The sequence below is a fragment of the Collinsella aerofaciens genome (assembly GCF_018785265.1).
In the GTDB taxonomy this organism is placed as follows: domain Bacteria; phylum Actinomycetota; class Coriobacteriia; order Coriobacteriales; family Coriobacteriaceae; genus Collinsella; species Collinsella aerofaciens_AI.
Map to the genome: position 1 here is coordinate 1 of NZ_WQPK01000036.1, position 57,671 is coordinate 57,671.

Genomic DNA, 57,671 nt, shown 5'->3' on the forward strand with positions numbered 1-57,671 from the left:
ATTACCCGTCCTTTCGGGCGGCTATCCCGGGGGAGGGGGCAGGTTCTCCACGTGTTACTCAGCCGTTCGCCACTCGCTTCCCTCCGGAGAGGGGTGCCGTTCGACTTGCATGTGTTAGGCGCGCCGCCAGCGTTCATCCTGAGCCAGGATCGAACTCTCCGTCCAAAATATATGGGCTTCGAGCCCGTCCGGTCCTCACAGTTCATCGCTGATCGGTTCCGTTCGATTCATATGGTTCTATTAGATAGGAAAAGGAATTTCTCGGGGCCGCCTCTCGGCGGCCTTGCGAAAAACAAATCCAAGTTAGACCATTTCAAATGGTTCGATGTCTGCCCGGATGCGACACTGAAGTAAGTGTCCCGCGCGGCAAGGAGATATATTGCCAGACCGGAGGGGCGCCGGGGGACGTCAATTCCACTCTTCACAAGTCCTACACAATATATTGCTTCCTATATAAGTCATAGAAAGGCTGGTACAGAAATACTGCACGTATCAGATGATGACCCTTCGGTTAAGAGATATATAAAGATCGGTCACCTGTAAGTGTCTATCTACCCGCGCTTTTGCTATATAAACCAGCGCTTCAGATAAAAAGAGGGAGCGCCGCGCATAACGCGACACTCCCCTAGCGATTCAAGAGAATCTATTAGGCCTCGAGAGCCTTCTTGGCAATGGTAGCCAGCTCGTTGAAGGACTCGATGTCCTCGTAAGCCATCTGAGCCAGGACCTTGCGGTCGAGCTCGATGCCGGCAACCTTCAGGCCGTGCATAAACTGAGAGTAAGAGATGTCGTTCAGGCGAGCGGCAGCGTTGATACGAGTGATCCAGAGAGAACGGATCTCGCGCTTCTTGTTGCGGCGATCACGATACTGATACTGCAGGGAGTGCTGGACCTGCTCTTTAGCATGCTTGTAAGTACGCGAAGCGGCACCGTAGTAACCCTTCGCACGGTGCATAACGGTACGGCGCTTCTTCTTGGCGGCAACAGCGCGCTTAATACGTGCCATGTTCTATCAACTCCTAGACGGTAAAACGAAAAACGGGAACGCGAACTTAGGCGAGACGCGACTTGATGACCTTGCGGTCGGCAGCGGCGATCTCGGTCTCCTGACGGAAGCCACGCTTACGCTTGGTGGACTTCTTGCTCAGGATGTGGCTCTTGAAAGCCTTGGCGCGCATAAGCTTGCCGGTACCAGTCTTGCGGAAACGCTTCTTGGTGCCGCTGTGGGACTTCATCTTAGGCATGAAATACTCCTTAATCGGTTACAGAACACTAGTTACTTGGTATCGCTTGCCGCTTTATCCTCATCGAAGGCGCCCTTAATCGGGGCGAGCAGCATAAGCATGTTACGGCCTTCCATCTTAGGCTTGGACTCGACCGTAGCGTAAGGCTTTAGATCCTCGGCGAGACGCTCGAGAACGTTAAGGCCCTGCTCCGGGTGAGCCATCTCACGGCCGCGGAACATGATGGTGATCTTAACGCGTGCGCCCTTCTTGAGGAAACGCAGAACGTGGCCCTTCTTGGTCTCGTAGTCGCCAACGTCGATCTTGGGTCGGAACTTCATTTCCTTGACCTCGACCTTGGACTGGTTCTTACGAGCAGCCTTGGCCTTCATGGCCTGCTGGTACTTGAACTTACCGTAGTCCATGACCTTGCAGACCGGCGGCTCCGCGTTGGGAGCGATCTCGACCAGGTCGAGACCCTGATCGTCGGCGACGCGCTGGGCATCGCGGATGGCGAACAGGCCGAGCTGAGAGCCATCGACGCCAATCAAACGGCACGAAGATGCAGTAATCTCGTCGTTGATGCGGGTGTCATCAGACTTAGCTATTTTCCCTACCTCCATTCATAAAAAAATAACCCGGCGCTTCTCAGCAACCAGGTCGTACACATAGAAAACCTCGATTTGAGGAAGGGAATCTAAGTTGTATGACCAGTCAGCTGCTCATTGGCGCCAAAAGGTGGGAACCCTCGGGTTCCTCTTTAGGGCATTGCGGGAACAACGCCTTGCGAATAATAACACGTACAGCGCGTTATCACATTACGTACACGAAAAAGGGGCCTTGACCCCCTTGAACGCTCGCTTGCATGTATGGTGCCCGAGGCGAGACTCGAAGGGCCTTCGCTTCGCGAAGCCCCGGGCTTCGGGCGCGAGGCGCCCTCGCCACGCTCCGCTACAAACAGGCCGCAGGCCTGTTTGCTTAACGCTTCGCGCGCTCACGCGAGTTCGGCACGAAAAAGGGGGCCGCACCCCCCTTGAACGCTCACTTGCATGTATGGTGCCCGAGGCGAGACTCGAACTCGCACGTTGTTGCCAACGGTGGATTTTGAGTCCACTGCGTCTGCCAATTCCGCCACTCGGGCACGTAATGCGTGAGTTAGTTTATCACAGCTTTCTACCGATTAGTCCGAAAATGGAACTTCGAGCATTTCGATGAGTTCGACCGTGCGTAGCATCTCGCGCTGACGGCATCCGCGACCGTCGACCGAAGCCTCACCCATCTGGTTGTCATAGGGATCCTCGCGCATACCATCGAAAGCAGGCACAAATTCAGCCTGGAATCGATTGTTGGCCACCATACGCCATGGGTCGAGATTGCCAAAGTAGTGACGGCGGCGCCACTCCTCCCCCATCCTGCGAGCAGAAGATCCAAATGACACGTCGGCGTTGAGCCAACCGGTCTGCGGCGTATAGAACTCTGCCCAGTCGTGCGACCCCACCGAATCGGGCGCAACGTAGAGGCCGCTCTGCCAACGGGCAGGCACGCCCGCGATACGGCACATGGTGATAAACGTGAGCGCCATAACGCCGCAATCGCCGCGGAGCGAATGCGCGCAGTCATCGGCAATAGATCCCAAAAGCAAGTACGGCGGCTGATAGCGATAGTCGATATACTGCGTCAGGTAATCATAGATAGCACGGGCGCGATCGAGCGGATCCTCGAGTCCGCCAACAACGCTGGCCGTCAGCTGCTGCAGATACGGCGTAAATGCAATGTGCGGACGGTCCTCGGAAATATCCTCGGGCAGAGGCGCGTCCATACGCGGATGAACCGGAAGTGTGCCACCGTAGACATCACAATAAGCAGCATCGATGTGATAACGATAAGTCACCGAGAATGAGCGCTCACTCGAAGAAGACCACGAGGCGGTACGCGCCGAAGCGTTCGCGGGAGCAACAGCACCCTCCGGCGTCATGTCGAGAAACTCGACCTGAGACTGTTGGCGGCAGGTGGCGGCTACGGGAAGCCAAGCGCGAACGGTCTCCCCCTCTAGAGCGCCGGGGACAGACAAGGACGCCTTAAGCGTAATAACGCGAGTCAATCCGTTTTGTGACTCCATCTCCTTGAGCATCTCGTTGCGCAGTGCAATTCCGTCCGTAGGATCGGGACGCATGCCGGGAACCTCTTTGGGATATACGCGAAGCGAATCGAGGAAGTTGTCGAGAACGAACAGCTCGCCATCGATAAAGCGCCAGTCAATACGCTTACGGTCAATCAGATCGTCAAACTGCTCCTCGGTAAACTCAGGCCACTCCTCGCGAATCATCGCAATAGCCCGATCGCGCGACACCGAAAAATGAAGCGGCGTCTCAAGCATGCGATACCGCTCGGCACGAACGCAAGCGGCCAACGAGGGATCGGGATTCTGCCCCAAAAGACGATCACAAGCCGCAACAGCCTGCGTCAAATATCCGGCATCCTTGAGACGAAGAATCTCGGGCGGCAGTCCAATATCGAGATGACGGAAATCATCACAGCAAACATCAACAGAGCAACCAACAGGACCCTCGTCAATGACCTTCCCATCCGAAGGCAGCACATTAATAACAGCCATACCAAACTCCAAGTCATTAGAACTCTTGAAGCCCATTGTAGCGAGATAAAAAAGAAAGCCCCAATAAAGGAACCCTCAACACCGATAAACGGTACCTCTAAAAATGAATTCAGCCCAGTAACCCTGTAGCGAGTTAACAAAGGAGGCCCCGTTCACCCGGAGCTTTTCCCATTGCGCGACTTCTGGCAAAGCCAGGTGAGCGCAAGGGAAAAGCGTAGGGTGAACGGGGCCTCCGGCGGGAAGTTAAACCGCTACTTACGCCTTGTTGACGGAGCCAAACTCCTCCATGAGCTCCTTGGTGCGGGCAACGATGTTGTCGCGACCAGGCTTGAGGAGCTTGCGGGGGTCAAAGCCCTTGCCCTGCTGATCCTTGCCAGCCTCGATATACTCGCGAACGCCCTTGGCGAAGACGAGCTGCAGATCGGTGTTGACGTTGATCTTGGAGATACCCAGGGAGATGGCCTTCTTGATCTGATCCTCGGGGATGCCGGTGCCACCGTGCAGGACGAGGGGCAGGTCGCCGGTCTGAGCCTTGATCTCGCCCAGGCGCTCGAAGGAAAGGCCAGCCCAGTCGGCAGGGTACACGCCGTGGATGTTGCCGATACCGCAGGCGAGGAAGTCGACGCCCAGGTCAGCAATCTGCTTGCACTCAGCAGGATCAGCGAGCTCGCCGCTGGAGGTCACGCCGTCCTCGGTGCCGCCGATGCCGCCGACCTCGGCCTCGATGGACATGCCCTTGGAGTGGGCAAGCTCAACGAGCTCCTTGGTGCGGTCGAGGTTAAGCTGGAAGGTCTCCTCGTGAGAGCCGTCATACATGATGGACGTGAAGCCGGCCTCGATGCACTTGAAGCAGTCCTCGTAAGAACCGTGATCGAGGTGAAGGGCGACGGGAACGGTAACGCCCGTGGCCTCGACGGCAGCCTTGACCATGTCGGCGCAGACCTTGAAACCGCCCATCCACTTAGCGGCACCAGCGGTGCACTGAAGGATCAGCGGAGACTTGGCCTCCTCGGCGGCCTGGAGAATAGCCAGGGTCCACTCGAGGTTGTTGGTGTTGAAGGCACCGAGACCATACTTGCCGGCCTCGGCCTTCTTGAGCATGTCTGCTGCGTTGACGAGCATAAAAGAAACCTCCTGTAAGGTTGCTCCGATAACGCCTGAGATTTTACCACGACATACCCGAGCATAAACGTTCGTTTGTTCACGAATACCATCCGATTGGACAAATTTTGACCGTTTGCCCCACAGAATCGACCCACTGGGGAAAATAGCTTGACGATTGAGCGGTCTTCGTGGTTCGGACGACGGCTTCGAGCCTACATCTGCATAAACGGGTTCTGCATAAGTTCGCGCGCCATCGTGGTCAAATCGCCATGGCCCGTCAAGCAAACGGTATCGGGCGGAAGCATCTTGGCAAGTTTGGAGAGCGAGCGCATAATCGCCGCCTCGTCACCGCCGGAAAGATCGGTACGACCGTGGCTGCCCGGGAAAAGCGTGTCGCCCACAAAGGCGATGTTCCCCCGCTCGGTCGCGGCGAACAGGACGATGCCGCCCGGCGTATGCCCCGGCGTCTCGATCACCTGCAGGCAGACGTCGCCCACCTCGATTGTATCGCCCTCGGCAAGCAAACGCGTCGGCTCACCCGGATCGGGTGTCTCGATACCCCACATGGCGCGCTGCTCCTCGATATTTGCGCGAGGTACCGTCACGTCCTTAGCGCACAACTCATATAGCGCGCTGTCGCCAACGACAGCTCGAACCCCGGCAACCCCGCCAACATGGTCGGCATGACCGTGCGTGCAGACAGAGCCGAGTACGCGCACCTCAGGATGCGCGGTGCGGATATGCTCCACAAGACACTCGCCCTCCCACGCCGGATCGACGATTAAGCACTCGTCATTCGAAATCACGGCGTAACTGTTGGTCTGAATGGGGCCGTTGACGAGCGCCTCAATCGAAGCCGCACCTCGGGGTGTCAGGTCCAAAGTCATATCGCCCATGCGCATACCCTCCTTCTAAAATACGTTCGAGGCACCAAACGATGCCTCGAACGTAACCAATATCTATGATGCTGAGAGGCTCTCGCACCTACACACGGCGCTTGAGCTGAGCTCCGCCTTCGCCGGGCATAAGACGGCGAGCGTCGTAGACCGAATCGACACTGCTGATGGAAGCCAGCAGCGGATCCAGACCACTCGCGTCCGAGATCTCGACCATAAAGCGCAGGGTTGCAATACCCTCGCGGTTGGTCGACGTGGCGGCAGAAAGGATATTGCCGCCCGCATCGCCAATGGCAATGGTGACATCCTTGAGCAGGCCCATACGGTCCAAGCACTCGACCACGATCTCGACCTGGAAGAGGGTGTCGGCAGCGCCGTCCCACTCCACATCGATCATGCGCTCGGGATGTTCCATAAGACCCTTGACGTTAGGGCAGTTGGCGCGATGCACCGAAACGCCACGACCGCGCGTGATGAAGCCGACGATGTCGTCGCCCGTCACGGGGTTGCAGCAATGAGCCAGACGGACCAGCAGGCCGCTGTTGCTCTCGCCCTTGACGATAATGCCGTTACTGGCGCTCTTGCCGCGCTTTTGCGGCTTGCGGTTGGAGCTGCGAGCGGGCTGCTTCACGACCTCGGCGATAGCCTCGGCCTTGGTGAGCTGTTCCTCGGGCTTGGGGTCCAAGATTTGCTCGACCTTATTGCCCACAGCGCGCGGGGCAACCTTGCCGGCGCCGACGGCGGCAAACAGGTCCTCGAGCTGCTTGAAGTTAAACTGCTCCGCCACGGCGTTGAGTGCACGCGTCGAACGCGGCGTAGAAATGCCATAGCCACGCTTACGCAGGTCCTTGGCCAGCATATCGCGACCAGCAGCAGCGTCGTCGTCCTTGGTCGCAGCGGCAAAATAGCGGCGGATCTTGGACTTAGCCGAAGGCGTCTTGACGATCTTGAGCCAATCACGCGACGGCTTGGAACTCTTGTTCGTCAGGATCTCGACACGGTCACCCGTCTTAATCTCGTGCGTGAGCGGAGCCACCGCACCGTTGATTTTGGCGCCGACGCAATGGTTTCCCACCTCGGTGTGAACGGCATAGGCAAAGTCGAGCGGCGTGGATCCGGCACGAAGCGCCATGACCTCGCCCTTGGGCGTAAAGACGAAGATCTCCTGATCGAAGAGGTCAACCTTCAGCGAATGCAGGTATTCCTTGGCGTCGGTGATCTCATCGGAAGCCGCCCAATCGAGCGAATGCTTGAGCCAGTTGATCTGGTCGTCCAAACGTTGAGCGTCATTGGTCTTGGAAGCAGACGATCCGCCCGACTTCTTATATAGCCAGTGGGCGGCAATGCCGTACTCGGCCTGCTCATGCATCTCGTAGGTTCGAATCTGAATCTCGAGTGGGCGGGCCGTGGGGCCGATAACCGTCGTGTGGAGCGACTGGTAGTTATTGACCTTGGGCATGGCGATATAGTCTTTAAAGCGACCGGGCATGGGGTGCCACAGCGTATGCACCGCGCCGAGCGTGGAGTAGCAATCGCGCACCGAATGCGTGATGACGCGCAGTGCCACCAGGTCGTAGATCTCGGAGAATTCCTTGCCCTTGCGCTTCATCTTTTGGTAGATGGACCAATAGTGCTTGGAACGGCCGTTGATCTGGAAGCCTTCCAGGCCAATGCGGTTGAGCTCGTCGGTGAGTGTCTTGATGGTCTCAGCCAGATAGCGCTCACGGACCTCGCGCGACTCCGCCACCATGCGCGCAATGCGCTGGTAGGCATCGGGCTCCAGGTAGAAGAAGGACAGGTCCTCGAGCTCCCACTTAATAGAGCTCATGCCCAGGCGGTCGGCCAAGGGCGCGTACACGTCCATGGTCTCGCGAGCCTTAAACAGGCGACGATCCTCGCGCAGGGCTGCCAGCGTTCGCATGTTGTGCAGACGGTCGGCAAGTTTAACGATGATGACGCGAATGTCCTTGGACATGGCGAGGAACATCTTGCGCAGCGTGAGCGCCTGCTTCTCGTCCATGCTGTCGACTTCGATATTGGTGAGCTTGGTCACGCCATCGACGAGCTCGGCCACCGTATCGCCAAACAGGCCGGAAACATCGGCGAGCGAGGTCTCGGTATCCTCGACGGTATCGTGCAGCAGCGCGGCGCACACCACATCGCAGTCCATCTTGAGATCGGCCAAAATGATGGCAACCTCGACGGGATGGTTAATGTACATCTCGCCCGAGCGCCGCTTTTGGTTGCAATGCTTCTCGGCAGCAAAGCAGTAGGCCTGCTCCACCTTGGAGAAGTCATCCTCATTCATATATTTGAGGCACAGGCGCTCCAGCTTGTCGTAGCTGTCCGCCATAATCTCGGGCGGCAGCTCATCGGCATGCTTATAGTGCTCCATCTCCGAAAACGGCTGGAGGGTGGAATCATGGGCGGTACGGGCTGCGGCATCCATCGAGGTCCCCTTCCCCTAGGCCCGCGGTACGATCGGGCGGTTAACTTTGGCTAGCATATCAGAAGCGCACGAATCGAGCGCCCAGCTCCGGAAAGCCGAGAACTCCATGCGCGAGCGCAAGCCCTCCAAATAGCGAATTGACCTGCTCAATTGCACGCGGCCGGGGTTTTCGGCCATCGCGATACGACGAGTGTCGTCAAACCCCGAAACTCGACAGAAACCAAGCTCTTCGAAGATTCCCAGGCCGCTTTCCACCGAACGCTCGTCGACCGGCGTGCGAGCATCGATGGCAAGGCACATCTGCGCGATGTCGATATCGCTCGCGCTAAAGGAATCGTCCCCCGTCTTGCCGCGGTTGGAGCGCCACATGGTCTGCAGCGCGCGATAGAGCGTGACGAGCTCGTCGCGCTCGGGCGCATAGCAGTCGAGCAGGCGCTCGTTAATGCGGGCGTCGCGCGACGAATAGAGCAGATGGATCACGGCGGGCTGGCCGTCGCGACCGGCGCGGCCGCTCATCTGGTTAAACTCAATGCCGCCAAACGGCATGTGATAGAGCACGACATGGCGGATATCGGGCAGGTTGACGCCCTCGCCAAAGGCAGATGTCGAGACGATGCAGCTGAGGCTTCCGTCTCGGAATGCTTCCTCCACGCGACGGCGATCAGAACGCGCAAGCCCCGCGTTATAGAACGCGATATGGGTTGCGCAATCGGGCACACGCTTGCGCAACGTCTTGGCGAGCGCCACGGACTGGTCGCGCGAATTGACGTAGATGACGGTCTTTTCCCCCGTCGCCACGATTGACACCAGGCGGTTCTCGCGGCTCGCAAGATCTCGGTCATCCTCGAGCTGCAAGTTCTCGCGCACCGTCTCGTCGACCACCGTGCGGGTAATCGGTAGTACGCGGGCGAGCTCGGCCACAACCGGAGCCGTTGCGGTGGCCGTCGCAGCCATAACGACCGGGTCGCCCAAGGCTTTGAGGATATCGGGCATGTCGAGATAGGCGCTGCGGTCGCCGCCCTTGGCAAGACCGGCATGATGCGCCTCATCGATAACGACAAAGCCGATGCGGCCCGAACGCGCGAAGCGGTCACGGTGGATAGATAGGAACTCGGGCGTCGTGAGCACGATACCGGTGCGGCCCGAAGCTAGGCCGGCGAACACGTCATCGCGTGCGGCCTCCACGGTCTCGCCGGTCAGCACGCCAACGCCAATGCCAAGCGATGCCATCGTCGACGAGAGGTGATAGGCCTGGTCGGCAACAAGCGCACGCAGCGGATAGACAAAGATGCTCGCACGTCCGCGAAGCACCGCCTCACGCGCGGCATGCACATGGAAGATGAGCGACTTGCCGCGGCCCGTTCCCATAACCGCCAAGACACTCTGGTGATCGGCCAAGGCGTCGAGCGCCTCAACCTGCGCGCGGTGCGGCTGGTTCGATCCGATAAAGCTATGGATAAGCGAGCGCGTGAGCTCGGTATAGGAAAGCTGGGCGAGCGTCTCGCGCTTGCGCGACTCCAAGCGCAGGCCGGAATCCGCCGGCTGCACGCCACGACGAAGCTCGCATGCCGGATCGTCGACGCTGGGCAGCGTGGTATCGCGGACCAGAACATCCTTGACCATGAGCTTGGGCTTCACACGACCCTGCCAATGCTCGGCAACGGCCTCGAACACCAAGTCGACAGCACTATCGCAGTTGATGAGCTTATCGATTTGCGGCACGCGGAACATAATGGCCGGCACACTCGCGGCGCCATCGGTCGCCACAAAGCGCATGTGCTCGCCGGTTTTGCCCACCACGGCGCGATCGCACATCGTCACGCCCTCGGCGGCCAGCAGCGGCACCTTGTTGCCCTGGCCAAACGGCTCAAGACGGGAAATCTGCTCTATAGTCTCGATATTCAGTTCGGAAAGGTCGACCGTGGCGGCAACCTCGTCGATGTCTTCAAAGTCCTCGGCGGGAATCTCCGATAGCACGGCGGAAAGGCGACGACGGAATTCATCGAGCTTGGATGCCTCGATGGTCACACCCACCGCACCGGCATGTCCGCCGCGACGAATCAGCAGGTCGGAACAGCGCTCGACGGCGTCAAACAGGTTAACTTTGCCCACCGAGCGACCAGAGCCGCGCGCGATACCGTCCTCGATCGAGAACAGCAGCGCCGGCACGTGATAGCGGTTGGTCAGACGGCTTGCCACGATGCCCTTGACACCCTCGTGCCAGCCTTCGCCGCCCACGACGATCGCGCGTCCGCCGTCATAGGTCTCCTCGACCTTTGCCATGGCATCGCGCGTGAGCTCCGCCTCGATCTCACGGCGCTGGCGGTTGATTTCTTCGAGCTCAGCCGCCAGCGCGCTTGCTTCGATGGGATTGCGGGCAAGCAGCAGGTCGAGCGCCAGCTTGGGATCGGCCATGCGACCGGCAGCGTTTAAGCGGGGAATGAGCGAGAATGACAGGCCGTCGGCCGTAATGCTCGAAAGGTCCGCCTTGGCGAGCGCGGCAAGCGCGATATAGCCGGGGCGAGCGGTTACGCGCATCTGCTGGATGCCCTCGGCGACCAGTGCGCGATTCTCGGGCGTGAGCGGCATCATGTCGGATACGGTGCCCAGCGCCGCGACCTCTATCAGCGAACGCCAATACGACGGCTTGCCCAAACGCTCGCCCAGGACCTGCACCAGTTTGAGTGCCACGCCGGCACCGGCAAGCTCGCGCGAGGGACCCTCGTCCTCGAGCTTGGGGTCGGTCAGGGGCACGCCCTGCGGCACCTGGTCGGAAGGCTCGTGATGGTCCGTGACCACCAAATCGATCCCCAGGCTCTCCAGATAGGAAACCTCTTCCTTGGCAGCAATACCGTTATCGACGGTCACAATCAGGTTGGGTTGGGCGAGCTCGTTGACGCGGTCGAGCGCCGCACGCGACAGGCCGTACCCCTCGTCAAAGCGGTGCGGGATAAACGGTGTGACATTGGCGCCAAACATCCGCAGCGCCTCGGTCAACAGACAAGTCGACGTTATGCCGTCGACGTCAAAATCGCCAAAGACGGCGATGCGCTCGTGACTGCGAACAGCGCGCTCAACGCGGTCGGCGACGACCGCCATGCCCGGAATAACGAGCGGGTCCGCCCAGTCGCGATCGAGCGAAGGCGTCAAAAACAGTTGGCCTTCCTCGATGGATGTAATGCCGTGCGCAACCATAATGCGCGCCACCAGCCCGGGTATGCCCAGGCCAGCCGAAAGCTCCTTTTCGAGCTCAGGGTTTTGCCGAGCGACCGCCCAGCGATGCGTCGTCTTAAGCGATGACATAGGCGCCCACCCCCGATAGGGGCAGGTCGCCGCGATACCTCTCACGGTTCATAGCGATGAGTCCTCTGTGTATGCCCGCTTCGGCAGGCAGATCTGTTGAACGGATTTATTATACCGTGCGGCACGGACGCAAAACGCCGCGGTGCGCCGCGGTTTCGGCAAACGATGGCGGTAATGGCCTCGAAATAATCGAGCGTTTCAGCCGCACGGACGCATACGAGCGTCTAGCATATCCATACAAACGAGTTCGCGGATAAAGGGAGTCACGGGACATATGAAGCAATGGTCTGGACTGGGAAAGTTCCTCGCGGGGCATATGCAGATCATCGTTCCGATTTGCGTGGCGCTCGGAGTGCTCTTTCCCCAGCAGATCGGCGTGCTCAAGCCCATTGTTCCCGCCCTCTTCGCCTTTATGACGTTTCAGGGCGCGCTCAGCAACACTTTTCACCAGGTAGCCGAGGTGTTCCACCGTCCGCTGCACCTGATTCTGGCGCTGCTGGTCTCGGCAGTGCTTATTCCCATCGCGGCGTATGCCATAGGGTCACTCTTCTTTGGCTCCAACCCCAACCTTGTCTGCGGCATCGTGCTCGAGTACAGCGTGCCCGTGGCCGTCACCGCTTTTATGTGGATCAGCATGTTCGGCGGCAACGGCCCGCTCGCGCTCACCATCATCCTGACGTCCTCGGTTATCTCCCCTGTGACGATTCCGCTTACGCTTAAGCTCTTGCTGGGTGCCACCGTCTCGATCGATGTGCCGAGCATGATGCAAGACATGGCCTTTATGATCGCCATCCCCGCCGTGCTCGGCATCGTGATCAACGAGCTCACGCGTGGATGGGGACACGAGAAGCTCTCCCCCGCGCTCTCGCCCGCTTGCAAATTCATGATGATGGGCGTTATCGCCTCCAACTCCACCGCCATGAGCGAGTACGTGCTGCACATGAACGCGGTGCGCCTGGAAGTCGCCCTCTTTATTTTGACCTTCGCCATCAGCGGCTTTGTCATCGGTTTTCTGGTCGCCCGTGCGCTGCATCTGCCATATAGCGAGGCGGCTACCATGTGCTTTACCTGCGGCATGCGTAACATCTCTTCGGGCGCCGTCATCGCCACGCAATACTTTCCGGGCGAAGTCGTATTCCCCGTCATGTGCGGCACGCTGTTTCAGCAGGTACTCGCCTCGCTTATCGGGCATCTCTTTGAGCGTCTAACCGGCGAGGAGCGCGCCGCCCAGCGCAAGCGGGTCGAGGCCGGCCGCGACGCCATGGCACGCTAGACTGTCCGCAGTGTGCGGGCGCTCACTTTACGATGTGAGCGCCTCCAGATGTGCACGGAGTCGCTCCGCATCGACATCGAGCGTGATCTCAGCATTGACCTGGGCCAAACGATAGCCGACAAAGTAGGGCGAAGCCACCCAACGCGGCAGCGCCTTGGCAATGGTCCGACCGCCCAGGTGATAGAAGAACAGGTTATACGACTCTGCGCGACCACCGTGGTGCTCGTTCAGGATATAGCGCAGAGCTACCTGGATCGCATCGGCGAAGAGATCCGCCTCGGCTTGGTCTCTCGTGTCATCGCTGGCAGCGATTCCCTGCGGGGCTGAAACGTTGATCTCAAAGAACCCCATGATCGGTTCGGTTGAGATGTTGACCGCGATTCTCCCCTGTTGCCAGAGATTGATGCCTTCGAAATTGGCAGAAGTCAGCGAAGTGTAGCCGTCTTCCTGCTCCAAACCCACAATCTGCATGTGCGGATGAACGAGGCTACCGCCCGAGAGCGGACCCTTGTTCTTGTACATGAGCACACTGCAGTACTGTTGGGAATCGATCATCTGCTGCCAACAGCCCAGGGCAAACCGCATCACATGATGCAGCTCATCCGGTTCATAGGTCACCAGGTCGGCGTCGTGATTGGCAGACTCGATCAATACGGTCTGACGTGTGGCCCGCAATGTCTTGAACTTATTCTCGAGCCAGATGCAGTCACCATCGCGCTGGATGATGTTGGCAAGCCCCTCCGTGTCGCAAAAGGGGCACGCGGTGCCAGGGCGACGATTATCGTCAGGCTTACCGCTCGCCTGCTGAACGTCAAATACCAGCGCCACGGGTTATACCTCCAGCGGCACGATCTTGGTGCCATGGAGCTCGGAGACGCCTAGCGCCGCCGCGACCGTGTCGCGATTTGCCGTAGTGATGCCGCCGCCGGGAAGGATGGTCAAACGATCGCCCGCATACTCGATTAAACGAGCCAGGTGATCAAAATTATCCTCGATCGACGTACCGGCAGCGCCGCCATGCGTGAGGATGCGCGTAACGCCGCAGTCGGCAAGTGTATCAATCGCATCGAGCTGAGCCTCGGGCGAGAGCTGGTCAAATGCCATGTGGAAGGTGATGTCGATGGGCTCACGCTTGCATTCCTCGGTCGCGCAGCCCGCGGCCATCACGAGGGCGCCCAACGTAAGCTCGTCGAGTGCCCATCCGCCAGCGCAGGGCTTGCAGCAGCCAAAGACCAAGCCGTCAACGCCGGCGCTCACGGCAAGGCCCAGGTCCATCTCCATCATACGCAACTCGTCCTGGTTGTAGTGAAAGTCGCCGCCACGCGGACGGATCATGCACATCACCCGTGCATCGTGCTCGTGGGCATAGTTGGTCGTAGCGCTGATAACGCCGGCCGAAGGCGTGGTGCCACCAACGGCAAGGTTGTCGCACAGCTCGATACGCCTTGCACCGGCATCGATAGCCGCCGGCACCCGCTCAAAGTTCTCGGCACAAAACTCGTACAGCATAGATAGACCCCCAAAGACAGCAGATGTTTTCCGACGGGCATTGTCACACATCCCCATGAAGTTGCGGTGGAATAGGGACTCTTTTGGCCTCTGGAGCCCGTATTCAGTCCCTATTTCACCGCAACTTAAAAAGGGGCGCTGACTGAGATAGTCAGCGCCCCTTTTGTTAGGTGGGTTAGCCTCCGAGGTAGGCTTTGCGGACGTTGTCGTCGTGCAGCAGCTCTTGACCAGTGCCGGTCATGGTGATCTTGCCGGTCTCGAGCACGTAACCGCGTGTGGCGATGGAAAGCGCCATCTGCGCGTTTTGCTCGACCAGAAGCACCGTGGTACCGGCCTTGTGCAGGTCCTCGACAATCTGGAAGATCTGTTCGATCAGAATCGGTGCCAGACCCATGGAAGGTTCGTCGAGCATAAGCAGTTTGGGGTTACTCATAAGGGCGCGCCCCATAACGAGCATCTGCTGCTCGCCACCTGAAAGGGTGCCGGCGACCTGGCGACGACGTTCCTTCAGGCGCGGGAACTGCTCGTAGACGCGCTCCAGGCCCGGAGCAATTGTGGACTTGAGCTGTGTATAGGCGCCCATCTCCAGGTTCTCCTCGACCGTCATCTGCAAAAAGGCGCGACGACCCTCGGGAACCTGAGCCAGGCCCTTACCAACCAGCTTATCAGCGGGCGTATGGGTAATGTCCTCGCCCATAAACTTGATGGAGCCGGTCTTGGAGCGCAGCAGGCCCGAGACGGTCTTGAGCGTTGTGGACTTGCCGGCACCGTTGGCACCAATCAAGGCCACGATCTCGCCCTCGTTAACGTTAAAGGAGATGTCCTTGATGGCGTGGATGGCGCCGTACCAGACGTTGATGTTGTAGACGGAAAGCATCGGCTCTGCCATTTAGTTCTCCCCCTTATCCTGCTTACCCAGATACGCCTCGATAACAGCGTCGTTGTTCTGGATTTCCTCGGCCGTGCCCTTGGCGATGACCTTACCAAAGTTGAGCACGCAAATGCCCTCGCAGATGTTCATAACGAGCGACATATCATGCTCGATAAGCATGATGGCAATGCCGAAGGTGTCGCGAATCTTAACGATGTTCTCCATGAGCTCCGCGGTCTCGGACGGGTTCATGCCGGCGGCAGGCTCGTCGAGCAACAGCAGTTTGGGGTTGGTGGCAAGCGCGCGGACGATCTCCAGACGACGCTGGGCGCCGTAAGGCAGCGATCCGGCCTGCTCGTTTGCCAGATGCTCCATATCAAAGATGGACAGCAGCTCCATGGCGCGCTCGTGGGCGGCCTTCTCGTGCTTCCAATACGTCGGCAGGCGCAGCACGCCCTCAAAACCGGAGTAGCGCTCCTGGTTATGCAGACCGACCTTAACGTTGTCCTCCACCGTCATGGTGTTGAACAGGCGGATGTTCTGGAAGGTACGGGCAATACCCATGCGGTTGACCTGGTAGACGGACTTGCCCGAGGTGTCCTCACCGTCGAGCAGGATGGTGCCGTGCGTGGGCTGGTATACCTTGGTGAGCAGGTTGAAGACCGTGGTCTTACCGGCGCCGTTGGGGCCGATGAGACCGGCGATCTCGGTCTTACCGATGGTCAGGCTAAAGTCGTCGACCGCCTTAAGTCCGCCGAATTCAATGCCCAGGTGGATGCACTCGAGCGCTGGGCGCTGACCCAGGTCGCGGTCGGGAACGATGGCGCCAGAAGGATACGGGACCATCTTGCCCTTGTTGAACTCAAACTTACTGGGCATCGGCTGCCACCTCCTTCTTGGAAGCAAAGCGGTCCTTAACGCGACCGAAGAATGCCTTGAGCTGCGGGTTGTTGGTAAAGATCATAACCAGGATCAGCACGATGGCGTAGATGAGCATGCGGTAGTCCGAGAACTGACGGAGCAGCTCGGGAAGCACCGTAAGCAGCGCCGCCGCGATGACGGAGCCGCGCATATTGCCCAGACCGCCCAGGACCACGAACACCAGGATGAGGATGGACGTGTTGAAGTCGAACTTGGTGGCGGAGAGCTGCGAGAAGTTACCGCCGAAGAGAGCTCCGGCAGCACCGGCGAGGGCAGCGGAAACCACGAAGGCGATCATGCGGTACTCGGTGACGGAGATGCCTACGGACTCGGCTGCAATCTTGTTATCGCGCACGGCCATAATGGCACGGCCGGTACGGCTGCGAACCAGGTTGAGCACGATCACGAGTGCGACCATGACCAGGATGGCACCGGCGAGGAAGGTCGAGTATGTCGACACGCCCGAGGCGCCCTGGGCGCCCTTGATGATGGCAGTGCCGTCCTCGAGCAGGTGCAGGTCGTCGATCGTGGAGTTACCCGTGATGTTAAAGATCACATGCAGGCCGCGGGAATCGACGCCCACAATGAGGCAGGTGACGACCTCTTTGATGATCTCGCCAAAAGCCAGGGTCACGATGGCCAGATAGTCGCCGCTCAGGCGCAGGACCGGGATGCCGATCAAGAAGCCCAAGATGCCAGCGGCGATAGCGCCGACCACAATGCTGATGATCAGACGCATCGGATCGGACGGAACGGTGCTCTCCAGCGCGACGGCAGTGACGATGCCCGTATAGGCACCGACGCTCATAAAGCCCGCGTGGCCCAGCGACAAGTCGCCCGCGATGCCGACGACGAGGTTAAGGGAGATGGCCATGACAATATAGGCCGTGATGGGAACCAGCTGACCGGCGATCATGCGCGGGATCATGTGGTTGGACTGCATAAAGAACACGATGGCGAACGCCACAAGGCACATGGCGTACGTAACAAAGTCGTGACGCGTCTGCTTGTCTTTAAGAAACTTCATAACGCTCACCTACACCTTCTCGGGGACGTACTTGCCCAAGAGGCCGGCAGGCTTGACGAGCAGGACGATGATCAAAACACCAAAGACGATGGAGTTGGCAAGGCTCGTGGAAATGTAAGCCTGCGCCATCGCCTCGATGATGCCGATGAGAATGCCGCCGACAAAGGCACCGGGAATGGAGCCGATGCCGCCGAAAACGGCAGCGTCGAAGGCCTTGATGCCAGGCATGGCGCCCGTCGTGGGCTGCAGCACCGGCGAGTAGGAGCACAGGAGCACGCCGGCGATGGCGGCAAGCGCCGAGCCGATAGCGAACGTCATCGAGATGGTGCGGTTGACGTTGATGCCCATGAGCTGAGCGGCGGCCTTGTCCTCGGACACGGCGCGCATGGCCTTGCCCATCTTGGTCTTACCTGTAAAGAACATCAGGCCGGCCATGATAACCAGGCAGGCGACGATGGTGACGAGCGAGACGGCGCTTACGTTGAACTTGGCCAAGAACTCCGGCACCGGAAAGGTGACGAGCGAAGTGAAGTTCTTGGGCGTGGCGCCCCACAGAAGCTGCGCGGCGTTCTGCAGGAAGTAAGACACGCCGATGGCCGTGATCAGAACGGCCAGCGGGCCCGCCTGGCGCAGCGGCTTATAGGCCAAACCCTCAATGAGAACACCGAGAACCGTGCAGACCACACAAGAGAGAACTACAGATGCCCAGCCCGGGAGGCCGAGATACGACGTGGCGCAGAACGAGACATAGGCACCGACCATGATGACATCGCCGTGAGCGAAATTCAGCATCTTGGCGATACCGTAGACCATGGTGTAGCCCAACGCGATGATGGCGTAGACGCTGCCCATGGACAGGCCGTTGACCAGGTATTGGATAAAGACCGTCATGTTCCACATCCCCCTTTCGAATAGGTTTCCAGCTAATGTATGAAACAGGGACGTTACACTGTCCCTAGATACCAAGCAAGCAGGGAAGGCCAAAACCTCCCCTGCTTGGGATCAAAACCGCTCTATGTAAGGCGGCCAATTAGGCCTGTACGTACTTGCCGTCGGTGATGACGTACGCCGTGGGCTCCTTCTGGACCTGGCCCTTATCATTCCAGGTGAGCTTGCCGGTCAGACCGTCAACGGTAATCTTGAGCATAGCCTTGGACAGCTTCTCGGCGACCTCGGTCGGATCAGCGTCGACACCAAGATCGGCCTCCTTGAGGGCCTCGGCCACCGCGTGCACGCCGTCGTAGGCGTCGGCGGCAAACTGGTCGGGGGTATCGCCGTACTTATCCTTGTAAGCGTTAACGAAGTCGGCGTTCTTCTCGTCGTCGGCGGAGAACGGGGTCATGAGCAGCAGACCCTCGGCAAGAGAGGTATCGAAGCCCTCAACGCCCAGGATGCCGTCCATACCGTCGCAGCCCATCATCTTGACGTCGTAGCCCATGTCCTTGGCGTTCTTGAGCAGGACGGACGCCGGCGTGTAGTAGATCGGCGCAAAGATCATGGTGGCGCCGGCCTGCTTGGCCTTGGTCAGCTGGTTGGTAAAGCTCGTGGCGGAGTCGTCCTTAAAGGTCTCCTCGTCAACAATCTCGAGCTTGGACTCAGCGGCCTGGGCCTTAAAGGAATCTGCGATGCCCGAAGAATAGGCGTCGCCGGAGTTATAGAACAGCACGAACTTCTCGTCCGCATACTTCTGCGCCAGGAACTTGGCAGCGTTGACACCCTGGTTGGGGTCGGTGAAGCAAACCTGGAAGACGCAATCCTTGCCGTCGGTAACGTCCTCGGAGGACGCGGACGGGGTGATCATGAACGTCTTGGGGTCGTTACCGCACTCTGCGGCAACGGCAACCGACGCACCCGTGGTGGTCGGGCCGACGAGGGCCTGCATGCCCCAGTCGAGCAGGGTGTTGAAGGCGTTGACGGCCTTCTCGCCATCGGCCTGGTCATCCTCGGCCTTGTTGGCAAGCGGCAGCTCCTTGGTCGAGAAATCCTTGCAGCCAAGCTCGACACCCTGGGTAACGGACTTGCCGTAGGACGCGTTGGCGCCGGTCAGCGGGCCGATGGTGCCGATCTTAAACGAAGCGTCGCCCGAAGCGGAACCGCTATCGCCGCCGTTGGAGGAGCAGCCAGCTAGAATGGACATCGCCCCCAGACCTGCTGCGCTCGCGATAACGCTCCTGCGATTCATAACAGGGTTCAATGACTTACCGGTGAGGCTCGACATGCGGCTCTCCTCTCAAATCTCGTCGGGTTTCAGTTACCCGACAGGCCATCCTTCGCCGTGTTCGGCGTTCGCAAAATAGTAGACGCTTTAGTTGAGAAAAGTGGCGATTATTTCAACTTTTCTTTTGTTTTGCCCATTTATCCATAGTTCTGCGTATTCCTGTCTGTTTATGCAGTTTAGCCACTTTATTGTGTGAAAGTAATGTTTCTGTTCTGTTACAGGCGTCCTTGCCCTGATTAAAATGGCCTCACCGCTCGCGTTTTGTGCGCACCTAGGCGGCGATGTACTTGCCGTCCTGGATCGCATAAGCCGTAGCGGGCTTTTCGACCTGGCCCTCGTCATTCCACGCCGACGAGCGCCTGCATGCCCCAGTCGCACAGGGCAAACCTTATGGCGCAAACGTTGACAGTTTGTTACGGAAGTTCGTTTGTAGCGAGCATGTTTCCAATGTTTCCGCAGCGTTTCGGGGGTGCCGTTTTGTGCGACTCCTGTTGCCTGGCGAGCACGCGCCCTCTGTTCACGCTAGAATGCACTCAACCTTTAAGCGGTTAATCCATCCATAAGATGCACGAAGGAGCTATCTATGAGCGAACCCCTGCGCACCGTGAACGTCGGCCTGATCGGTCTGGGAACCGTCGGCGGCGGCGTGGCCCGTCTGATCAAGAGCCACCACGATGAGTACCTGGCAGCCTACGGCATCGACCTTAAGCTGACCCGCGCCTGCGCGCTTGCTTGGGAGCAGGCCGAAGCCGCCGGTATTGAGCGCGAGGCCTTTACGAGCGACTGGCACGACGTCGTCACCGACCCCGCCGTCGACATCGTCGTCGAGCTCATCGGCGGCGAGCACCCCGCGACCGAAATCTTCACCACCGCCTTCGAGAACGGCAAGCACGTTGTCTCTGCCAACAAGGCCCTGCTGGGCCGTCATGTCGAGACGCTCGCCGAGAAGGCGCGCGCGTGCGGCGTGCAGATTAAGTGCGAGGCCAGCTGCGGCGGTGGCATCCCCATTGTCAGCACGCTCGAGCACGACCTAGTGGGCAACAAGATCCTGACCATCGCTGGCATTCTCAACGGCACCACCAACTACATCCTGTCGCGCATGGACGCCGAGGGCGCCGATTACGCTGACGTGCTCGCCGACGCCCAGGCAAAGGGCTATGCCGAGGCCGACCCGTCCGCCGACGTCGACGGCTTCGACGCCGCCAGCAAGACGGCAATCCTCGCCTCCATCGGCTTTGGCACCCGCGTGACCACCGACGATGTCTACCAGCAGGGTATCCGTGCCATCGGCGCCGAGGACATCGCCCAGGCCCGCGAGCTCGGCTACACCATTAAGCTGCTCGGCATCGCCCGCAATACCGACGCCGGCGTCGATGTCCGCGTGCACCCCACGCTGATCCCCGCCGACCACATGCTTGCCAAGGTCAACGGCGCCATGAACGCTGTCTACGTGGTAGGCGACGCCGTGGGCGAGACCATGTTCTACGGTGCCGGCGCAGGCTCCTTCCCCACCGCGAGTGCCGTCGTGGGCGACATCCTGTCGCTCTCCGAGCAGATCAGCCGCGGCGTGGCTCCGCTGCCCGAGATTGAGCCCTATGGCCACAACCTCGCCTTTAAGCCCATGGACGAGCTCCAGACCAAGTACTATGTGCGCCTGAAGGTCGCCGACCGCGTGGGTGCCCTGTCCGAGACGGTCAACATCTTTGCCAAGCACAACATCTCGATCTCGCTCATCAACCAGGTCGAAGACGGCAAGTCGGGCGTCAGCGATGCCTGTTCGGTCATCTTCCTGACGCACCGCGCGCTCGAGAAGGACGTCCAGGCTGCCGCTGCCGAGCTTGCCAGCGTCGACTGCGTGGCCGAGGTCGCCAACGTCCTGCGCATCGAGGACGTTGAGGCTTGGACCGAAGGCGTCATGGCGAACTAGTTCGGTTTACACCCCACAACGCATTTGCTCGAAGGGCTCCCGTCCGATGTGGGATGGGAGCCTTTTTGTCTCCTGCCCTAAGCACAACGACAGGGCACATTTGCGCGAGCCGCTCATCGGTAACGCGGGCTACCGTTCACCGATATGCAAACACGGCCGATTCCGGTTACGGCTACGCTGTGCTGCGAATGTCCGCCCGCGATGAGAGGAAATACCATGTTGCTCGAGGGCAAGAAAGCAATCATCACCGGAGGCACGCGCGGTATCGGCTATGCCATCGCCTGCCGTTTTATCGAGGAGGGCGCCTCCGTCACTGTCTTTGGCTCGCGTCAAGAGACCGCCGATGCGGCCGTTGAGAAGCTGACAGCCGCCTATCCCGACGCCAAGGTCTGGGGCCGCTCCTGCGACCTCACCTCACTCGAAGCCGTGACCGAGGCCTTTACCCAGGCTGCATCCGACATGGGCGGCTTGGACACGGTCGTCAACAATGCCGGTATCTCCCAGCGTTCACCCCTCTTGGACTACACGGCCGAGGAGTTCGCAAAGGTCATGGACCTTAACGTCGTCGCCGTCTTTAATGGCCACCAGGCTGCCGCCAAGATCATGACCGAGGCCGGCCACGGCGGCACCATCACTACCACAAGCTCGATGGTCGCCAAGTACGGCCAGCCCTCCGGCGTCGGTTACCCCACGTCCAAGTTTGCCGTCAACGGTATGGTCCAGTCGCTCTCGCGCGAGCTCGCCCCCGTGGGCATTCGCGTCAATGCCGTTGCACCCGGCGTAACCAAAACCGATATGGTCGCTAACCTGCCCGAAGAGGTTATTAAGCCCATCATCGCCACCATTCCGCTGGGTCGCATGGGCGAGCCCGAGGATGTCGCCAACGCCTTTGTTTTCCTGGCGAGCGACATGTCCTCCTACGTCACGGGCGCCGTGCTCCCCGTCGACGGAGCCGCCCGCTCTTAAGGGACCACAAGCCTCAGCTCCCAGCCTCAACATAGTCCAACAAAGAAGGCGCGCCGTCTGCATCAACTGCAGGCAGCGCGCCTTCTTCTGTTTGAAAGGGAAGCTGTGTCCCGCAGTCCCGACTCAGACCGGGACGCAGCTTCCCTCAGGGCCATGTTTCGGAAAGAGCGCCCCGTCTTGAACGCCGATTCTGGGATACCGTTTCCGCAACGGGTCTCTCGCGGAAACTGCATCCCACTCTGAGCGCCCATTCCGGGACACAGTTTCCCAACGGCCCCCGTTTCGGAAACCACATCCCGTTCCGAGCCTTCAAAGCGGGACGCGGCTTCCCCGAGAGAGTATCGACTACTTGCCGTCGTCGTCCTCGGCTTCTTCTCTTGCATAGAGCTCCAACATGCGGCGGCGGTATTCGCGCACGGCGAGCTTGGCGCGCTCCAGGCGACGGCGTTCGAGCGGGGTGAGCTTGCCGGGGTCGATCTCGTCGCCGTAAGTCTTATCGGCAAGCAGGTGCGCCGCGTCCACGATGCGGGCATCGATGTGGTCGCTCGCTGCCTCGGCGGAAAAACGCTCGGCAATCGTATCGAGCGTAGGCAGGCCCTCGAATACGCGACCATGGCCATGCGAAGTCAGCAGCTCATGCTCGCGCGCGAGCAAGCTCGCTAGGTCGTGATGGGCGCGCAGGATGTCGAGCGCATCGGATGGATGCTCGGCAACCTCTGCCACGGCGGCGACCGGCGCAGCATCCACCACGCGGTAGAAGAGCTGTGCGAGCAGCGGCATCAAGAACACCGTGATGGCGCCGGCGGCAACCATAACCGACGCGATGTCTTGCGACAGCGCGCCCGCGTTGACGGCAACGCTCGTAACGGCAACGATGATCGGTAGCGCCGTGGTGCAGTACAGGGCCACGGTAATGCGACCATACGCCGACACATCGCGCGTCGCAGGACAAATACTCATAGAGATGAGAATGGGCACGGCGCGAATGATCAGCAACGCCACGATAAAGCCTGCGAGCAGCCCGGGGCGCGACGCCACGGCCGTCAGGTCGATCTTTGCGCCCGATACGGTAAAGAACACCGGAATCAAAAAGCCGTAGGCCAGGCCGTCGAGCTTGGTCTCGAGCGTATGGTTGCCCTCGGGGATGATGTAGCGCAAGACAAAGCCGGCGGCAAAAGAACCCAACACGATGTCGAGATCAAAGACGGCCGAGAACGCCACGAGTGTGACCAGGATGAGCACCGTCAGGCGCACGAAGGTCTGCGACGTGGTATCGGCGCGTTCCTCGACAAACGCAAAGAAGCGGCTGCCGACGCGCTTGGAGCGGCTTGGGACCACGGCCAGCAACACGCAAACCACCGCAAACAAGCCAAGGATTACGAGCGTTTGGATGCCAGTGCGGGCAGACAGCAGCACCGACATGGCGAGCACAGGGCCGAGCTCGCCCCAGGTGCCATACGTGAGAATCGAGTCGCCCACACGCGTGCCAGTGAGCGAGCGCTCACGCATGATGGGCACGAGCGTGCCGAGCGCCGTCGAAGTGAGGGCAAGCGTCACGGCGATACCGTCGAAATGACTGACTGAGAACCACGGAGTAAAGCGCACGGCAAGCCAGGCGATACCAAACGTGACGACCCATGTCGCCAAGCCGTAGCGCCCCTCGACGCCCGTGATGCTCTTGGGGTCGATCTCAAAGCCGGCAAGCAGGAACAAAAAGGCCAGGCCGAGCTCGGACACAAGCGAGACCTCAGCATCTACATGGATGACGCCGAGCATATGGGGTCCCAGCACCGCGCCGAGCACGAGCAAAAAGACCGTCTCGGGAACAGGTTTTCCGGGAATCGCCGAGGCGATAAAAGGACTCGCAAAGGCCACGAGTGCGATGATGGCGAGCGAAACGAATGCCATGTGATGCCTTTCTCTTGTTTGCGCTTCACTGTAGCACCCTCGCCGTCCTCAACGCGCCGCGAGCTGTCGTATCATAGTGAGGTTTACAAACATGTGGCTCAAGGCGACCGCGAGGCTTGCCCCGTAAACCGACCGCTGCCGCATACCGTACCGTACGCCCAACCGATCAGGAAGGCAGGAACCAATGGTCTCTCGTATCTACGTGGAGAAGAAACCCGGGTTCGACGTCGAGGCTCAGCAGCTCAAGGGCGAGCTGACCGAAATTCTCGGCATCAAGGGCATCGAGGCCCTGAGGATCATCAACCGCTACGACGCCGAGGGCATCGACGAGGAGCTTTTCCGCTCCTGCGTGCCGACCGTCTTTAGCGAGCCCCAGGTCGATGTGACCTACGACGAGCTCCCCGCAAGCGATGGCGCCGTCTTTGCCGTCGAATTCCTGCCTGGCCAGTTTGACCAGCGCGCCGACTCCGCCAGCGAGTGCGTGCAGCTCATCAGCCAGGGCGAGCGCCCCGCCGTGCGCTCCGCCAAGGTCTATATGATCTCGGGCGCTCTGGACGAAGCCGCCATCGATGCCATCAAGCACTACGTGGTGAACCCCGTCGAGGCGCGCATCGCCTCGCTCGACCTGCCCGAGACGCTGTACATGGAGACCCCCGAGCCCCAGCCCGTCGAGGTGCTCGACGGCTTCCGCGAGCTCGACGAGGCCGGCCTTGCCGCCTTTATTTCCGAGCGCGGCCTTGCCATGGACGAGGCGGACATCGCCTTCTGCCAGCAGTACTTCCGCGATGAGGACCGCGACCCCACCATCACCGAGATCCGCGTGATCGACACTTATTGGTCCGACCACTGCCGCCACACCACCTTCGGCACCGTCCTGGATGACGTGACGATCGACGACGCCGTGGTGCAGCAGGCCTTCGACCGCTACATGGAGATGCGCCACGAACTCGGCCGCGACGCCAAGCCCGTCTGCCTCATGGACATGGGCACCATCGGCGCTAAGTACCTTAAGAAGACCGGCGTCATGACCGATGTCGATGAGTCCGAGGAGATCAACGCCTGCACCGTCAAGGTAAAGGTCGATGTCGATGGCGAGGACCAAGACTGGCTGTTCCTCTTTAAGAACGAGACCCATAACCACCCGACCGAGATCGAGCCCTTCGGCGGTGCCGCCACCTGCGTGGGCGGCGCCATCCGCGACCCGCTCTCGGGCCGCAGCTATGTGTATCAGGCCATGCGCGTCACCGGCGCCGGCGACCCCACCGTCCCGGTTTCCGAGACGCTCGAGGGCAAGCTGCCGCAGCGCAAGCTCGTGACCACTGCCGCCGCCGGCTACTCCAGCTACGGCAACCAGATCGGCCTTGCCACCGGTCAGGTCAACGAACTCTATCACCCCGGTTACGTGGCCAAGCGCATGGAGGTTGGCGCCGTCGTGGGCGCTACCCCGGCAAACCACGTTCGTCGCGAGTGCCCCGCCCCCACCGACAAGATCATCCTGCTGGGCGGCCGCACCGGCCGTGATGGCATCGGTGGCGCCACCGGCTCCTCCAAGACCCAGAACACCGAGTCCATCGAGACCTCGGGTGCCGAGGTCCAGAAGGGCAACGCCCCGGTCGAGCGCAAGCTGCAGCGCCTGTTCCGCCGCGGCGATGCCTGCCGTCTGATCAAGCGCTGCAACGACTTTGGCGCCGGCGGTGTCTCGGTCGCCGTGGGCGAGCTTGCCGACGGCCTGTATGTCGACCTTGATACCGTGACCAAGAAGTACGACGGCCTGGACGGCACCGAGCTCGCTATCTCCGAGTCCCAGGAGCGCATGGCTTGCGCCGTCGCCGACGGTGACGTCGAGGAGTTCATGGGCTACGCCGCCGAGGAAAACCTGGAGGCTACCGTTATCGCCGAGGTTACCGCCGAGCCGCGCATGCGCATGGCCTGGAACGGCGTCGCCATCGTCGACCTGTCCCGCGAGTTCCTCAACTCCAACGGCGCACCCAAGCACCAGGTCGCCCACGTGTGCGCCCGCAGCGTGTGGCAGCCCAGCTGGGCCGGCACCACGCTCACCGAGCGCATGACCTCGCTTGTCACCGACCTCAACGTCGCTTCCAACAAGGGCCTTTCCGAGCGCTTCGACTCCACCATCGGCGCCGCGACCGTGCTCATGCCCTTTGGCGGCAAGACGCAGCTCACCCCGAGCTCGGCCATGGTCGCCAAGTTCCCCGTGGACGGCGAGACCACCACGGCGAGTGCCATGGCATGGGGCTTCAACCCCTATCTGATGGAGGCCGACCAGTTTGCGGGCGCCTACCTGTCCGTGGTCGAGTCCATCGCCAAGCTCGTTGCCGCCGGCTTTGAGCACAAGCGCGCCTACCTCTCCTTCCAGGAGTACTTCGAGCGCCTGCGCACCGAGGCCGAGCGTTGGGGCAAGCCCATGGCTGCCGTCCTGGGTGCCCTCATGGCCCAGGTCGACCTGGGTGCCGGCGCCATCGGCGGCAAGGACTCCATGAGCGGTTCGTTTGAGGACGAGGCCGGCGAGCTCAACGTTCCGCCGACCCTGATCAGCTTCGCCGTCGCCGTGGGCAGGGCCGCCCGTGCCGTCTCGCCCGAATTCAAGGGCCTCACGCACCGCGTCGTCCGCATCGCCCCCGCCACCTATGGCGAGGACTACCGTCCCGACGCTCAGCAGCTGCTCGCCGCGTTTGACACCGTCGAGGCGCTCACCGCCACCGGCGACGCCCTGGCCGTCTCCACGCCCGGCTACGGCTGCGGCGCCGAGAGCCTCTTTAAGATGTGCGTCGGCAACCAGATCGGTTTCGAGCTTGCCGAGGATGTGGACGTGGAGAGCCTCTTCACCCCGCTCTACGGCAGCTTTATCGTCGAGCTCGCCGAGGATGCCGAGCTGCCCGAGGTCGCCGACGGCGTTGTCGTCGAGCCCCTGGGCACCACCGTCGAGGGCTATGTCATCGATACCGGCTCCGAGGTCATCGAGCTCTCCGAGCTCCAGGAGGCCTGGGAGAGCGGTATCGAGGGCGTCTTTGCCTACCGCAGCGCCGGCGAGACCGCCGAGGTCGAGACCATCGACTTCCGCGCCAAGGATATCCACGTGTACGGCGGCGCCAAGATCGCCCGCCCGCGCGTGATCATCCCCGTGTTCCCCGGCAACAACTGCGAGTACGACAGCGCCCGCGCCTTCCGTGCCGCCGGCGCCGAGGCCGACACCTACGTGATCAACAACCTCACGCCCGAGGCCGTCGCCGAGAGCACCCACGAGCTTGCCCGCCGCATCCGTGCAAGCCAGATCGTCATGATCCCCGGCGGCTTCTCGGGCGGCGACGAGCCCGATGGCTCCGCCAAGTTCATCACGGCGTTCTTCCGCGCTCCCGAGGTCACCGAGGCAGTCCGCGACCTGCTCAAGGCCCGCGATGGCCTGATGCTGGGCATCTGCAACGGCTTCCAGGCCCTGGTCAAGCTTGGCCTGGTGCCCTACGGCGACATCGTCGATGCCACGCCCGATGCCCCCACGCTGACGTTCAACACCATCGGTCGCCATCAGAGCCGTCTGGTGCGTACCCGTATCTCGTCCAACCTGTCCCCGTGGCTGTCGCAGTGCAGCCTGGACGACCCCTACACCGTCGCCATCAGCCACGGCGAGGGCCGCTTTGTCGCCAACGACGAGGTGCTCGCACAGCTGATCGCAAACGGCCAGGTCGCCACGCAGTACGTAGGCGAGGACGGCAAACCGAGCATGGACCTTTCCGTCAACCCCAACGGCTCCGCACTGGCCATCGAGGGCATCACGAGCCCCGACGGCCGCGTTCTGGGCAAGATGGGCCATGCCGAGCGCCGCGGCGACAACCTGTACCGCAACGTGCCCGAGCATGTCCCCGGCGATAAGTTCATGCCGATCTTTGAGAGCGGCGTGGCCTACTTCGCTTAATGCGTCCCATCGGGTACAATCCCCTCGGGTAATAACACCCGCCACCGGCACACCCGGTGGCGGGTTCTTTTTTGCTTCGCGCATACAGGAAGGACATCATGGAAAGCCGCAAGCCGTATCTCGCCACCCTGCCCGGACTCATCCTGGGCTGCCTCGTCTGCTGCGCGCTCTGGGGGTCGGCTTTCCCCTGCATCAAGATCGGTTACGGGCTCTTTGGCATCCCCGCGCACGATTGCGCCTCACAGCTGCTCTTTGCGGGCTTGCGCTTCACGCTTGCCGGCGCCCTGGTTATCGTTGGGATGAGTGCGGCCCAGCGCCGTCCACTCGTTCCGCAGGCTCGCGACATCAAGCCCATCTTTGTCCTGTCGCTCTTCCAGACTATCGGGCAGTACTTCTTTTTCTACCTGGGACTCTCGCGCGCCAGCGCCATGTCGAGTTCCATCATCGAGGCCAGCGCCAACTTCCTCGCAATCCTCTTTGCCGCCTTGGCATTTCACACCGAGAAGCTCAATACGGCCAAGGTGCTTGGCTGTGTGCTGGGCTTTACCGGCGTCGCGCTCGTCAACCTTTCGGGCGCGGACGGCACCTTTGGCTTTACGCTCGACGGCGAGGGCTTTATCTTGGCTTCCACTGTTGCAGGCGCCCTATCGACCTGCCTGATCGGCATCTTCTCGCGCGAGCACGACGGCGTCTTGCTTGCCGGGTGGCAGTTTTTAGTCGGTGGCGTGGTCCTTACCGCCATCGGGTTTTTGATGGGCGGCACGTTGTCCCCCACCGAAATCGCCCCCGCCATCGCGCTCATCATTTATATGGCGCTCATTTCCGCCGTCGCGTACTCGCTGTGGTCGCGCCTGCTTGCCGTCAACCCCGTCAGCCGCGTCTCGGTCTTTGGGTTTATGAACCCCGTCTTTGGTGTGGTGCTGAGCGCGCTGCTGCTCGGCGAGGGCGCTGGCACGAGCCCCGTCACCGTACTTGTTGCCCTGCTCTTGGTCTGCAGCGGCATCATCATTGTCAACAAACCTAAAAAGGCCTAGCGAGCTCACCTTTTTAGAGAGGGTGTTCGCAAACTTTAGCTTAATGGAGCACACTGGTTCTCGTTGATTTCGTACCGAGTCGCGGCGGCAGACGCCCGTCTTGCCGCACCGCGCCTGGGCATTATGGCCGGTGGCCCCCACAAACGCAAAAAGGGGCGCACGACCACCACGGTCGTGTGCCCCTTTTCCTAGCGTATCTGGACGCCGGCCTTCTTTTTCTCGGCCTTGACGCGGTAGAGCTCCGCGTCGGCAGCGCGAAGCAAGTCTTGCCAGGTATCGACGCCGTCACCGACCCGTGCGTAGCCGATGGACATCCGCAACAGATACGGCACCTCGGCGCGCGCGAGCTCGTCGTTGATTGCCGCGCACAGACGTATGATGTCCTGTTCCGCTGCCGCCTTTTGAAGGACTACGAACTCATCGCCGCCATAACGTGCGATAAAGCTGCCAGACGCCGTGCAGACCTTTTGAGCGCAGCAGATAAGACCTGAAGAGCATGATCACCCTCCACATGTCCATAGCGATCGTTAATCTGCTTAAAGCCGTCAGCGTCCATCATGAGAAGATACACATCGTCCGTATGACCAACATTTGAGAAGAGCGACAGCATATAGGTCTCAAAACGGTTGCGATTGTTGAGGCCAGTCAACGGGTCGGTCGAGATGAGCTGCTCCTGGCAGATGATATAGAGCAGCAACATGCTAATCATTATGCCGACACAAAGGCCAGGCACCGAGTATACGATCTGAAAGGTACCGCCCACCAGGGCCGGAATGGCGAAAAATGCTAAGGTTCGATAGATAGCCTTCGTCTGCAGGCTCCCGACCCTGCGAGATTGCACAAACGCATGCAGGGACGTATGTATAACGTAACAGTAGCTGACAATGGGCTGGATCATATAGGCAAAGCCGCGACGATACACGCCCTGCGAATCGATATAGAACAGGGCGTGCGTCCAGTAACTGGTAAAAGCCAGCACGACCACCAGAGCCGTGGGCAACGTTACAAGCACCACCCTATAGCGCGAGGTCACAAGGTGAGAGCCCTGCATCGTCTCGGAATAGATAAACCAAATGAGACACGCGATGGCGAAGAGCGAAAACGAAACCGCGTTGGAAATCCAGTTGGCTGCAATGCCCAACGTGCCGTCCACACCATCCGAAAGCGTCCAGATCATATCGAAGAAAATGTAGGCAGCAGACGTGTAGCCCAGCATGCTAAACAAAAGCTGCTGGGTGCTCGAGAACAGGGAGCGACGGCTTCGTACGGCAAGCCCGATAAGAACAATCATGCATAGCAGGAATATCTCAATCTTGAGTGCCTTAACCACTAGACGCCCTCCCTTCAATATCCAAGTGGTCAGAATCGCCCGATTCGTGTCTGGGCAATAAACGCCCCTTTCTCCGCAGGGGTAAGGGGAATAATAGCAGAGCGCCCGAACGTCACTGCAAGACAGCTCTCGTTCGGGCGCTCAAACGGCGCGAGTTGCACGCCGGAATCATTGATGGGTATCGATTGCTACTCGCCATCGATGTCGGCCGCGACAGCCTCCTCGATGGCCTCGACACCGGCAGGCGACAGGTCTTCCTTGCCCTGGCAGAACTTCTTATCGACCCAGCCGGTCAGAATCGGGGCCATGATTGCCGTGATGATGACGGCGGTGGCGATCTGCGCATACGCGGTGGGCGCAAGCTCGGCATAGCGCGGAGCGACCTCGGCGAGGGCGACCGGCGTGGTCATGGCCGTGCCGGCAATGGTGGAGCATGCCACAGCCGCCTTACCGTTGCCGCCACACAAGCGCTCGAAGGCAAAGGTAATAGGACCGACGATAAAGAGCGTGATGAGGCCCAGCAGGATACCCGAAATACCGCCGGTGATAAAGCTCGAAAGGCTCATGGACGCACCGAGCTGAAAGCCGATAACGGCGATCGCGGGATTGGCGCCGGGGACCAGCAGGTTCTTGATAAACGGGAACAAGTTGCCCAGGACTATGCCGATAACGAGCGGCAGGATGGATCCGATGATGGTGCCGACGGGGATGTTGGCGAGACCCGAAACACCAAGGATGATCATCGTGACGGCGGGGCCGGCCGTAAAGAACAGGATACCGACAGCGCCCTGCTCGGACTCATCGCCGAACTCGCCCATGATGCCCGTATAGAGCGCCATGTTGCAAAACGTAATGCCGCCGATGATGGAAACCGAACTCAGGCCTAAAAAGTTATCGTTAAAGAAGTACGCGACGCCCAGACCCAGCGCGGCTGCCACTACAAGCTTAGGAATCAGCACGACGATGCCGGTCTTGATGGCGCCCGGCGTGGACTTAAAGCTGATGCCGGCGCCCACGAACAGCAAGATCGCGGCAACGATGGTGTTGGAGCCACCGCGGCAGGCAGCCGTAAAGAAGCCGCCGACCTCAAAGACCTGCGGGCAGAAGGTATTGAGCAAAAGGCCGACGATCATGGGATAGATCATGATGTCGCCCGGGATACGCGGGACCTTGAATTTCTTTTGCTCGTTGGCGGTCGCTTCCTGTGCCATGAAACCCCCATTTCCGTTGACGCAGAACAAAAGCCCACGTCACGCTTTGCTACAGTAAAGTTTGACCATGGTACCAGAAGAAGCAGACCGCCTCGGTGAGAAATTCGATTCGTTAGGCCGGGACGATAACGCGTCCTGCTCCTATACGAGGCTCAAAACGATATAGAACACGATGCCCGAAACGCAGCACCACAACATCGACTTTGTCTTGATTGCCACCGCCACGACGCCGGCGGCCGCAATCCAGGGAACCAAGGCAGGCCAGAGTCCCGCGTCGAACGCGCCGGGGCTCACCAAGTCGTTGGCGACCAGCGCGGCAAAGGCAGCGGGCGGGATATAGCCCAGGGCCTCGGTAATACGGGGCGACAGGGTCCGCCCGCGCAAGGCGAACGCCGGCGCGATGCGAAAGAACGCGATAGCAGCCCACGACGACAGCCACAGAACCAAGAACTCGTTAACGGGCATCGCGGGCACCTCTTCCGTCAAATACAGCATCGCACGCCAGCGCAATGGCAATGCCGACCACGACGCTTGCCGGCACGGCAATATTCGCGAGGCCCAAGAACTTGCATGCGGCGACGGACACCGCGCCCGAAACCGCCGCGACAACGTTACCGCGCGACAGCCGCTGCGAAAAGAGCAGGCAGATAAAGAGCGAGGTGCAGACAAAGGCTGCAATGGCGGTGGGAACATCGACAACGGCGCCGACGATGGCGCCCATCGTACACGAAACGCCCCATGTTGCGATGAGGATCACGTTGAGCACAAAGGACTCGCGCGGGCCCCAATCCTCCCCCTCAATCAGCTTGGCAAGCGAGATGCCATATGCCTCCTCGGTAAGTGTCGCGGCGACGGCCAGCGTCTGGCGCTTCGAGGCACCCCTCAGATGCGGCGCGATCGATGCCGAGTAAAGTGCAAAACGCGAGGAGATGGCGGCAACGCTCGCGACGATCGATGCTGCAGGTACGCCCGCCAGCCAAAGATTGCAGATCATAAACTGGCCGCTGCCCGTCACAAACGTGCTGCTCAGGGCAAAGACCATCCAGGGCTCCATTCCCGTCTGCCCCATGATCATTCCGCACGGCGCGCCTATTGCAACATAGGTAAGCATCACCGGCCAGACGGTTCTAACGATTTTGAGCACCATACGCTTCTCATCCTGACAAGGTCTCCGAGCCGCATGTAGCGATACGGCAGAATCATCATCCGACAGCAACCGAGTTCACCTACAATTGCCACCGGATCGAAAGACACAACTTTTTAGGAAGTCATTATGACAGCTATCGATCGAGACCGGGCGCGCGCGGCCTTCAAAAGCTACACCGATGCCTACGACGCCACCAACCCACGTATCGCGCTCAAAATCGAGCATACGTACCACGTGGCCGAGGCATGCGATGCCGTAGCGCGCGAGCAGGGCTGGTCGTCAGAAGATATTGACCTGGCATGGCTTTGCGGCCTGCTACACGATATGGGCCGCTTTGAGCAGCTGCAACGCTGGGACACCTTTAAGGACGCCGAGAGCATGAGCCATGCGGCGCTGGGCATCGAGGTCCTCTTTGGCGAGAATCCCGCCGATGCACCCGCCGTAACGAGCATCCGCGACTTTATCGATGACCCGGCAGAAGATGAGCTCATCCGAGCGAGCATTGCCTATCACAGCGATTTCCGCCTACCCGCGCAGCTCGACGTGCGCACGCGGAGCTTCTGCGATATCGTGCGCGATGGTGACAAGATCGACATTATGCGCACCATCGCCGACAGCACCGTCGAGACCATCCTTAAGGTGGACGAGAAGACGTTTCTCGGCAGCCGCTTCTCGTCGCCAACACTTGCCGCCTTTGACGAGCGCCGCTGCGTCGCACGCGCTGAACGCAATGAGCCCGCAGACTACCTGGTGGGACTCATCTGCTTTATGTTTGAGCTCGTCTATCCAGCGAGCCGCGCGCTGGCGCGCGAGCAGGGCGATATCCACCGCCTGCTCGACGCGCCCTTTGGCATTACGCACCCCTTTACCGATCCCGCCACGCAAGCGACCTGGGAGCGCCTAAAGGACGAGATGCGCGACTGGCTGGCGCGCGCCTAGCGCTCAAGCTGGGCCAGCAGCTCCTCGACAACCTCGACGGCATCGCCGACAACCTTGTACTGGGCAGCACCAAAGATGGGGGCATCCGGGTCCTCGTTGATGGCGATAATGCACTCCGCCCCACCGATGCCGGCAAGATGCTGGATGGCGCCCGAAACACCGATGCTCACGAGGAGTTTAGGCGAAACCGATACGCCCGTCTGGCCAATCTGATGGCGATACTCCAACCAGCCGGCCTCCACGACAGGTCGCGTGCAGCCAAGCTCGGCTCCCAGGGCCTCGGCGAGCCTTCGCATCAGCGGCAGGTTTTTCTTGGAACCAATGCCGCGGCCCACCACGACCAAGCGCTCGGCATCGGCGATCGAAGCCTGCTGTCCCCACTCCTCGGCGGAAATCGAGATCTCGACACGAGCCTTAGCATCATCCGCAAGTGATATCTGGGTGATCGTGCCGGAGCGGCCGTAGTCAAAGTCGGGCGCCTTAAAGATGCCGGGACGCACCGTTGCCATCTGGGGACGATGATTGGGGCAGACGATGGTGGCCATCAGGTTGCCGCCAAATGCCGGACGCGTCTGCTGCAGCAGGCCCGTCTCCGTATCCATCGAAAGTACGGTGCAGTCAGCCGTAAGGCCCGTCTGCAAGCGCACGGCAACGCCGGGTGCCAGTTCGCGGCCAAAAGCGGTCGCACCGTATAGGATGGCCTCGGGTTTGCGTTCGGCTACCAAATCGCAGATCAAGCGGGCGTAGACCTCCGCATCGTTTTGGCGCAGGCGCTCGTCGCGACAGGCCAGGACTTCGTCGGCGCCCGCGCAAACCAGATGCTCCAGGTCGCCGAGAGAACCCTCGGGACCCATACCGATCAGTGCCACCAGACGGCAGTCGCGAGCATCGGCAAGCTCGCGGCCCTTGCCCATAAGCTCATAGGCAACGGGAGTCACCGTATCGTGCTCGTCGGTCTGCGCGAATACCCAAATGTCTCGATATGCATCAAGGTCCACCGCACCAGCGGCCTCGTCACGCTCGATCGAGATAGCGTTGACGGGACAGACGTCGACGCACCCACCGCATAGGATGCAGCCGTCGGTTACGCGGGCGCAACGGTTGGGCCGCTCGCCTTCCACTACGATGCCGCCCGAGGCACAGGCGCGAACGCAGCGACCGCAGCCGATACAGGCTTCGCTATCGATAATCAGTCCGCTCATCTATGCCATCCCCTCGATAATCTTGGCAAGTTTTGCCGCCTGCTCGGACGCCGTGCCGTCAACGGCCTCGCACGTTTGGTCGCGGTCGGGCACAAACGATCGCACGATCTGCGTCGGCGAGCCGGCAAGGCCGCAGCGTGCGGGGTCGGCGTTCACGTCGGCAGCGTTGACCACGCGCACGTCCGCCTCCTCGGCCGCACGAATACCGGCAATGCTCGGCATGCGCAGTTGGCCAATCTCCTTGGCGGTCGTCATCGCACACGGCATCTCAAGATAGACCGTCTCCTCGCCGGCATCGCAGCCGTGAACAAGCGCCAGTGAACCACAGGTCGTAAAGCCCGCGCTCTGCACGCAGCTCACGTCGGTCACGCAGGGAATCTCAAAGGCACCGGCAAGCTCCGGACCAATCTGGGCCGTATCGCCGTCCACCGCCATCTTGCCGCAGATGAGCAGGTCGAAGTCCTCGTCGAGCGCCTCGATGCCGCACTTGAGGGCATAGGTGGTTGCCAGGGTATCGGCACCTGCAAAGGCGCGGTCGGTGAGCAGCAGTGCGTCATCGGCGCCTCGGGCGATGCAGTCGCGCAATAGCGATTCGGTCGCGGGGATGCCCATCGACACCACCGTTACGCGCACGTCCATGCCAAAGCCGATAAAGTCGTCCTTCAGTGCCAGCGCGCATTCCAAAGCGCTCGCGTCAAAGGGATTAATGACCGCCTGCTTGCCATCGCGCACGATGGTATTGGTCTTGGGGTCCATCTTGACCTCGGTGCTTCCCGGCACCGCCTTGACGCATACCACCATATGGAAATCGCTCATCTTCACGCGCCCCCTTTCTGGACGAGTTCATCCAAGAGCTTCTCCGAAAACAGGTTACCGCGACCCAGCTGCCCGGCAGGATCGAGCTGGAGCTTGAGCCGCGCCGACTCGACCATGGCCTCGTGACCGTACATCGTCTCCAAGAAGCCCGCCTTGATCTTGCCGACACCGTGTTCGGCGGAGACGGCGCCGCCCATGGCCGTGACCTCGGAAGCCCACTGGGCAAAGAGTTCTCCGCCGCGGCGGTAATCCTGCGCATCGCGCGGCAGAATGTTCACATGCAGATGGTTGTTACCGATGTGCCCCCAGGCGGCAGATTCAAGCCCACTTTCGGCCAACGTGCGGCGATAAAGGGCGATGACATCGGCCAAGCGTGCGTTGGGCACCGACATGTCCGAGCCCAGTTTGGTGATGGTGGGATCCGTGCGGCGACGCTCGTCGATGAGCATGTTGACGCTCTCGGGCACCGCATGGCGGAAGAATCGCTGACACTCGCGATCGACCTCGGTGCGCGCGACCCATGTCGCATCGTCGCTGCCGCCCGCAAGCTCTAGTACCCACCCCAAGTGATACAGCTCCTGAGTCGTCTGGGCCTCGTCGTCGCAGTCGAGCTCCACGTAGACACAGACCTTGGCGTCTTTGTCGAGCGCCGGCAGCGAGGCGAACGCGGTCGACTGCTCACGCTGACGACGCAGGATATCCAGGGCGCCCGCATCGAAATACTCGATGGCAGCCGCGTGGGACAGGACGGGACGCACAGAATCGGTGAACGGCACGGCCTTATCTTCGCTGTCAAAGAAACAGCTCACGCCCCAAACGACCGCAGGCGCCGCCTGCAGAGCAATCTCGAGCTCGGTGATGACGCCGATTGTGCCACACGCACCGATAAACAGATCGATGGCATCCATATCGTCAGCAACGAAATAGCCCGAAGCATTTTTTGTCTTGGGCATGGTATAGCCAGGAAGATCGAGCTCGAGCGTACGGCCCGCTGCCGTCACGAGCGACAGGTGGCGGCCCTGGGCAAAAGCCTCGCCGCGCTGAAGCTCAAGCAAATCGCCATCAGCCAGTGCGACGTGGAGTCCCGTGATATGTGGGCGCATGGGACCGTAGGCGTAGCTGCGGGCACCAGAGGCGTTACATGCCGCCATGCCGCCCAGACAGGCAGACGTCTCGGTGGGATCGGTGGGAAAGAACTGCTCGGGGACCTCTTGGAACTCCTCGTAGGCCTCAAGCGATGCCTGGTCCCAACCAGCAGTCGGCAGCACCTTCTTGCTCAGCTGCTTGCGCAGCTCCGAGAGCACACGCCCGGCTCCACGCGCAGCAGAAATTGGCCTTGTTCATCGCGGCGAAGGCCCAAGTAGCGATTCATACGGGAAGTATTGAGGATATGCCCGCCGTGGGGCACGGCACCGGCGGCAAGGCCGGTTCGGGCGCCCTGAACCGTTACCGGGACACGCTCGGCATGGAGCTTTTCCAAAATGGCACGGACCTCGTCTTCCGTTGTCGGAAACGAGATGCTCGAGGCCTCGCCCGATGCGCGAGATTCATCGCGGCCATACTCTTCGAACTCGTCGGTGAAGGGTTTGATGGTTGCAGACACGCGAACTCCCCCTTTAGCTAACTACAGTATTTGCAGGGAGATGTTACCGCATCGTTTCGTCGACGTGTTCGAGACCGTCTCCATAATTGGCGATTTTTACGTTCGTGCAATTCGGCGAGCGGCTTGATTTCCTCGGCAGACGATGCTTTTGACACATATGGCCCCGCCGTCGCCGACCGCGCGATTGTCGCTCGAAAAAAGTTGGAGTATTTTTTGCCGCCTTTTACCTGCGGAGACGCCAATCCGTCAAGCATTTGGTCAGAAATTGGTCAAGTAGCGGCTGATACCGTCGGCATCGACAGCCAAAACCGACAGAAGTTTTGGCCCCAGAAGCAGGGAGGTTCCCATGGCATATTACTGGCCCCAGTACGGCATCGCCATCGAAGTCGACGACGATCCCCATCTCCTGCCTTTCGACGAAGAGGCATTCCCCGATACGACGGTCTACCACGTTACCACCGATGTGATCTGCGACCCCGAGTCGTTCTCGGCGCTCGCCCACCGCATCGCGCATATCCACGACATCGAGCTCCCTCCCGACTTCGACGAGCTTGTCTACTCACGCCGCCTGATGCTTCACATGCTCTTTGGAGCGAACCCGTCCACCTTTGCGCGCATCTATACCGCCAAGGATGCCGCATGAGCGCGAAGAAGCCACCCCACTTTGCAGGCCTGGGTCGTCGCAAGAAGCTCATCGTTGCCTGCTTGGCCATCGTCTGTGCCCTTGTCGCCGTAGGACTATACGCTTGGCAGTCGCAGCCCGTACCCGAGGCGGGCGCTTCGGTTACGACGGCCGAGGGCAAAACGCGTCAGGAAATCCAAGATGAGCTCGACGCCATCGTCCGCGACAACATGATGACGATTTCGGTCGCACCGGTCGCTCAGCTGCAGGAGGACGGCAAGCTGCGCGTCAACGTGCAAAACGTCCAAGACAATAAATTTCCCCAGCGATTCCGCGTCATCCAAAACGACGAGACCATGTACGAATCCGGTGTGGTCGAGACCGGCAAGACAATCGAAACGTGCCCCGCCGGCGACATCAAAGAAGGCGAGGCGTACATCGAGATCCAGGCACTCGATGCCAAGACCCTCGACAGCCACGGCAATCCGACACGTGTCAAGGTGCGGGTTGAGCAAGCCGAGAACTAGCTTTTCCGGCCGACGCGGCACCGCACGCAATTCACCAGCATTCGTCCAATCATCGCGGGGACGGCCCGCGGCGAATAGAAAGGAACGACCATGGACATCACCAGGAACATGAACGGAGCCAGAGCGCTCGTCGTGGGCGCAGGGCTCGCGCTCGCGCTCGCAATGGGCGCCGCCCCGACGCCAGCTATGGCGGCCGGGCGCGTTGGAACCACGAAAGTAATGGTCAGGACCGAGATCGACAACGTTGAGTTCAAAGTTCCGACGGTTATTCCCTTCGTCGCCAAGGCCGACGGCACGCTTCAGGGCCCCTCAGAAGACGCGACCACCATCGACAATCATTCGGCCTACGGCATCCATGTCACCAACATGAAGATCGACGCCATGAACACCTGGACCATTGCTGCCGACGCCAAGGCCGGAACCGCGCAGAACTCCATCGACTTTAAGGTCGGCCCCGACGGCGCACTCCAGAACGCCAGCGCCGCAATGCAGGGAACGGGCCTCGATCTTTCCAAGAACGCAGCCTTCGACATGGGCTACCAGGGCATTGCCGGCGGCACGGACAAAATTAAGCTCAAGACAAGCGGAAACGTCGCCCGCGTCACGCGCGACATCTTCCGCGTAACCGGCGAAGGCGATCAGGTTGCAACGATCACCTGGACGGTCGAGCCCGGTGCGCACACGGCATAAGGCCGTCGCCCTGGCCGCCGCCGTCAGCATCCTAGCGTTTGGGCCAGCCATGGCCTTTGCCCAGCAAGAACAGGCGCAGGCCGCCACGCAAGTGACGGTCGACCTCTCGGAGCTCGACCGCGGCGACCGCGAGGAACCGTTGGCGCAGACAGGCGACAGACGATGGCTCTTGGCAGCAGGCGCCACAGCAGCAGGCGCGGGGACCGCCGGCCTCGGGCTGCACATCAAACGCAGCCAGAAACAAAACACGGACAGGCCGCACTAAATTAGCTAAGGAGACCCCATGGCATCGAAGAACCTTTTGCCCGTCGTCGCACTCTGCGGCGCGCTCGCAACCGGAACGCCTGTCGCCGCTTGGGCGACTCCCGTCATGGCAGACTCCTTACCAGCAGCCCTAAGCTCCGCACCAAATCCGTCGAGCGCCATTGCGTGCAAGCGTTTTTCGATCGCACAGGCCGCAATCTCGACCTCGGGATGCCTTCGTCGTAATACGGACGGCTCGATAGTCGTGGATATCAATCGTTCGAACAAGGCAAACGGCTCCCAGGCGGGGTGCGCCGTCTGCACGTGGCGCTCGGTTGTGCTCGATGCAGATGGCGATCCATGCAATTTAGAGCTGCGCATCGACATCGCTTCGATCGATGACTCGGCGAACGGAGCGAAGGTCGCCTTCGACGGTACGTTTTTCGAGAAAGGAGGCGGTATATGTCTGGGCTGCGCCGCCGCGAATGCAGACGACACGCAGCCCACCCTCTCATTCACGGCATCGTTGCGGCTGACCAAAGCCGGCACCGATGCCATCGCGGCGGGAGAAGCGTCCCTGCTGTTCTACGCCGTCAGCGCCAAAGACACAGACGCTCATTTCGAGAAGCCAGCCGGATCACTCAGCCTTACACGAGGGATAGAGGCAGGCCCTATTGAAATCGATGCCCACGCGCAAAGCAGGCAACGCATTCTTGCCGACCCGGCGCTTCTCGAAATGGAGTGGAACGGATCCGGAGCCATCGGAATTCTCCCCTCCGCGCTTGACGCCAAGACGCTCCCCTCAAACGACGAACCCATCAACGCAACCATACAAGAAGAGAGCACGGATAAAGAAGCAGGTGCGGGCGACACGCCGTCGCCGACAAACAGCGTCCCAGCTTCTTTCGAAGCACCGAATGAGCCCGCTACCGATCCAAACGATCCCGAGTTCGCGGACAGTCTGGGGCTTGCTGATCCTCAAGAGATCGATGAAGGTAACTGCTGCGTGCTTGCCGCGCTCGACCACACAGAGGTCATCGACGCTGCGAACATCGAAGTTGCCGCCGCCAATCAGCCCGTCCGCAAGTCGGCTATCATCGCATTTCCCGAATCCATCGAAGTCGTCTTTTTGCCATCGGGCGAGGTCGTGGCCCCAACACTGCTCACCTTGTTGGGCGCCAAGAATACTCGAAACGAAATTAAAAAGGTCACGGTTGTCGACCCTGCAACCACCGCCAAGCTGCGTCTATATGCCGTTGCTCCAGATGGAGGCAAGACCTTGGAATTCGATGGCGACACACTCCTAGCCTGGCGGCGTCTGGACATTATGCAAGACGTCTCGTATCAGATCGAACTCGAAGGGTTTGATCGTGCCCGCGATGCCAATATCATCGCCGCGGCTATTGAATTCCCGCAGCGGCTTATGACACTGCGCTTTGAATACTATCCCTATGTCCCGACAACCACCTGAGGCTTAAATGCTGCGCATCATTCCTAACACCACTTATATAACGTATTAGATGAGTCGCGATGTGCCTCGCATTTCGTTCTGCTACGATTGCCACGTTGGCATCAATACAGGAGGGCTCATGCCGGGCTTGGGAACAATCATCAACGTTGTGCTTTTAGTTGCGGGCGGTCTTTTGGGATTAGCGGGCGGCCGCTTCATTACACCGCGCATCCAAGACACGCTCATGAAAGCATCGGGGCTGTGCGTCCTGTTTATCGGCCTGGGCGGCACCATGCAAAAGATGCTCATCATCGATGGAAAGGCGCTAGCGACCACCGGTACCACCATGCTCATCGTCTCATTTGCGCTCGGTTCGCTCATCGGCGAGGCCATCAACTTGGAGGCCGCCATCGAGAACCTTGGCGAATGGCTCAAGCGAAAAACCGGCAGCGAGGGTGACAACGAGTTCACCAACGCCTTTGTCTCGACATCGCTCACGGTGTGCATCGGCGCCATGGCCATCGTGGGCTCGATTCAGGACGGTCTGCTCGGTGACTGGTCAACGCTTGCCTTGAAAGGCGCATTGGACTGCATCATCGTCTGCACCATGACGGCGTCGCTTGGCCGCGGCTGCATTTTCTCCGCCCTGCCCGTCGCCGTGTTCCAGGGGACGATCACGTTGTTTGCCAGCGCGCTCTCCCCCATCATGACCACGGCAGCCCTCGACAGCCTTTCGCTCGTAGGCTCCATGCTCATCTTCTGCGTCGGCGTCAACCTCATCCGTCCTCAGACCTTCCGCACGGCCAATATGCTCCCCTCCGTCGTCATCGCCGTCATCTACGCCCTCCTGTTCTAAATCTATCAACGCAGCGGTATCTCGAACATCTGTTTGATGCTGTGCTATGATATGAGGTCACCGTAGCTGCGTTAGGAGAGGAGAAGCGGTGGCCGACCAGGACATCAAGATGCTCATCGAGCGCATTATGGCCGAGGCCCGGACCCATCAGTCCACCCGCTTCTCAAACGAAATCTACGCAGACGAGCCGATTCTCAAAACCGGCCGACAGATGCAGAATTTCCTCCCCGACCAGTACCGTAAAATGCGCGAGATATCGCGCTGGCAGGATGACCCCAAGGGCGGTGCGGGCCGCTGGCTTTCGGAAGCCGAGCTTTTTTACCGCCAGGGCCTGCTGATGGCCGACTTTGAGGACGACTGTCCCTACAACGGCACCTTTAAGTCGTACTTTCCCACCTACAACGCCATGAGCGACCGACAGCTGCGCGGCTACTTTACCTGGCGCGCCCAAGTGCGCCGCGGGACCGTCGAGGAAACGTCTACGTCCTTTGCCTTTCTGTATCTCTATGAGCTGATTTGCGGCATCGGCGTAGATAATCCGCTCGATGGTTTTAACAAGATCAAGGCCTTTTGGGATGCCTACCGCGCCTTTGAGCCCGGCATCGACCGGTTTGCACGCGTGTGGTTGCAGGACTACGCCGTGTTCCACGGGCTCGACCCCAAGCTGCTTCGTGATTCTAAAACCGTCATGTTCGACAACGCCCTTATCGAGCTGCGGCGCGCGGCACGAGACCTTGCACCAGCACCGGCACCGTCCGGCCAGACCCCCAAGCGTCGCAAAACCTCCGAGCCCACGCTCCCCCTTCCGCCCGATGAGGTGCGCGAGGAGCGACTCATGACCGCCATCAACGCCCTCTCCACGTACAACCTAAGTAACTCGCGGCTCGACCGCAGCCACCACCGCGATCTGCGCCACGTGGCATGCGCCGTGTATGTCCGCATGGCGCGCTACTATGACACGCACCGAAAGACCGGCATCGTGGCGAGTTTATTTGGGGAGGAGACGGCCATGCCCTACACCATGTTTGCCTCGGCCGTATTCTTTGCGCCCGAGCGCCACGAGGACTGCGAATACCGCCTGGATCCTATCCATATCTACCGTTGCCAAAACGGCTTTTGGGAATGCATGCGCATCCACGGTAGTAGGCAAAAGAGCAGCAAGCTCGGTGAAATGATGCGCGCCTGCGACCAACGCCTGCGCCTGGCGCTGGACCCCGCCCATCCCCTTAAGGAAGAAAAGGTCCCCAAATATCTGGCCAAAATTATCGATGACGAGATTGTGGCATGGCTTTCGTGGGACGCCGTACACCAGCCCGTCAAGATCGATATCGATCTGAGTCAGCTGGGGCACATTCGGAGCGCCGCTGCGCAAACGCGCGAAGCGCTTTTGATCGACGAAGAGCGCGAGGACGGCGCGTCCGCAGAAGCCGAGGCAGCGGACTCAGGGCAACCGGAAGCCGAGCCCGTAACCGACGCGATTGTCGAACCGGTCGTGGCACCCATTCGGCAGGACTTGACCGACGAGCCGACCATATCCACCGAACAGTTTGGTGTCGTGGCACCGCTTCTCGCGCCGACGCCCGCGTTCGCAGCTGCTGCGCCCGCTGACGCCACAAACAAACTCGCTCCCGCCGAAGATACCTTCCTTCGCGCGCTGCTCGAGCACAACGCAGCGCAAGCGACATCGGCAGTGGAGAGGTCGGGCCAGAGCGAGGACATGCTCGTCGATACCATCAACGAGGCGCTCTTTGACCTGGTGGGTGACACCGTTATCGAGTTTGGAACGGCAGGACCGCGCATTATCGAGGATTACGAAGCAGACGTGAGAGGATACCTAGACCATGAGTGACACCGCATCCGCAGCGCCCCGCGTACCCAAACGCGTCGCCGCCGTTATCCTAAACTCGCTCAAGGGCGGCGTGGTCCCGCGCATCGGCCTTCCCTATATCACCGTGGGACGCGAGGTCGAGATTCGCGCCCTGCTCACCGATTTGAGTCTCATCGCCGATGGCGGCGCGAGCTTCCGCTTCTTAGTCGGTCGCTACGGCGCCGGCAAGAGCTTCTTGCTTCAGACCATCCGAACGCATGCCATGGGCGAGGGATTCGTCGTCGCTGATGCCGACCTGTCGCCCGAGCGCCGTCTGCAGGGCGGTCAGGGACAGGGCCTCGCCACCTACCGCGAGCTCATCCGCAATATATCGACCAAGACGCGCCCCGAGGGCGGTGCGCTCAACCTTATTTTGGATCGCTGGGTCGCCTCGTGTGCCGACGCCGACGAGCCTGCCGTTAATGCCCAACTCGCTCCACTCGAAGAGATGGTCCACGGCTTCGACTTCACCCGCATGCTCCGCCGCTATCGCATGGCCGTATCCGAGGGCGATGAAGAGGCTATGAGCCGCGTGACCAAATGGATCCGCGGCGAATACCGCACCAAGAGCGAGGCTCGCGCCGAACTGGGGTCCTCAACCATCATCAGCGATGACGACTGGTACGACTACGTCAAACTCATCGCGCGTTTTTTGGTTTGCAGCGGCTACAAGGGCATGCTGGTGCTCATCGACGAGCTCGTGAATCTGTATAAGATTCCCAACGCTATCACGCGCCAGTACAACTACGAGAAAATCCTGACCATGTACAACGACACACTCCAGGGCAAGGCACAGTACCTGGGCATGATCATGGGCGGCACGCCAACCTCCATCGAAGACCGCCGCCGCGGCGTGTTCTCCTACGAAGCTCTGCGCAGCCGACTCGCTCAGGGTCGCTTTGCGCGAGATGATCTCAAAGACATGCTCGCGCCCATCATCCGCCTGCAGCCGCTCACCTACGAGGAGCTGCTGGTGCTCATCGAAAAGCTCATGCAGATCCATGCCGGCTACTTTGGCTGGACGCCCACGCTTACCGAGAACGACTTGGTGAACTTTCTCAAGATTGAGTTTGGCCGCGTGGGAGCCGATACGCACCTGACGCCCCGTGAGGTCATTCGTGACTTTATCGAGCTGCTCGATATCCTGTGTCAGAACCCCGATGCAAATGTGGCCGAGTTGCTGCAAAGCGTCGGCGGCGACGCGCTGGTGCCGGCAGCCGCAACAGGCGACGCCGGCACCGCAGGCGGCGACCGCAACTTCGCCGAATTCACCATCTAACCTGCCAAAAAGGGACAGGTTTATTTTGGCAGGTTTTATCTGGGCAAACGTCGAGGCAGTAATGCAGCAAGCCACTGCCCACCGCGTTGAGAGATTCGTTTTTGAAAGGAGGCCCCGTGAACGCCTTTGACCGCTACGCCCCGTTTATCCAAGACTTCATCTACTCCCACGATTGGGAGAGTCTACGCTCCATCCAGGTTGCAGCAGCTGATGCCATCTTTAACACTCAGGACAATGTGCTCCTGACGGCATCCACGGCTTCCGGCAAAACCGAGGCAGCCTTCTTTCCCATCCTGACCGAGTTTTGGGAGAACCCGCCCGCGAGCGTTGGCGCCCTCTACATCGGCCCCCTCAAGGCACTCATCAATGATCAGTTCGTCCGCCTCAACGACCTGTGCGAAGAGGCCGATATCCCCGTCTGGCACTGGCATGGCGATGTTTCGCAGTCGCACAAGGCTAAGCTCATCAAAAAACCGAGCGGTATCTTGCAGATTACGCCCGAGTCGCTCGAGGCGCTCCTGATCCATAAGCACATGGCAATCCCTCGTATGTTCTGCGATCTGCGCTATGTGGTTATCGACGAGGTTCATTCGCTCATGCGCGGCGACCGCGGCGGTCAGACGCTCTGCCTTATCGAGCGCCTCTCGCGCATGGCGGGCGTGCAGCCCCGCCGCATCGGCCTTTCTGCCACCATCGGCGACCCCGAGCGCACGGGCGCCTTTCTCTCACAGGGAACAGGACGCGATTGCATCATCCCCCGCTTTGAGGAACCGCGCCGCGTGTGGCGCATCTCCATGGAGCACTTCTACAACTCGGGTCCCCAGGCACAGCAGCGGGGATTCGAGAGCACGGGTCCACAAGAAGCCGAGATGCTTGCTTGCGAGCGTATTGAGCCGGCGGCGCCCGCGGCGCTGCCGGCTGGCGCCCAAGACGTGCGCCACAGCGGACAGCTTACACAGGAGGAACGCCGTCAACGTCGTGAGCGGGCACGGGGCAAGGCCGCTCCCAAAGACCGTCGCACTTCCTCGGCCCCCGAGGGCGAAGTCGACATCCCACGAGCGACCGAGCAGGCGCTTCTCAACCCCACCGACACGGCGCCCGACAACGCCGACCCCGGTATGGGCTATATCTTTGAGCATACGCGCGGCCGCAAGTGCCTGGTCTTTGCCAACTCGCGTGAGGAGGCAGAGGCCGTGTGTTCCATGCTGCGCAGCTACTGCGAAAGTCGACACGAGCCCGACCGCTTTCTAATCCATCACGGCAACCTTTCGGCATCGCTGCGCGAGACGGCCGAGGAGCTCATGCGCGACGAGGAGCAGGCGCAGACAACCGTCACCACCTCTACGCTGGAGCTCGGTATCGATATCGGCCGCCTGGAGCGCGCGTTCCAGATCGATGCGCCGTTTACCGTCAGCTCCTTTTTGCAGCGAATGGGCCGCACGGGACGCCGCGACCTTCCGCCCGAGATGTGGTTTGTCATGCGCGAGGAAGAGCCCGAACCGCGCACGATGATGCCCGAAACCATTCCATGGAAGCTCCTGCAGGGTATCGCGCTCGTACAACTCTATCGCGAGGAAAAGTGGGTCGAGCCGCCCGAGCTCGATCGACTCCCCTACAGCCTGCTCTATCACCAGACTATGTCGACGCTTGCCAGCACCGGCGAGCTCACGCCGGCCGAACTTGCCCAGCGCGTGCTCACGCTCAGCTATTTCCATCGCATCTCGGCCGATGACTATCGCGTATTGCTTCGTCACCTCATTAAGATCGACCATATCCAGGTCACCGAGGGCGGCGGACTCATCGTGGGTCTCGCGGGAGAGCGCATCATTAACAACTTTAAGTTCTACGCCGTGTTCCAGGAAAACGAGGAGTTCACCGTTCGCAGCGAGTCGGCCGAGTTGGGCACGATCGTCAATCCCCCTCCGCCCGGTGAGCGCATCGCCATCGCCGGACACTGCTGGATTGTCGAGGAAGTGGACTGGAAGCGCCACACCGTCTTTGCCACGCAGGTCAAGGGCCGTGTGCCGGCCTACTTTGGCGACTGCCCCGGTGACATCAATACGCATGTGCTCGAGCGCATGCGCAAGGCGCTTAACGAGCACGCGGCATATCCGTACCTTATGGGTAACGCACGGGCCCGCTTGGCGCAGGCTCGCCATACGGCCGAGATTTCGGGCGCGGGGGCCAAGCCGCTCATTAACCTGGGCGGCGACACCTGGGTGCTCTTCCCCTGGCTGGGCAGCTACGCCTTTTTGGCGCTCGAGCGCATGCTCAAGATTAAATGCGCCGCGGAGCTGGGCCTTCGCGGACTCGACCCGTCACGCCCGTACTTTATGCAGTTTAAGATGAAGGCCGACGAGGAGACGTTCTTTGAGGTACTCGCAGCCGAGGCCGAAAAGGACTTCGATCCCATCGAGCTCGTCTATCCCGGCGAGGTGCCTTATTTTGATCGCTACGACGAGTTTGTTCCCGAAGAGCTCGTGCGCAAGGGCTTCGCCGAAGGCGTGCTCGACATCGAGGGCATGAAGCAGCGCGTTCTCGGCTGGCGCGACCACGCCTAAGACCAGTCTTTTTGGGACGGGGAGACTTACTTGTCGTGAAGGACGGTGCCGAGAAAGTCGGTGTCGAAGGGCACGGCTTCGGCAAAGGCGTAGTTGCCGTCGCTGGCGATGAGCAGGTAGTTTTCCTCGCCGCCGAACTTCGCATCGCCACATGGGACCACCCAGGCGTGGGCGAATACCTCGAGTGCCGTGGCGGCACAGTCGCGCAGGAACGTCACATCGCTCCCCTCGCTTGCGCTCACGATATTGGCAACGTAGACGCCACCGAAATTTAGGCTGCCCCGCACCAAACGCAACGCTTCAACCGTCGCCAGCTCGCGTACGGGTTCGGCGCCGCCAAAGCAATCGCTCACGACCACGTCGTAGCGACGATGGCCCACACTCGTCACACCCAGATACGAGCGAGCCTCAGCAGTAATCACCCGCAAGCGGTCGCCCACCGTGCGCTCCAGCTCGTCCAGATAGAACCAACGGCGCGCCAGGCGCGTAATCTCTCCGTCATACTCGATGACGTCCACGCGCAAGCCCTCGTGCGACATCAGCGCGAACTTGGGATAGGCAAACCCGCCGCCGCCCAGCATCAGCATACGGTTGATACCGTGACCATAAGCGTCGCGCATCGCATCCTCGGCCTCAAACACGTCGTCAAACGCGCGATAGTACGCAAAGACGGGCTCCGCCCAGCGCTCGCCAACGTAACTCGCGCTTTGGTAGACGCCGCCTTGCACCAATACGCGGACTTCGTCACCGCTCTCGTCGTGCACGCGTTTCACACGCGCCAACCCATTGCGGGTTCGCGCAACTTGCAGACAGGCAGCACGAACAGCGACAGCGGCCGCACCAAGCGCCGCGGCTCCCAGAGCAACGCCGGCAACGACGCCGGCAGAAACACTCGGCTTGTTCATCTAGAGCTCCTTTTGCAGATAGAGTCCATGATCGTAAAAACCCAAATGGCGATAGTACTCGCGCGTACCAATCGCGCTGATCACGTTGACGCGCGCATAGCCGGCATCCCGGGCAATCTCGGACGCACGCTCTACGAGTAAACGCCCCAACCCGTGATGCTGCGCCGCCTGGCCCTGGTCGCCCACGCGTGCCGCCATGCCATACACGTGTACCTCGCGAATCATCGCCTCGTCCGGCGACGTCGGCAACTCGTCCGCATGCGCGGCAACAAACGAATGGTCGGGCAGCGACAACCGCAAAAAGCCCGCGATCTTGCCCTGCGGCGTCACCCACTGCAAAAAGCGCTCGTGCGTCACCGGCGTCTCGTACGCCACCTCCTCATCAAGAGAAAGCTCATCCAAGTCGGCACCCGCCGTACTGATCTCGCGATAGCGAATCTCGCGCACCGTCGCACCGTCACCCCGAGCAGCCAGGCGGTTCTCAACGAGCTGACGCAGGTTGGGTTTCTTGTTGCCCACCATAATGTCGTCGGAACTAAAGTCGCGGATCATGCGACTGATACGGCAGAACGCCGGCGTCACCACGATGTCATCGGCCAGCACGTCGAGCAGCTCCTCCTCGGTATAGGGGCGCCACTCGCCGAGCTCGTAGCAGCCCACCAGACGCGAGCCCTCGATGAGCGCACACGGGTAGACCTTGACCTCGTCGGGCATAAAGGCCCCTTCGGTCATAAAGCGCTCGTAGTCGCGCTTGTCCCCCTCGGGCGTGGCGCCCAGCAGGTTAAGCATAAAATGCGCATGGATCTTAAAGCCAAACAATCGTGCAAGCGAAAACGCCCGCTCGATCTGAGCCACCGAAATGCGACGCTCGTTGATATCGAGCAGGTGCTGGTCGAGACTCTGGATACCCATCTGAATCTTGGTGCAGCCCAGGCGGCGGATGAGCGTGAGGGCCTGCGGCGTTACGGCATCGGGGCGCGTCTCGATAACGAGCCCCACCACGCGATGCTTCGCCGTCTCGTTGATGCGCTGCTGACGCTCGAGCTCCTCCATCGTTGCCGTCTGCCACTCAGTGACCTCGCCCCACGGCGTACCGGGACCGTACAGACGACGCACCGCACGGTTATAGCCGCCCACGGCAGCATCCACACGCCCCTGCTCGTCGGCAACGCCGGCAGCAAGCTCGACCTCGTCTGTCGCAATGCCGGCGGCCCGATAGCGCTCGCGGCGCTCCGCCACCACCGGCGGCAGCGCATCGGCGGGCGCGTCATCGAGCAGGCGCTCTGCCTCGGCACGGCTGATGCCCGGACGCGCCAACATGGGGTTTGCCGCCACGCTCGCCACCGCATCATCATTGAGCGCCCGGAAGAGCTCCGACATAAACCATGCCTGATAGCCTTCCGGATAGTCGCTCCAAGTACCGCCAAGAACGATAAGCTCGATCTTGTCGGTTGCATGCCCCATTTGCGAAAGCGCGGTCAAACGAGCACTCACCTGCAAATACGGATCAAAGCAATTTTGCTCCGCACGGGCACACGCCGGCTCGGCATGCAGATAGCTTTTAGGCATGCGCAGATCGTTGGGGCAAAACAGGCAATCGCCCGAGCACGGCCAGGGCTTGGTGATGACGGTAATGGTCGCCACGCCCGAGGCCGTGCGACGAGGCTTCATACGCAGCACCTGCAACAGTCGACGTTCCAGCTCGGCATCGACATTCCACCCAGCCCAACGAGCCGGCTCCTCACGTTTTACCCGCTGGTAGAACGGCAGCAGACGGCGCTTGGCCAAATCGCGTTTGTCAGCACCCTCACGGCGCGCCTCGGCATGTATCAGTTTGACGAGCGCTTTGTCATCCACGGTCTCGCCGCGACGCAGAGCCTCGAGTATGTTCAAGATAATCTGTTCCATGCCCCCATTGTAAAGGCAAAGGCGCCGGAGCCGATCTCGGCTTCGGCGCCTTCATCAAACAGCGCAGCTATGGTATATAAGTCTTCGATAACCGCCCGTCACTCTGAATCAAATGACATGTCGCCCGAACCGACCTCAAAACGATACGTAGCAGACTTATCGCCGTTATCGAATTCAAGATTCAAAATGGTCTCGCCGTCGTAGCCAAGCGGAAGGAAATCGCTCTCGAAGTCGCCGCTGCCCAGGGTAAGGCTCGCCTTAAAGCCCGTCGAGTTCGGAACCATCATCTCCACATCGCCCGAGCCCACACTCACGTCCATCGACTTCGCGGGGGCCTGGTAGAGCTCGAACGTCACATCGCCCGAACCGACCTCAGCACTGAGCGCATCAGTCACGCTGCCCGCAAACTCTACATCTCCCGCACCCAGGAAAAGGTCGAAACCATCACAGGTGACACCGGTAATCTGCAGATCACCCGAGCCCACGTGCGCGTTGACTCCCTTCAGATGTTCGGCAACACGGCGCGGCAGCTCGACCGTAACTGAGCGATCGATTGCCTTACCGTCATCACTTCCAAACTGGGAAACCTTGAGCGTCGAGTCCTCGACGGATGCGATGTTCTGCGTCGCGGCCTTGGAGGCATCCATACCATTGGCAACGCGTCCCCGCTCGATAACGCGAGCCTTGTTACCATCAATAACCTTGACGTCCACCGTAGCCGCATCGATATCGAAATCGAGGTAGCGAAACTCATCGGCATCAAAGGTCGTACACGAAAGCTGCTGAGGCCGAGCGGAATAGTTACCGCCATCGTTCATAAAATCGTCGTCATCAACCACATCGTCCATACCGGACAAGCCGGGTATAACATCGTCGAGATCCCACGGGCCATCAAAATGAATCAAAGTCCGCGAAACGCCAAAAACAAGCCCGATAATCAGTACAAACGCTCCGATGCCGACGCCCAGGCGCAGCTTGGATTCATGCGAAAGCTTCATCATTCGTCACCTTCTTTGGCACATGGCTCAGCGGTGGCCGCGGTAGCCACGTCAGCATCAGGTTCCGCAGAAGTATCCTTCCCCTGGGCCCTGACCGCCACCGGTGCCGGACCAACCTGAATATCCCCGCGCGCCCAATCGCCATCGAGTGCACGCGCCACCCAGTGATAGATGGGAATCGTGAAGAAGATCAGCGCAGCAAAGGGGCCGGCACCAAACAGGAACATCAGTAAAAAGAACAGCAGCCAGCACACGGCCCAATACGGGAATGACTGGAACGGACCCTTCACCGGAGTCGGACCAGCCGCACCGGTACCCGTCACCTGAGCCGTCGCCGCATTGGCAGCCTGCGCACTCCAGCTTGCCGCCTGCGCCGCCTTGGCTGCCGCGTCACTTGCCTGCGTTGCCGCCTCGGTGGCGCGCGCCGCCGCCTCATGGGTGCGGGCGCGCTCTGCCGCCTCGGCCTCGCGCTGACGAGTGCGGTCCTCGTTCTCAAACTCGATATCGTCCTCAATCTCATCGCTCGGATTGAGCAGCTCGTCCAGACTCACACCATAGAGCTTGGCGAGCGAGATCAGGTTCTCGGTATCGGGCGAGCTCTCCGCACGCTCCCATTTACTAACCGCCTGGCGCGACAGCCCCAGCTTTCGCGCCAGCCCTTCTTGGCTAAAGCCCTTGCTGCGGCGAAGGTCGGCGAGCCGCTGCGCAGTTTCTACATTCATGGTTCCTCCTATGTGATGCCAGCCGTGCCGCCGGACCGTTTTTGTTCTTAAGGCGCCTTGCACAGTTAAAAATCTATCCGCCACCGCCAAAAGCATGCCACCTATTCTAGTGAGATTTTTGACAACCGGCGGTTGCGGGCACATATGAGCTGCGGAAATGTGTCCAAACAAAGCAATGACCCACGGCTCGGTTGTCCCCGTTGCGGCGTTAACGGTAGTATGGTCGTACTGTTTATTCCGCACCGCCAACGGAGGGAGTTCCGCGCCGTGAACCGCGATTTCGCCTCATCGCTCATCCAGCTCAACAATACGTTCTATCGCGAGCACTCCGCTTCCTTTTCCGATACGCGCCAGGCCCCGTGGCCCGGCTGGGTGCGCACCATGGACATCGCGCTCGGGCAGCTCAACGCCGCCACGATCGAGCATCCCGTCCGCGTCTTCGATCTTGCCTGCGGCAATATGCGATTCGAGAACTTTGCCGCCGGCGGCGCACTTGCCGCCAAGGGCGTCGACGGCGCAAACCCCTCGGCAGATGCCAGCTGCCCGTTTGAGTTCTATGGTGTCGACTCGTGCCAAGACCTGGCTATCGATGCACATGGCCACGCGCTTCGCATTCCCAACCTGCACTTCCAGGAACTCGACGTGCTCGACGCCCTCATGAAGCTCAACCCCGCCGAGACGCCCGACGTGCTTTTCGACGCCCCGCTCGCCGACATCTCGGTCTGCTTTGGCTTTATGCACCACGTGCCATCGTGCGAGTACCGCGTACGTGTGCTCGACGCCCTGGTGCGCCAGACGCGCCCAGGCGGCATCATCGCCATCAGCTTTTGGGAGTTTATGAACGACGAGCGCATGGCGCGCAAGGCCGTTCGAGCCGAGGCCCGCGCCGAGCTCACCCCGCCGTTTGAGGGTTACGATTCCGCGCAGTTTGAAGCCGGCGACCACCTCATTGGCTGGCAAAACGACCGCCACGCCTACCGCTATTGCCATCACTTTGACGATCAGCAAATCACCGACCTGGTGCGCGGCGTCCGTACGTTCTACAAGAGCGGCGAGGTCCCCGTGCGCGAGCTTGAGCGCTTCCATGCCGACGGTCGCAGCGGCGAGCTCAACCGCTATGTGATCCTCAAGCGCCTGTAGGCACCGACGACTCGCCGTCGAGCCGCACCGCGTCTTTCGGACAAACTATGCCCACCCTTTTTTCAACCCATTGACGGAACGCGCAGCTATGCGTTCCATACTTATGACCAAGGAGCCTCATGGGAGCCGTCCACGTTCGCACGCCTAAGAACTTTGTGCTCGAGGAGCGCCTGGAGCGCTACACCGATGCGATCGAGACGAACCCCGAGGCTTATGCCGGAGATTGGCGCGAGGCTTGCGCGCCAGCTGGCAGCAAGCCCTTCGAACACCTTCACCTGGATCTTGGCTGTGGCAAGGGAACCTATCTGGTCGAGCGCGCCCACCGCGAGCCCGACACCCTCTTTATCGGCATGGACCAGGAGCCCATCTGCATCGCCTATGCCGCGCAGAAAATCTGCGAGCAGGAACTGACCAACGCACTCGTCCTGCCCCGAGGCGCCGCATCGCTGCCGCAGCTGTTTGACACAGGCGAGCTCGATGCCATCACCATCAACTTTCCCACGCCGCAGCCCAAGGCCAAGTACGCCAAAAAACGACTCGTCCATGTCCACCATCTGATGCTCTACCGCCCGCTCCTTGCAGCCGGCGCCACCGTCACGCTGCGAACCGACAGCAAGCCATTGCGCGACTACGCCCTGGGGCAGTTTGCCGCGGCCGGCTACGACACGCTTTGGGTAAGTGACGACGTCCGCCGCGACCATCCCGAGCACCCCGAGACCGAATATGAATGCCGCACGCGCGAGATGGGTGCCGTCGTCTACGGCATTTGCGCCACACCCGGCGAGAAGCCTACCGAAGAGCAACTCGTAGCAGGCCGAGCGCAGGAGCAAAGCCTTGCCTGCTACCTGCCCGATAACCTCGATGAGCTCACCTATGTACCTCTGGGCATGGAAGAGGCCGTCGAGAACTTTAGAAACCGCGCCCGCAAGGGCAAGAAGCGTCTGCCGCAAGAGTCCTAGGGGCTTCTTATGGTCGCGGCGTCGGCAAACAAGCGCAAGTAGGCGCCAGCGAACGACCCTCAAAACCTAAGTGAGTAGACTTTTTTGCAATAGCCAAGCACAACCCGCATAACGAAACTAAAACCGCAGGTAAAGCCCTTGCGCAAAAGCCATGTGCTCGCGATATTGCAAAAAGTCTACTCACTTAGCCGGCAACTACACCAAACGGCTGGGCAGAACGCCCATTTCCTGCATTTTCTTGCCTGCGAACGCATCGATGCGACGCTACGCCATAATAGTTGGCGGACAATCGCGAGAGAAAGCAACCACATGGCACAGACCACGACAGATACCGCCGCCAGCACCGTCTCCGGCGCCGGCGCCGCCAGCTCATTCTCGGGCGGCACGGGAACCGAAGCCGAGTTCGGCTCGCTCGGCGCGCTCTCCCCCACCTGGTGGGAGCCCGAGGATGGTAGTGAGCCCGAACCATGGCTCACGCCCGATCAGGCCTTCGAACGCTTCTTTGAATGGACGAGCGACCGCGGCATTGAACTGTGGGATCACCAAGAAGAGGCCCTCATGGATCTTGCCGCCGGCGATCACGTCATTTTGGGAACACCGACCGGATCGGGCAAGTCGCTTGTCGCGCTGGGCATACTCTTTATGGGCATGGCGCAGGGCAAGCGCTGCTACTACACGGCTCCTATCAAGGCTCTGGTCAGCGAAAAGTTCTTCGACCTGGTACAGGTGCTCGGCCGCGATAACGTCGGTATGATCACCGGCGACACGCACATCAACACCAAGGCGCCCGTCATCTGCTGCACGGCAGAGATCCTTGCCAACGACGCACTGCGCGAGGGCGAAGATGCCGATGTTGGCTGCGTCGCCATGGACGAGTTCCACTACTTTGCCGACCCTGATCGCGGTTGGGCCTGGCAGGTGCCGCTGCTCACCCTGCCTCACACGCAATTCATGCTCATGAGCGCCACGCTCGGCGATGTCACTGCCATCGCCGCCTCACTCGAGGAACACACCGGCGCTACCTGCGACTTAGTCGTCGATGCCCCGCGCCCCGTGCCGCTGAGCTACGACTACGTGACAACCTCGCTCGAGGGCACCGTCGAGCTCGCCATGCGCCGTGGAGAGGCCCCGCTCTATATCGTGCACTTTAGCCAGGATGCCGCCCTTGCGACGGCACAGTCGCTCGCCAACTTTGGCATTGCCAGCAAGGAGCAGCGCGAGGCCATCAAGGAGGCGGCCAAGGGCACGAGCTTCTCGACGGCCTTCGGCAAGATCCTCAAGCGCTTACTCGGCTGCGGCGTCGGCGTGCACCATGCTGGCATGTTGCCGCGCTATCGCCTACTGATCGAGCGCCTGGCGCAGCAGGGCCTGTTGCCCGTCATTTGCGGCACCGATACGCTCGGCGTCGGCATCAACGTGCCCATCCACACCGTGGTCCTCACCGCACTCACCAAGTTCGATGGCTACAAGATGCGTCGCCTGCGCGCCCGCGAGTTCCATCAGATTGCCGGTCGTGCCGGCCGCTCGGGCTTCGATACCGAGGGTATGGTCATCGCCGAGGCCCCGGAGCACGAGATCGAGAACGCCAAGCTCATGGCCAAGGCGGGCGACGACCCCAAAAAGCTCCGCAAGATTAAAAAGAAGAAGGCCCCCGAGGGCTTTGTCACCTGGAACAAGCAGACCTTTGAGCGCCTGATTGAGACTCAGCCCGAGACGCTCAAGCCGCGACTTCGCATCACACACTCCATGGTGATTAGCGTGGTCGAGCAGGGCGGCGACGCTCGCGCCCGCGTGCACGACCTCATCGAGACAAGCCTGCAAACGCTCGAGGAAAAGGCAAAACTCGATGAGCGTGCCGACGAGATCTTCGCCACGCTCATCGACTCCGGCGTCGTCGTGCGCACCGAGGTGCCGCCCGCACCCGACGCTCCGGCTGACGCCGCGCCGGACATCGACTACGCGCTGACGGTCGACCTGCCCGAGGACTTTGCGCTCGACCAGCCGCTCTCGCCGTTTTTGCTTGCCGCGCTGGAGCTACTCGACCCCGAGAGTGAGACCTATACCATGGACCTCATCTCGATGGTCGAGGCTACGCTCGAGGACCCCAAGCAGGTATTGCGCGCACAGGAGCGCGCTGCACGCGATCGCGCGATGGCCGAAATGAAGGCTGACGGCGTCGAATATGAGGAACGCCTGGAGCGCATCCAGGATGTCACCTACGAAAAGCCGCTCGAGGACTTGCTCGATGCCGCCTTCGACAAGTACTGCCAGGAAGTACCCTGGGCCAACGACTACCAGCTCTCGCCCAAGAGCGTCCTGCGCGACATGCTGGAGAGCGCGAGCGACTTTAAGGGCTATATCCAAAAGCTCGGCATCGCCCGCTCCGAGGGTATTCTGCTTCGCTACCTAGCCGAGGCCTACCGTTCGCTCGATCGCACCGTGCCCATCGAGAAGCGCGACGAGCGCCTGCGCGACATTATCTCGTGGCTGGGCTTTGTGGTACGCTCGGTGGACTCGAGCCTGGTGGACGAGTGGGAGAACGCCGGCAACCCCGCCGCACTCGACGCCGCACCGCCGCAGGGCATCGACGAAGTCGTGGCGGACCGCCGCGGCTGTACGCTGTTGGTGCGCAACGCGCTCTTCCGCCGCGTGTCCCTTGCCGCCCGCGAGCGCGTTCGCGACCTGGGCGAGCTCGACGACGACTGGGGCATGAGCGAGATCCGCTGGCAAAAAGCACTCGATGCCTACCATGAGCAGCACGAGGAGATCCTCACCGACGGAGACGCCCGCAGCGCCGCGATGTTTTCCATCGACGAGTCCGACGAGAAGACCGCGCACGTATGGCACGTGCACCAGATCTTTGCCGACAAGGATGGCGACCACGATTTTGGCATCATGGGCGATGTCGATCTGGACGCCACGCAAGACGGTGGCGAGGTCATCTTCAAGAACTACCGCGTCGGCTTTATCGAGGATCTGCTCGAAGACTAACCGGGCACAATGGAACGAAACGAAGCGGGGCCGCTGGCAACATCGCCAGCGGCCCCGCTTTTTGCGCGATACGCTATCCCCTACTCGGCATCCTCGACCTCATACGAATCCGCCTCGGCGGGCTCATCGTTTGTCTCTAGCGCAGCCCCGCGCGCCTCGTCAAAGGCGGCCTTCATGGTCTTGTTGCCCCACGTGAGCTTGCGAATGGTAAGATCGTCGGCTTTCTTGTTGGCTAGGCGCAGGTTGTTCTCGGAGGACAGCAACGCCTCCTTGGTTTTCTGCAGATGGCTAATCGTCTTGTCGATTTCATCGATCGCCGTTTGAAACTTGCGGCTCGCGATCTCGTAGTTGCGACCGAAATCATTCTTGAACTTTTCCATCTTGGCTTCGAAGTTCGTGACGTCGATATTCTGCTGCTTGTACTCCGCCAGCTCCTGCTTATAGCGCAGCGAACCCATAGCGGCGTTGCGCAGCAGCGTAATCATGGGAATGAAGAACTGCGGGCGGATCACGTACATCTTCTCATAGCGG

At 60.6% G+C, this 57,671-nt stretch carries 48 protein-coding genes, 1 tRNA gene and 1 rRNA gene (1 of these 50 running past the window's edge); 18 read left to right on the top strand and 32 right to left on the bottom strand.

Translation table 11 applies throughout. The features are described 5' to 3' along the window. The 10 genes from GPK42_RS05880 to recJ all read right to left on the bottom strand — a co-directional run. Nucleotides 1-165 (bottom strand): 16S ribosomal RNA (locus GPK42_RS05880); the annotation flags it as partial. A gap of 481 nt (nt 166-646) precedes the next feature. Next, nucleotides 647-1,006: a 50S ribosomal protein L20 gene (gene rplT, locus GPK42_RS05885; protein WP_006234421.1), complete on the bottom strand. Its 360-nt coding sequence runs from the start codon at nt 1,004-1,006 to the stop codon at nt 647-649. Nucleotides 1,007-1,052: 46 nt separating this feature from the next. After that, nucleotides 1,053-1,244: a 50S ribosomal protein L35 gene (gene rpmI / locus GPK42_RS05890; RefSeq protein WP_006234422.1), complete on the bottom strand. Its 192-nt coding sequence runs from the start codon at nt 1,242-1,244 to the stop codon at nt 1,053-1,055. A 32-nt stretch (nt 1,245-1,276) separates the two neighbouring features. Beyond that, nucleotides 1,277-1,846, bottom strand: a complete 570-nt coding sequence (infC, locus tag GPK42_RS05895) for a translation initiation factor IF-3 (protein WP_006234423.1) — start codon at nt 1,844-1,846, stop codon at nt 1,277-1,279. A gap of 431 nt (nt 1,847-2,277) precedes the next feature. Beyond that, nucleotides 2,278-2,364, bottom strand: a tRNA-Leu gene (locus GPK42_RS05900). A 39-nt stretch (nt 2,365-2,403) separates the two neighbouring features. Beyond that, nucleotides 2,404-3,837: a transglutaminase-like domain-containing protein gene (locus GPK42_RS05905; protein WP_215694162.1), complete on the bottom strand. Its 1,434-nt coding sequence runs from the start codon at nt 3,835-3,837 to the stop codon at nt 2,404-2,406. Nucleotides 3,838-4,092: 255 nt separating this feature from the next. After that, nucleotides 4,093-4,959, bottom strand: coding sequence for a class II fructose-1,6-bisphosphate aldolase (fba, locus tag GPK42_RS05910; RefSeq protein WP_035137086.1), 867 nt, complete (start codon nt 4,957-4,959; stop codon nt 4,093-4,095). A gap of 194 nt (nt 4,960-5,153) precedes the next feature. Next, nucleotides 5,154-5,837, bottom strand: coding sequence for an MBL fold metallo-hydrolase (locus tag GPK42_RS05915; protein WP_338404336.1), 684 nt, complete (start codon nt 5,835-5,837; stop codon nt 5,154-5,156). Nucleotides 5,838-5,925: 88 nt separating this feature from the next. Continuing rightward, nucleotides 5,926-8,286, bottom strand: a complete 2,361-nt coding sequence (locus GPK42_RS05920) for a RelA/SpoT family protein (RefSeq protein ID WP_215694166.1) — start codon at nt 8,284-8,286, stop codon at nt 5,926-5,928. 15 nt (nt 8,287-8,301) lie between these two features. Beyond that, nucleotides 8,302-11,589, bottom strand: coding sequence for a single-stranded-DNA-specific exonuclease RecJ (gene recJ / locus GPK42_RS05925; protein WP_215694168.1), 3,288 nt, complete (start codon nt 11,587-11,589; stop codon nt 8,302-8,304). 274 nt (nt 11,590-11,863) lie between these two features. Between recJ and GPK42_RS05930 the strand changes: the two genes are divergently transcribed. Then, nucleotides 11,864-12,862 (top strand): bile acid:sodium symporter family protein, encoded by a 999-nt coding sequence (locus GPK42_RS05930; RefSeq protein ID WP_215694170.1) that lies wholly within the window; start codon nt 11,864-11,866, stop codon nt 12,860-12,862. A 27-nt stretch (nt 12,863-12,889) separates the two neighbouring features. Here GPK42_RS05930 and GPK42_RS05935 read toward each other — a convergent pair whose 3' ends face one another. The 7 genes from GPK42_RS05935 to GPK42_RS05965 form a co-directional block, all read right to left on the bottom strand. Then, the gene (locus GPK42_RS05935) at nt 12,890-13,690 is read right to left on the bottom strand and encodes a DUF4931 domain-containing protein (RefSeq protein ID WP_215694172.1); all 801 of its coding nucleotides are present in this window, start codon (nt 13,688-13,690) and stop codon (nt 12,890-12,892) included. A 3-nt stretch (nt 13,691-13,693) separates the two neighbouring features. Continuing rightward, entirely contained in the window at nt 13,694-14,371 is a 678-nt protein-coding gene (locus GPK42_RS05940) for a copper homeostasis protein CutC (protein ID WP_215694174.1), read from the bottom strand. 175 nt (nt 14,372-14,546) lie between these two features. After that, entirely contained in the window at nt 14,547-15,260 is a 714-nt protein-coding gene (locus GPK42_RS05945; RefSeq protein ID WP_215694175.1) for an ABC transporter ATP-binding protein, read from the bottom strand. Beyond that, complete coding sequence (locus GPK42_RS05950) at nt 15,261-16,121, bottom strand: ABC transporter ATP-binding protein (RefSeq protein ID WP_089573307.1); 861 nt, start codon at nt 16,119-16,121, stop codon at nt 15,261-15,263. After that, nucleotides 16,111-17,190, bottom strand: a complete 1,080-nt coding sequence (locus tag GPK42_RS05955) for a branched-chain amino acid ABC transporter permease (protein ID WP_215694177.1) — start codon at nt 17,188-17,190, stop codon at nt 16,111-16,113. The genes GPK42_RS05950 and GPK42_RS05955 overlap by 11 nt, the downstream gene beginning before the upstream one ends. 9 nt (nt 17,191-17,199) lie before the next feature. Next, nucleotides 17,200-18,081 (bottom strand): branched-chain amino acid ABC transporter permease, encoded by an 882-nt coding sequence (locus GPK42_RS05960; RefSeq protein ID WP_040358647.1) that lies wholly within the window; start codon nt 18,079-18,081, stop codon nt 17,200-17,202. A gap of 139 nt (nt 18,082-18,220) precedes the next feature. After that, nucleotides 18,221-19,408 (bottom strand): ABC transporter substrate-binding protein, encoded by a 1,188-nt coding sequence (locus tag GPK42_RS05965; protein WP_215694179.1) that lies wholly within the window; start codon nt 19,406-19,408, stop codon nt 18,221-18,223. A gap of 583 nt (nt 19,409-19,991) precedes the next feature. Between GPK42_RS05965 and GPK42_RS05970 the strand changes: the two genes are divergently transcribed. Together GPK42_RS05970 and GPK42_RS05975 are read left to right on the top strand one after the other, a co-directional pair. Next, nucleotides 19,992-21,335: a homoserine dehydrogenase gene (locus tag GPK42_RS05970; RefSeq protein WP_215694181.1), complete on the top strand. Its 1,344-nt coding sequence runs from the start codon at nt 19,992-19,994 to the stop codon at nt 21,333-21,335. A 216-nt stretch (nt 21,336-21,551) separates the two neighbouring features. After that, complete coding sequence (locus GPK42_RS05975; protein ID WP_195361634.1) at nt 21,552-22,301, top strand: SDR family NAD(P)-dependent oxidoreductase; 750 nt, start codon at nt 21,552-21,554, stop codon at nt 22,299-22,301. A gap of 345 nt (nt 22,302-22,646) precedes the next feature. Here GPK42_RS05975 and GPK42_RS05980 read toward each other — a convergent pair whose 3' ends face one another. After that, complete coding sequence (locus GPK42_RS05980) at nt 22,647-24,209, bottom strand: cation:proton antiporter (RefSeq protein ID WP_215694183.1); 1,563 nt, start codon at nt 24,207-24,209, stop codon at nt 22,647-22,649. A 184-nt stretch (nt 24,210-24,393) separates the two neighbouring features. Between GPK42_RS05980 and GPK42_RS05985 the strand changes: the two genes are divergently transcribed. Continuing rightward, a complete protein-coding gene (locus tag GPK42_RS05985) occupies nt 24,394-28,140 on the top strand; it encodes a phosphoribosylformylglycinamidine synthase (RefSeq protein WP_215694185.1) in 3,747 nt (1,248 codons plus the stop codon). A gap of 98 nt (nt 28,141-28,238) precedes the next feature. Next, entirely contained in the window at nt 28,239-29,174 is a 936-nt protein-coding gene (locus GPK42_RS05990) for a DMT family transporter (RefSeq protein WP_215694187.1), read from the top strand. Nucleotides 29,175-29,362: 188 nt separating this feature from the next. Here GPK42_RS05990 and GPK42_RS05995 read toward each other — a convergent pair whose 3' ends face one another. The 5 genes from GPK42_RS05995 to GPK42_RS06015 form a co-directional block, all read right to left on the bottom strand. Next, entirely contained in the window at nt 29,363-29,656 is a 294-nt protein-coding gene (locus GPK42_RS05995; protein ID WP_215694358.1) for a diguanylate cyclase, read from the bottom strand. Further along, nucleotides 29,584-30,504: a GGDEF domain-containing protein gene (locus tag GPK42_RS10165; RefSeq protein ID WP_215694189.1), complete on the bottom strand. Its 921-nt coding sequence runs from the start codon at nt 30,502-30,504 to the stop codon at nt 29,584-29,586. The genes GPK42_RS05995 and GPK42_RS10165 overlap by 73 nt, the downstream gene beginning before the upstream one ends. A 188-nt stretch (nt 30,505-30,692) precedes the next feature. Then, complete coding sequence (locus tag GPK42_RS06005) at nt 30,693-31,715, bottom strand: 2-keto-3-deoxygluconate permease (protein WP_215694191.1); 1,023 nt, start codon at nt 31,713-31,715, stop codon at nt 30,693-30,695. Nucleotides 31,716-31,856: 141 nt separating this feature from the next. Continuing rightward, nucleotides 31,857-32,180 carry an AzlD domain-containing protein gene (locus tag GPK42_RS06010; RefSeq protein WP_055287162.1) on the bottom strand — a complete coding sequence of 108 codons (324 nt, stop codon included), beginning with the start codon at nt 32,178-32,180 and terminating at the stop codon, nt 31,857-31,859. Next, the gene (locus GPK42_RS06015) at nt 32,170-32,862 is read right to left on the bottom strand and encodes an AzlC family ABC transporter permease (RefSeq protein WP_070100763.1); all 693 of its coding nucleotides are present in this window, start codon (nt 32,860-32,862) and stop codon (nt 32,170-32,172) included. The genes GPK42_RS06010 and GPK42_RS06015 overlap by 11 nt, the downstream gene beginning before the upstream one ends. 126 nt (nt 32,863-32,988) lie before the next feature. Between GPK42_RS06015 and GPK42_RS06020 the strand changes: the two genes are divergently transcribed. After that, a complete protein-coding gene (locus GPK42_RS06020) occupies nt 32,989-33,801 on the top strand; it encodes an HD domain-containing protein (protein WP_215694195.1) in 813 nt (270 codons plus the stop codon). On the opposite strand, the gene GPK42_RS06025 is transcribed toward GPK42_RS06020, so the two are convergent. From GPK42_RS06025 to GPK42_RS10170, 4 genes are read right to left on the bottom strand one after another with little or no spacing between them, the layout of a single operon-like run. Continuing rightward, nucleotides 33,798-35,003, bottom strand: coding sequence for an electron transfer flavoprotein subunit alpha (locus tag GPK42_RS06025; protein WP_215694197.1), 1,206 nt, complete (start codon nt 35,001-35,003; stop codon nt 33,798-33,800). The genes GPK42_RS06020 and GPK42_RS06025 overlap by 4 nt on opposite strands. Continuing rightward, entirely contained in the window at nt 35,004-35,819 is an 816-nt protein-coding gene (locus GPK42_RS06030) for an electron transfer flavoprotein subunit beta/FixA family protein (protein ID WP_215694200.1), read from the bottom strand. A gap of 2 nt (nt 35,820-35,821) precedes the next feature. Then, a complete protein-coding gene (locus GPK42_RS06035) occupies nt 35,822-37,123 on the bottom strand; it encodes an FAD-binding oxidoreductase (protein WP_338404337.1) in 1,302 nt (433 codons plus the stop codon). Further along, nucleotides 37,096-37,422: an FAD-binding oxidoreductase gene (locus tag GPK42_RS10170; RefSeq protein WP_338404338.1), complete on the bottom strand. Its 327-nt coding sequence runs from the start codon at nt 37,420-37,422 to the stop codon at nt 37,096-37,098. Before GPK42_RS10170 ends, GPK42_RS06035 begins: the two co-directional genes overlap by 28 nt. A gap of 346 nt (nt 37,423-37,768) precedes the next feature. Here GPK42_RS10170 and GPK42_RS06040 point away from each other — a divergent pair, with 346 nt between their 5' ends. From GPK42_RS06040 to GPK42_RS06080, 9 genes are all read left to right on the top strand, one after another. Further along, a complete protein-coding gene (locus tag GPK42_RS06040; RefSeq protein ID WP_117746255.1) occupies nt 37,769-38,065 on the top strand; it encodes a hypothetical protein in 297 nt (98 codons plus the stop codon). After that, nucleotides 38,062-38,571 carry a hypothetical protein gene (locus GPK42_RS06045; protein WP_117746254.1) on the top strand — a complete coding sequence of 170 codons (510 nt, stop codon included), beginning with the start codon at nt 38,062-38,064 and terminating at the stop codon, nt 38,569-38,571. The genes GPK42_RS06040 and GPK42_RS06045 overlap by 4 nt, the downstream gene beginning before the upstream one ends. A 90-nt stretch (nt 38,572-38,661) precedes the next feature. Further along, nucleotides 38,662-39,261, top strand: a complete 600-nt coding sequence (locus GPK42_RS06050) for a hypothetical protein (RefSeq protein WP_022095047.1) — start codon at nt 38,662-38,664, stop codon at nt 39,259-39,261. 49 nt (nt 39,262-39,310) lie between these two features. Continuing rightward, nucleotides 39,311-39,526: a hypothetical protein gene (locus GPK42_RS06055; protein WP_006234463.1), complete on the top strand. Its 216-nt coding sequence runs from the start codon at nt 39,311-39,313 to the stop codon at nt 39,524-39,526. A gap of 18 nt (nt 39,527-39,544) precedes the next feature. Further along, complete coding sequence (locus tag GPK42_RS06060) at nt 39,545-40,975, top strand: hypothetical protein (RefSeq protein WP_215694202.1); 1,431 nt, start codon at nt 39,545-39,547, stop codon at nt 40,973-40,975. 118 nt (nt 40,976-41,093) lie between these two features. Further along, nucleotides 41,094-41,810, top strand: coding sequence for a DUF554 domain-containing protein (locus GPK42_RS06065; RefSeq protein ID WP_215694204.1), 717 nt, complete (start codon nt 41,094-41,096; stop codon nt 41,808-41,810). An 88-nt stretch (nt 41,811-41,898) separates the two neighbouring features. Beyond that, nucleotides 41,899-43,659, top strand: a complete 1,761-nt coding sequence (locus tag GPK42_RS06070; protein WP_338404339.1) for a TerB N-terminal domain-containing protein — start codon at nt 41,899-41,901, stop codon at nt 43,657-43,659. Further along, entirely contained in the window at nt 43,652-44,956 is a 1,305-nt protein-coding gene (locus GPK42_RS06075) for an ATP-binding protein (RefSeq protein WP_215694206.1), read from the top strand. The genes GPK42_RS06070 and GPK42_RS06075 overlap by 8 nt, the downstream gene beginning before the upstream one ends. 116 nt (nt 44,957-45,072) lie before the next feature. Beyond that, complete coding sequence (locus GPK42_RS06080) at nt 45,073-47,517, top strand: DEAD/DEAH box helicase (protein WP_215694208.1); 2,445 nt, start codon at nt 45,073-45,075, stop codon at nt 47,515-47,517. Between the two features lie 26 nt (nt 47,518-47,543). Here GPK42_RS06080 and GPK42_RS06085 read toward each other — a convergent pair whose 3' ends face one another. The 4 genes from GPK42_RS06085 to GPK42_RS06100 all read right to left on the bottom strand — a co-directional run bounded on the left by GPK42_RS06085 (nt 47,544) and on the right by GPK42_RS06100 (nt 52,050). After that, nucleotides 47,544-48,422 carry a spermidine synthase gene (locus tag GPK42_RS06085; protein ID WP_215694210.1) on the bottom strand — a complete coding sequence of 293 codons (879 nt, stop codon included), beginning with the start codon at nt 48,420-48,422 and terminating at the stop codon, nt 47,544-47,546. Continuing rightward, on the bottom strand, nt 48,423-50,330 hold the full coding sequence (locus GPK42_RS06090) for an elongator complex protein 3 (RefSeq protein WP_215694212.1): 1,908 nt from the start codon (nt 50,328-50,330) through the stop codon (nt 48,423-48,425). Nucleotides 50,331-50,428: 98 nt separating this feature from the next. Beyond that, nucleotides 50,429-51,328, bottom strand: coding sequence for a DUF4097 family beta strand repeat-containing protein (locus tag GPK42_RS06095; RefSeq protein ID WP_215694214.1), 900 nt, complete (start codon nt 51,326-51,328; stop codon nt 50,429-50,431). After that, the gene (locus tag GPK42_RS06100; protein WP_215694216.1) at nt 51,328-52,050 is read right to left on the bottom strand and encodes a helix-turn-helix domain-containing protein; all 723 of its coding nucleotides are present in this window, start codon (nt 52,048-52,050) and stop codon (nt 51,328-51,330) included. Before GPK42_RS06100 ends, GPK42_RS06095 begins: the two co-directional genes overlap by 1 nt. 267 nt (nt 52,051-52,317) lie before the next feature. Here GPK42_RS06100 and GPK42_RS06105 point away from each other — a divergent pair, with 267 nt between their 5' ends. From GPK42_RS06105 to GPK42_RS06115, 3 genes are all read left to right on the top strand, one after another. Beyond that, nucleotides 52,318-53,190, top strand: coding sequence for a class I SAM-dependent methyltransferase (locus tag GPK42_RS06105; protein ID WP_195445159.1), 873 nt, complete (start codon nt 52,318-52,320; stop codon nt 53,188-53,190). 119 nt (nt 53,191-53,309) lie between these two features. After that, the gene (gene trmB / locus GPK42_RS06110; protein ID WP_215694218.1) at nt 53,310-54,149 is read left to right on the top strand and encodes a tRNA (guanine(46)-N(7))-methyltransferase TrmB; all 840 of its coding nucleotides are present in this window, start codon (nt 53,310-53,312) and stop codon (nt 54,147-54,149) included. A gap of 309 nt (nt 54,150-54,458) precedes the next feature. Further along, nucleotides 54,459-57,140 (top strand): DEAD/DEAH box helicase, encoded by a 2,682-nt coding sequence (locus GPK42_RS06115; protein ID WP_215694220.1) that lies wholly within the window; start codon nt 54,459-54,461, stop codon nt 57,138-57,140. Between the two features lie 80 nt (nt 57,141-57,220). Here the strand turns inward: GPK42_RS06115 and GPK42_RS06120 are convergent, their stop codons facing one another. Then, a protein-coding gene (locus GPK42_RS06120; RefSeq protein WP_215694223.1) for a DUF2130 domain-containing protein crosses the window boundary here: on the bottom strand, nt 57,221-57,671 show its 3' portion. It continues 1,307 nt past the right edge of the window; the window shows 451 of its 1,758 coding nt (coding positions 1,308-1,758); its start codon lies beyond the right edge, outside the window — the gene reads right to left on this strand; it ends in the stop codon at nt 57,221-57,223.

Coding starts and splice junctions, on each gene's coding strand:
- rplT (WP_006234421.1), bottom strand. CDS start 1,006: ATGGCACGTATTAAGCGCGCTGTTGCCGCCAAGAAGAAGCGCCGTACC.
- rpmI (WP_006234422.1), bottom strand. CDS start 1,244: ATGCCTAAGATGAAGTCCCACAGCGGCACCAAGAAGCGTTTCCGCAAG.
- infC (WP_006234423.1), bottom strand. CDS start 1,846: ATGGAGGTAGGGAAAATAGCTAAGTCTGATGACACCCGCATCAACGAC.
- GPK42_RS05905 (WP_215694162.1), bottom strand. CDS start 3,837: ATGGCTGTTATTAATGTGCTGCCTTCGGATGGGAAGGTCATTGACGAG.
- fba (WP_035137086.1), bottom strand. CDS start 4,959: ATGCTCGTCAACGCAGCAGACATGCTCAAGAAGGCCGAGGCCGGCAAG.
- GPK42_RS05915 (WP_338404336.1), bottom strand. CDS start 5,837: ATGGGCGATATGACTTTGGACCTGACACCCCGAGGTGCGGCTTCGATT.
- GPK42_RS05920 (WP_215694166.1), bottom strand. CDS start 8,286: ATGGATGCCGCAGCCCGTACCGCCCATGATTCCACCCTCCAGCCGTTT.
- recJ (WP_215694168.1), bottom strand. CDS start 11,589: ATGTCATCGCTTAAGACGACGCATCGCTGGGCGGTCGCTCGGCAAAAC.
- GPK42_RS05930 (WP_215694170.1), top strand. CDS start 11,864: ATGAAGCAATGGTCTGGACTGGGAAAGTTCCTCGCGGGGCATATGCAG.
- GPK42_RS05940 (WP_215694174.1), bottom strand. CDS start 14,371: ATGCTGTACGAGTTTTGTGCCGAGAACTTTGAGCGGGTGCCGGCGGCT.
- GPK42_RS05945 (WP_215694175.1), bottom strand. CDS start 15,260: ATGGCAGAGCCGATGCTTTCCGTCTACAACATCAACGTCTGGTACGGC.
- GPK42_RS05950 (WP_089573307.1), bottom strand. CDS start 16,121: ATGCCCAGTAAGTTTGAGTTCAACAAGGGCAAGATGGTCCCGTATCCT.
- GPK42_RS05955 (WP_215694177.1), bottom strand. CDS start 17,190: ATGAAGTTTCTTAAAGACAAGCAGACGCGTCACGACTTTGTTACGTAC.
- GPK42_RS05960 (WP_040358647.1), bottom strand. CDS start 18,081: ATGACGGTCTTTATCCAATACCTGGTCAACGGCCTGTCCATGGGCAGC.
- GPK42_RS05965 (WP_215694179.1), bottom strand. CDS start 19,408: ATGTCGAGCCTCACCGGTAAGTCATTGAACCCTGTTATGAATCGCAGG.
- GPK42_RS05970 (WP_215694181.1), top strand. CDS start 19,992: ATGAGCGAACCCCTGCGCACCGTGAACGTCGGCCTGATCGGTCTGGGA.
- GPK42_RS05975 (WP_195361634.1), top strand. CDS start 21,552: ATGTTGCTCGAGGGCAAGAAAGCAATCATCACCGGAGGCACGCGCGGT.
- GPK42_RS05980 (WP_215694183.1), bottom strand. CDS start 24,209: ATGGCATTCGTTTCGCTCGCCATCATCGCACTCGTGGCCTTTGCGAGT.
- GPK42_RS05985 (WP_215694185.1), top strand. CDS start 24,394: ATGGTCTCTCGTATCTACGTGGAGAAGAAACCCGGGTTCGACGTCGAG.
- GPK42_RS05990 (WP_215694187.1), top strand. CDS start 28,239: ATGGAAAGCCGCAAGCCGTATCTCGCCACCCTGCCCGGACTCATCCTG.
- GPK42_RS06005 (WP_215694191.1), bottom strand. CDS start 31,715: ATGGCACAGGAAGCGACCGCCAACGAGCAAAAGAAATTCAAGGTCCCG.
- GPK42_RS06010 (WP_055287162.1), bottom strand. CDS start 32,180: ATGCCCGTTAACGAGTTCTTGGTTCTGTGGCTGTCGTCGTGGGCTGCT.
- GPK42_RS06015 (WP_070100763.1), bottom strand. CDS start 32,862: ATGGTGCTCAAAATCGTTAGAACCGTCTGGCCGGTGATGCTTACCTAT.
- GPK42_RS06020 (WP_215694195.1), top strand. CDS start 32,989: ATGACAGCTATCGATCGAGACCGGGCGCGCGCGGCCTTCAAAAGCTAC.
- GPK42_RS06025 (WP_215694197.1), bottom strand. CDS start 35,003: ATGAGCGGACTGATTATCGATAGCGAAGCCTGTATCGGCTGCGGTCGC.
- GPK42_RS06030 (WP_215694200.1), bottom strand. CDS start 35,819: ATGAGCGATTTCCATATGGTGGTATGCGTCAAGGCGGTGCCGGGAAGC.
- GPK42_RS06040 (WP_117746255.1), top strand. CDS start 37,769: ATGGCATATTACTGGCCCCAGTACGGCATCGCCATCGAAGTCGACGAC.
- GPK42_RS06045 (WP_117746254.1), top strand. CDS start 38,062: ATGAGCGCGAAGAAGCCACCCCACTTTGCAGGCCTGGGTCGTCGCAAG.
- GPK42_RS06050 (WP_022095047.1), top strand. CDS start 38,662: ATGGACATCACCAGGAACATGAACGGAGCCAGAGCGCTCGTCGTGGGC.
- GPK42_RS06055 (WP_006234463.1), top strand. CDS start 39,311: ATGGCCTTTGCCCAGCAAGAACAGGCGCAGGCCGCCACGCAAGTGACG.
- GPK42_RS06060 (WP_215694202.1), top strand. CDS start 39,545: ATGGCATCGAAGAACCTTTTGCCCGTCGTCGCACTCTGCGGCGCGCTC.
- GPK42_RS06065 (WP_215694204.1), top strand. CDS start 41,094: ATGCCGGGCTTGGGAACAATCATCAACGTTGTGCTTTTAGTTGCGGGC.
- GPK42_RS06075 (WP_215694206.1), top strand. CDS start 43,652: ATGAGTGACACCGCATCCGCAGCGCCCCGCGTACCCAAACGCGTCGCC.
- GPK42_RS06085 (WP_215694210.1), bottom strand. CDS start 48,422: ATGAACAAGCCGAGTGTTTCTGCCGGCGTCGTTGCCGGCGTTGCTCTG.
- GPK42_RS06090 (WP_215694212.1), bottom strand. CDS start 50,330: ATGGAACAGATTATCTTGAACATACTCGAGGCTCTGCGTCGCGGCGAG.
- GPK42_RS06095 (WP_215694214.1), bottom strand. CDS start 51,328: ATGAAGCTTTCGCATGAATCCAAGCTGCGCCTGGGCGTCGGCATCGGA.
- GPK42_RS06100 (WP_215694216.1), bottom strand. CDS start 52,050: ATGAATGTAGAAACTGCGCAGCGGCTCGCCGACCTTCGCCGCAGCAAG.
- trmB (WP_215694218.1), top strand. CDS start 53,310: ATGGGAGCCGTCCACGTTCGCACGCCTAAGAACTTTGTGCTCGAGGAG.
- GPK42_RS06115 (WP_215694220.1), top strand. CDS start 54,459: ATGGCACAGACCACGACAGATACCGCCGCCAGCACCGTCTCCGGCGCC.